This window comes from Campylobacter sp. S4:11, from assembly GCF_024723695.1.
Classification (GTDB): Bacteria; Campylobacterota; Campylobacteria; order Campylobacterales; family Campylobacteraceae; genus Campylobacter_D; species Campylobacter_D jejuni_C.
In genome coordinates this window covers 1-57458 of sequence record NZ_JANQDC010000004.1, presented here as the reverse complement: position 1 = coordinate 57458, position 57458 = coordinate 1, and the positions used below count along the sequence as shown (strand labels likewise).

Below are 57458 nucleotides of genomic sequence, written 5' to 3'. Positions count from 1 at the left end.
TGGATATTAACACCATTTTTTAAAGCAGATTTTAATTTAAAAGTATTTTTACTCAAAAGTCTGTTTGAAAAAGCACAATGCGTGATCGAGTGTAAATTTTTATCTAGTAAATTCCATTCTTTAAAATATACACAATGAGTAAATAAAGTCCTTTGATCTTTAAAAAGCTCTAAAAAGCTTTGTGGAGTGTAAAATGGCATAGGGTTTTTGTTAAATTTAGCCAAGCTCTTTTTAAAACCACCTTTTTTAAACCTTAGCCAGTTGTTTTCATGATTGCTTTCAAGAAAATGTGTGCTTAGTAAATGATCATTTTCTCTAGCAAGTTTTATAGCAAATTTAGTAAGTTCTGGGTGGGTTGAGTAGGGTGCATGTACTGAAATAGCAGGGATAAATTTAGAAGTTTTAAAATGCATGCTTTTTTCATAACGAGTTAAAAATTCCTCTTTTTTAGTTTGGATAAAATTTGCATTTGAACCTAAAATTTCATTGAAAAATACTACTCTAGCTTGTGAATTGACACAAGGGTTTAAATCACTCCCAAAGCTTGAAATTTCTCCTATGGTAGCAGTGCCACTTTTTAGCATTTTATGGATATTTTGCGAGATTAATTTTTCTTTGGCTTTTTCGTTTAATTGCTCGCGGTTATTAAAAACGCTATCAAGCCATTTTAAAAAGTCTCCAAAGACTAAATTTCCATTATTTGCACTAAATTCTAAATGCGTGTGCGGGTTGATAAAAGTAGGTAAAAGTAAAGTATCTTTTGGAGTTGGTATAAGCTTAGCTTGTGGGTAGGATTTTTGTAAATTTTCTAAGCTATTAATTTCTAAAATATTATCATCAAAAAGAACTGCTTTGTCTTCTAAAATATTAAAATCATCATCACAAGTTAAGATGATCTTGGGTGCTATTATAAACATTTTACCTCCTTTAAAAAGGGAAATTGTAGCTAAAATTTAGCTTTAAAATGCTATAATATAGTAAATTTTACTAAATAAAGGTTAGATTATGAAAGTTATGGTGATACAAGGACCAAACATCAATATGCTTGGTGTGAGAGAAACTCATATTTATGGCAATATGAAAATGGAAGATATCCATGAGCAAATGAAACAAGCTGCAAAACAAGCTAATGTAGAGATTGAGTTTTTTCAAAGCAATTTTGAAGGTGAGTTAGTTGATAAAATTCAAGAATGCTTAGGTAGTGTAGATGGAGTGATTATTAATGCAGCTGCTTATGCACACACTTCTATAGCAATCCGCGATGCGATTGCAGCAATTAATATGCCTGTGATTGAAGTGCATATTAGTAACACTTATAGAAGAGAAGAATTCAGACAAAAAAGCATGATAGCACCAGTTTGTGCAGGTAGTGTGGTGGGTTTTGGTCCTTTTGGTTATCATATGGCTTTAATGGGGCTTTTCCAAATTTTTGATCAAATCAATGCATATAAAGCAGCTCAAGCAAAAGCACAACAAGCAAATCAATGAATTTTATCTTAAAAAACGAAAATGCACTTTTTTATGAGTGTGGCTATTCTTGCGATAATGCTTTATTTTTAAAGCTTGAAGACGAAGCATTTTTCATCACCGATGCAAGATATAGCTTTGAAGCTAGCGAAATGATAAAAAATGCTAAGGTAGTTTTAGCACAAGATCTTTTTGCTAGCGCTAGAGAGCTTTTAGAAAAAGCAGGGATTGATAGGGTGTGTTTTGATCCAAAAGACTTTAGTTATTTTGAATTTAAAGAACTTAGTAAAAGTGCAAATATCGTTTTTGAAGAAAAATTAGACTTGAGTAAAAACAAACGCATTATAAAAAATGCCAAGGAATTACAACTTTTGCAAAAGGCTGTAAATTTTGGTAAAGAATGCTTTGAAGAATTTGCTAAATTTATCAGCCAAGAAGGCTATGGAAAAAGCGAAAAAGAATTACATTTTAAAGCATGTGAAATTTTTCAAAAAAAAGGTGCTTTAGGACTTTCTTTTTCACCTATTGTAGCTATTAATGAAAATGCGGCTAAAGCACATGCTTTACCTAGTGATAAATGTTTAGAATATGGAGATTTGTTATTAGTTGATGCGGGTGTGGTTTTTCAAAGGTATTGTTCTGATCGCACAAGAACGGCTTGTTTTGATGAGAATGGTATAGTCTTTGATAAAAATAAGCCAAATTTTAAAGACAAAGAAACGGCACAAATTTATGAAGTAGTTAAGCAAGCCCAGCTTCAAGCTATTGAAAAAGCACGTGTTGGTATGATGGCAAGTGAGCTTGATTTTATCGCAAGAGAAGTGATTAAAAACGCAGGTTTTGAAAAAGAATTTATTCACAGCTTAGGACATGGAGTAGGGCTTGATATACATGAGTTGCCAAACATTAGTCCAAGAAGTGATTATGAGTTAAAAGAAGGTATGGTATTTACCATTGAACCTGGAATTTATATCAAAGATAAACTTGGTATTAGGATAGAAGACATGATCTATCTTGATAAAGAAAAGGCAGTGGTATTATAATTTGCTGATTAAAGGGGCTAGAAGGTTAGAAAAAATTCGTTTTTTTCCTTTTTATTCAAAGGCAGATAAAAAAGGAAAATACATAGCCATTATAGGACTTGGAAGCAATATAGAAGATGAGAAAAAACGCTTTCGGAGTTTATTTAGGCTTTTAATGCAAGATAAACGCTTGCAAGTATTGCAAACATCGCCATTTTTGATTAATAAAGCTTTTGGTTTTGAAGAGCAAAAAGACTTTACTAATGCAGTGATGGTTGTAAGCACAAGTTTGCATGCAAGAGCGCTTTTAAAAGTTTTGTTTTTTTATGAGTTTAAATTCAAAAGAAAAAGAACTTTTAAAAATGCTCCTAGAACGCTTGATTTGGATTTGTTGTATTTTTCAAAAAAAGCGCGTAAAGATGAGTATTGCACAGTGCCTCATGTGGGGGTAAATGATAGAATTAGCGTAACTTTGCCTTTGGGCTTGTTAAGATAAGGAAAAATATGGGACAATTGATTCATACTTTTACAGTTGAAAGCACAGATGAGATTATACCTAAGGTTAAGCAAGATTATGGCGATAAAGCTTTGATAGTAACTAATAAGCAAATTCGTCCAAAAACCATCAATCAAAAACCTTTATATGAGGTTATAGTAGCGATTGAAGAAGCTGATTATGAAGAGCATTTAAAGCAAAACAATTTACCTATGCCACCAAAGAAAAAACCAAATACAGCAAGTTTTCCTGAGGCTAAAATTCAAGCTCCAAAATTTGAAGATGAAAAAAAAGAAGAGGATGTAGTGCTTGATTTTTCTTCAAAAGCTAAGCAAAAACCTATTAATCCTTATTTAAATACAAGCAAAAAAGATGATAATTTTTTAAATTTAAAAAATAAACTTTCTCAGGTTAGTTCAGAAATTAGTAAGGTTTCAAATTATCAAGATTTTTCTATGCCAAATCCAAATTATGATAAAAAAATTGAAGCCTTTGAAAAGCAAATGAATAAGCTTAATGATAAAATGAATTTGCTTGTGGATATGATGTGGGATGATAAGGCAGATTTACGCAAAGAATTAGCTATACCACCTGAGTTTGCAAGTATTTATAAGCAAGCTAAGGCAAGTGGCATGCAAGAAGCGCATTTAGAAGCGATTATGAAAGCGACTATTGAAAATATGCCAAGCACTATGAAAGCAAATCAAGAAGCAGTGCAAAGGTATTTTTACTCACTTTTGCGTAATATGCTTCCATGTCGTTTAGAAAGTGAAATTAAAAAGCAAAAAATCATGATGTTAGTAGGCCCAACAGGAGTGGGTAAAACTACTACTTTAGCTAAACTTGCTTTTCGCTATGCTTATGGAGATAGACGCTATAAAACCGGTATTATAACTCTTGATACTTATAGAATAGGCGCAGTAGAGCAACTTTTCCAATATGCTAAGATGATGAAACTTCCTATTATTGATAGTATAGAGCCAAATGACTTAGATGATGCGATTAGAAGTTTAAATACTTGTGAGGTTATTTTAGTAGATACAACCGGAAATTCACAGTATGATAAAGCAAAACTTGAAAAAACAAAAGAATTTTTATCGCATTCTAATGCGCAAATTGATGTAAATTTGGTACTTTCAGCAAATACAAAATATGAAGATTTATTAGAAACTTATAATAATTTTTCATTTTTAAATATAGACACTTTAATCATTACCAAATTTGATGAAACAAAAGTATTTGGAAATGTGTTTTCTTTACTTTATGAAACTAGCACTCCGATGAGCTTTTTTTCCATAGGTCAAGAAGTGCCTGATGATATAGAAGTGGCTAGTAGTGACTTTTTAGTGCGTTGTGTGTTAGAAGGTTTTAGAAGGGATGAAAATGAGTAATCAAGCAGAAAAATTAAAAGATCTAGTAAAAAATGAAAACTCAAATGTAAAACATACTCATTTTATCGCAGTTACTAGCGGTAAAGGTGGGGTTGGAAAAAGTACTTTTAGCGCAAATTTGGGCAACATCCTAGCTAAAAATGGTTATAAAGTAGGGCTTTTTGATGCAGATATAGGGCTTGCAAATTTAGATGTGATTTTAAATGTGCGTGTGGAAAAAAACCTTTTGCATGTTTTAAAAGGTGAGTGCTCATTAGAGGATATTTTAATAGAAGTAAAGCCAAATTTATGGCTTATCCCAGGCGAAAGTGGCGATGAAATTTTAAAATACAATGATAAAAATATTTATGAGAGATTTTTAAATCAAACAAGTATTTTAGATGATTTAGACTTTTTAATCATTGATACAGGAGCAGGTATAGGTGGCAATATAGGAAATTTCTTAGAAATGTCTGATGAGGTTATTGTCATCACTGTGCCTGATCCTGCCGCGATTACTGATGCTTATGCTACTATAAAAACCACTTCAAAAACTAAAGAGAATTTATTGATGGTGTTTAATGTTGTTAAAAATGAAAATGAAGCTTTGAGAATTTTTGATAACATTAAAAAAGTAGCAGATATCAACATTAAGCATAATTTAAATTTAGAATTTTTAGGATTTTTAGGTCAAAGTAAAGATATTAGTTCTAGTATTAAAAAAAGAACTTTATTTAGTGATGATGATACAAATGCAAGTGATGAGCTAAAAACCATAGCTTCTAAGCTTTTGTATAGGTTGGAACAAAAAGTGCTTAATAATGTGGGAGATAAAAGTATTATGAGTTTTTTCAAAAAGCTTTTGGATCGTTTTTAGATTGAGGGAAAAAGATGAGACCAGAAAATTTTGTTGCTTTTTTTACTGTTTGTGGTTTTTTTATAGGATTAATGTTTACCATAGTTAATATAGAAGATGCAGTAGAGATAGTTGTATATACTTGTTTGATTACTTTTGTATTTTATGTGTTAATCCATATAGTAATTATGATTTTTGTAGATGCAAATAAAATTAGCGGTAGAAGCTTTAATAAAGAAAAATATGAAAATGAAAATAATAGTTTTATAGCAGAATTAGCTGCAAGAGAAAAGAAAATGGATTACTTACTTGAAAAACTTCAAGAAGAGCGCGAAGACCTTAAAAAGCTTGAAAGCTCTTCAAAAAGAAAAGTAAAACATGCAGCCGCATAATGCTTATGCTTCTACGCTAAAAAAAGAACAAGATGACTTAGTCATCTCTTATATGCCAGCATTAAGAGCTATGGCTTTTAGACTTAAAGAACGTTTGCCTGCTAGCATTGATGTAAATGATTTAATTAGTATTGGCGTAGAGGAAATGATCAAACTCTCACGCCGTTATGATAAAGAACAAAATGATAATTTCTGGGGCTTTGCAAGAAAAAGAGTTAATGGAGCTATGCTTGATTATCTAAGAAGCCTTGATGTAATGAGTAGAAGCAATAGAAAAATTATCAAAGATATTGATGCTATTATAGATGAGTTTTATCAAGAAAATGAAAAAGAACCTGATGATGAATATTTAGCACAAAGACTAAATTTAGAAGTAGAAAAGGTAAAAGAAGCAAGAGCAGCTCATGCTATATCGCTTGTTATGCCTTTGGATGAACAGCTAAATTGCTTTAATGATAGCAATATCATAGAACAAATAGAAAAAGAAGAATTAATAGAAAAAATCAACGCAGTTTTGGAAGAATTTAAAGAAAGAGAAAAGCTTGTAATACAGCTTTATTATTATGAAGAATTAAATTTAAAAGAAATCGCAGAGATTTTAGAGATTAGCGAGTCAAGAATTTCACAAATTCATAAGCGTTTGCTTAAGAAGATTAGAGAAAGGCTAGTTTAATGGCTGAGATACTTTCCCAAGAAGAAATTGATGCTCTTTTAGAAGTTGTTGATGATGATAGCGATGAGAGTACAGCTACATCAAAACTAGAAGAAATAGAAGATAAAAGAGATATAGTAGTATATGATTTTAAGCGACCAAATAGGGTTTCTAAAGAACAGCTTCGTTCTATTAAAGGGATTCATGATAAATTAGCAAGAAATCTTGCTTCACAAATTTCATCTATGATGAGAAGTATAGTTGAGATTAAACTTCACTCAGTAGATCAAATGACTTATGGTGAGTTTTTGATGTCTTTACCTTCGCCAACAAGCTTTAACGTTTTTTCGATTAAGCCTTTAGATGGAAACTGCGTTTTAGAGATTAATCCAAGCATTGCTTTCCCTATGATAGATAGACTTTTAGGTGGTCAAGGGGAGAGTTTTGATACCTTAAGAGAGCTTACAGAAATCGAGCTTAATTTGCTTGATTCTATTTTGCGTATTATTATGCAAAGGCTTAAAGAAAGCTGGATGAATGTTACTGAAATTTATCCAAGTGTAGAAGCGAAAGAATCAAGTCCAAATGTTGTGCAAATTGTTTCACAAAATGAGATTGTTATTATGGTGGTAATGGAGATTATCATCGGAAATTCAAGTGGTATGGTAAATATTTGCTATCCGGTTGTGCATTTGGAAAGTATTTTGAGTCGTTTGGCAAATCGTGATATTATGATGGGTGAAACTTCGGCTAAAAAGTCAAGAAATAAAGAACTTAAAACCTTGATCGGTCGTGCTGAGGTAATTTATGAAGCTATGCTTGGTAAGACTTTTATCAATGTGAATGAATTTTTAGATTTAAAACAAGGAGATATTTTAAAACTTGATAGAAGCGCAGATGATAAAGCTATAGTGGCTATTGATAAAAAAGAAGTATTCTTAGCTCAAGTGGGGCTTCATAGATTTAGAAAGTCGATTAAAATCTTAGAACTTATCAAAACAGATAAAGATGAGATTAAAGAAATGCTTGAAAAATATGAAGATGAAAGAAGAGCAAAAGCAAATTCGTATGATGATAATGAAGAACTAGAAGAGGAAGACGATGATCAATGATTTTTTAGGCATATTCGTCAATGAATGTGTAAGTACAATAGAAGGTTTAACAGGAAAAAGTGCTGAATTTAGTGAGTATTATGAGTATGATGTAAATTCTCAAGATTCTATGATTCCACCATTAGTTAGTGCTACTTTTAGTGTTAATAATGAAATGAAAATTAAAATCCTAGCCAGTGCAGTTTTAATGAGTGCAATTGGTGAGTGGATGATGGGAGAAGAAGAAATCTCCAAAAACAGTGAGCTAAATGAAGATGAAATGGATGCAGCCAAAGAAGCTATACAAAATATCATCTCAGCATTTTCTACAACCTTAGGCGCGCAAAAAGAAATTCCAAAAATGGAATTTAGTTTAGAAAATTGTGAATTTGTTGCAGATAGCTTAGAACTTGGTGGTTTTCATAAACTATATTTATACAATGTAAAAATAGCTGATTTAGAAGAAAAAATTTCTTTAGTATTTGATGAGAAAATTTATAAGATTTTAACTAAAACTGACTTAGAAGAAATCGTAGCAACAAATGAAGATCATACGCAAGATCACAAAGCCTTAGCTAATGTAGAAGAGCTAAGAAATATCGGTTTGATCATGGATGTGCGTTTGCCTATAAGAGTGCGTATAGGTAGTAAAAAAATGCTTTTAAAAGATGTTTTAACTATGGATATAGGTTCGGTTATCGAGCTTGATCAATTAGCAAATGATCCTTTAGAAATTTTAATAGGCGATAAAAAAATCGCTTATGGAGAAGTAGTTATCGTAGATGGAAACTTTGGAGTGCAAATTACTGAGATAGGCTCTAAAAAAGAAAGATTAGAACAACTAAGATGAAAGAATATATCATTGAAGATATTACCTATCTTAAAGAATTAGAAAAAATTCAAAAAGGCATAACTTTTTTTGGTTCTGCACGCTTAAAAGAAGATAATGAGTATTGTATTTTGGCTTCAAAATTAGCTCAAAAGTTAGCAGATCTTGGTTATAGTATCATCAGTGGCGGTGGCGGTGGCATTATGCAAGCTGCAAATTACGGGGCTATGCAAAGTCAAACTTCGCACTTGAAATCTCTTGGATTTAATATACATTTACCATTTGAGCAAAAAGCAAATGATTTTTTAGAGTATAATATCACTTTTAAGAGCTTAGCCATTCGCAAAATGGCTCTTATTCAAAAGAGTTTAGCTTTTGTGATTTTCCCAGGCGGCTTTGGAACATTAGATGAATTTTTTGAAATTCTTACTCTTAAACAACTTAGTTTTAAAAAAGATGTTCCTATTATTTTAGTTGGGCAAAAATTTTGGCAACCTCTTGATGAATTTATCAAAACTTCTTTACTAGGACTTGGAACTATATCTAAAAATGATGAGTTAAAGTATAGTATAAGTGATGATTTAGATGAAATTATAAGAATGATAAAGGAAAAAGATGAAAATTCTTGTTGCAATGAGTGGGGGTGTGGATAGTACTGTAACTGCTTATAAATTAAAACAAGCAGGACATGAGATCATAGGTTGTTATATGAAGCTTCATGGAAAAGCTAATTATCATGAAGAAAATATACAAAAAGTTGAAAAAGTTGCTAAATTTTTAGACATTAAATACCATATTTTAGACTTACAAGAAGATTTTAAAAATCAAGTTTATATGCCTTTTGTTAATACCTATAAAGAAGGAAAGACGCCAAATCCTTGTGCTTTGTGTAATCGCTTTATCAAGCTTGGTAAGCTTTTGGAATTTGCTAAGAGTTTGGGTTGTGAGAAATTAGCCACAGGTCATTATGCAAGGATAGAAAATTGTTTGATTAAAACTGCGGTTGATGAGAGCAAGGATCAAAGTTATTTTTTAGCAAATGCAGATAAAGAGGCTTTGGAATATTTGATTTTCCCTCTTGGAGAGATGAAAAAAGAAGATGTGAAAAAATTTGCTTCTACAATCGATGTTTTAAAATCTTTTGCAACACAAAAGGAAAGTTCTGAAATTTGTTTTGTGGAAGATACTTATGTGCAAGTTTTAGATCAGTTTATGGATACTAAAATTCCAGGTATTGTAAGAGATAGTAGCGGTAAAGAAGTAGGAAAACACGAAGGTTATATGCATTATACCATAGGTAAAAGAAGAGGTTTTGAGGTACGTGGGGCTCATGAGCCACATTTTGTATTAAAAATTGATCCTAAGAAAAATGAAATCATAGTAGGTAAAAAAGAAGAGCTTAAGATAAGTGAATTTAATCTTGATAATATTAATTTATTTATCGATGCTAAAGAATTAGATTGTGAAGTAAAAATACGCTATAGGTCAAGATCAACCCCGTGTAAAGTTTTGATTAATGAAGATAAAAGTGCAAAAATCATCTTACAAGAGCCTGTTTATGGGCTTGCTAGCGGACAAATGGCAGTATTTTACGATAAAGATTTGGTTCTTGCAAGTGGATTTATAAAATAATGCTAAAGTTTGATGTTTTTAAATAGCAGGAGTTAAAAATTAAGTTTTGTAAAATTATTTTACTATTAAGTGGTAGCTTGAAATTAATTTCTTATTTTAATCTTTTTTCAAGAGTAAGGCCATCATACTCGGTGGCTTTTTAAAATCTGTTTTAGAAATTTTATTATATAAATTTAATATAAGATGTATAAAAATTTTATATAATTTTAACTATAACAGTTAAATCAACAAAGAGTAATATTATGAGGATATTAGGTTTTGATATAGGAATTAATTCTATAGGCTGGGCTTTTGTAGAAAACGATGAGTTAAAAGATTGCGGAGTTAGGATATTTACAAAAGCTGAAAATCCGAAAAATAAGGAATCTTTAGCCTTGCCTAGACGCAATGCAAGAAGTTCTAGAAGACGTTTAAAAAGAAGAAAAGCAAGATTAATTGCGATCAAGCGTATTCTTGCAAAAGAATTAAAACTAAACTACAAAGATTATGTAGCAGCCGATGGAGAACTACCTAAGGCTTATGAAGGGAGCTTAGCAAGCGTTTATGAGTTAAGATATAAAGCATTGACTCAAAATTTAGAAACAAAAGACCTAGCAAGAGTGATTTTGCATATAGCAAAACATCGTGGCTACATGAACAAAAACGAAAAAAAATCAAACGACGCCAAAAAAGGAAAAATTTTAAGTGCTTTAAAAAATAATGCTTTAAAATTAGAAAACTATCAAAGCGTTGGAGAATATTTTTATAAAGAATTTTTCCAAAAATATAAAAAAAATACTAAAAATTTCATCAAGATCCGCAATACTAAAGATAATTATAATAATTGTGTTTTGTCAAGTGACTTAGAAAAAGAACTAAAGCTTATCTTAGAAAAACAAAAAGAATTTGGCTATAACTATAGTGAAGATTTTATAAATGAAATTCTTAAAGTCGCATTTTTTCAAAGACCTTTAAAAGATTTTTCACATTTAGTGGGAGCTTGTACTTTTTTTGAGGAAGAAAAGCGAGCTTGCAAAAATTCATATAGCGCTTGGGAGTTTGTGGCTTTAACTAAGATTATCAACGAAATAAAAAGCTTGGAAAAAATAAGCGGAGAGATTGTACCAACTCAAACAATAAATGAAGTTTTAAATCTCATTTTAGATAAAGGAAGTATCACATATAAAAAATTTAGATCTTGTATCAATTTGCATGAAAGTATTAGTTTTAAAAGTCTTAAATACGATAAAGAAAACGCTGAAAATGCAAAATTAATTGACTTTAGAAAGTTAGTAGAATTTAAAAAAGCTTTAGGAGTGCATTCTCTTAGTAGACAAGAGTTGGATCAAATATCTACGCATATTACCTTAATAAAAGATAATGTTAAACTTAAAACTGTTTTAGAAAAATACAATTTAAGCAATGAGCAAATCAATAATTTACTTGAAATTGAATTTAATGATTATATCAATCTTAGTTTCAAAGCACTTGGCATGATCCTTCCTTTGATGAGAGAGGGAAAAAGATACGATGAAGCATGTGAAATTGCAAATTTAAAACCAAAAACAGTTGATGAAAAAAAAGATTTCCTTCCAGCTTTCTGTGATAGTATATTTGCGCACGAGCTTAGTAATCCTGTTGTAAATAGAGCTATAAGTGAGTATAGAAAGGTCTTAAATGCTTTGCTTAAAAAATATGGCAAAGTGCATAAAATTCATTTAGAATTGGCAAGAGATGTGGGGCTTAGCAAGAAAGCAAGAGAAAAAATAGAAAAAGAACAAAAAGAAAATCAAGCGGTTAATGCTTGGGCTTTAAAGGAGTGTGAAAACATAGGACTTAAGGCAAGTGCTAAAAATATTTTAAAATTAAAACTATGGAAAGAACAAAAAGAAATTTGTATTTATAGTGGCAATAAAATATCCATAGAACATTTAAAAGATGAAAAAGCCTTAGAAGTTGATCATATATATCCTTACTCAAGAAGTTTTGATGATTCATTCATAAACAAGGTTTTGGTTTTTACCAAAGAAAATCAAGAGAAACTTAACAAAACACCTTTTGAAGCTTTTGGAAAAAACATAGAAAAATGGAGTAAAATTCAAACACTAGCTCAAAATCTTCCTTATAAAAAGAAAAATAAAATTTTAGATGAAAATTTCAAAGACAAACAACAAGAAGATTTCATCAGTAGAAATTTAAACGACACAAGATATATCGCAACTTTAATAGCTAAATATACAAAAGAGTATTTAAATTTTTTACCTTTAAGTGAAAATGAAAATGCAAATTTAAAAAGTGGGGAAAAAGGAAGCAAAATTCATGTTCAAACCATCAGCGGTATGCTTACATCAGTTTTAAGACATACTTGGGGTTTTGATAAAAAAGATAGAAATAATCATCTTCACCACGCACTTGATGCGATTATAGTTGCATACAGCACAAATTCTATCATAAAAGCTTTTTCAGATTTTAGGAAAAATCAAGAGCTTCTAAAAGCAAGATTTTATGCTAAAGAGCTTACAAGTGATAATTATAAACATCAAGTTAAATTTTTTGAACCTTTTAAAAGCTTTAGGGAAAAAATTTTAAGTAAAATCGATGAAATATTTGTTTCAAAACCACCTAGAAAAAGAGCAAGAAGAGCTTTACATAAAGATACTTTTCATTCTGAAAATAAAATTATCGATAAATGTAGCTACAATTCTAAAGAAGGCTTACAAATAGCGCTAAGCTGTGGAAGAGTTAGAAAAATAGGCACAAAATATGTTGAAAATGATACTATAGTAAGGGTTGATATCTTTAAAAAGCAAAACAAATTTTATGCTATACCTATTTATGCTATGGATTTTGCCTTAGGAATTTTGCCAAATAAAATAGTGATCACTGGTAAAGATAAAAATAACAATCCAAAACAATGGCAAACAATAGATGAAAGTTATGAATTTTGTTTTTCTTTATATAAAAATGATTTGATTTTGTTGCAGAAAAAAAATATGCAAGAGCCTGAATTTGCTTATTATAACGATTTTAGTATTAGCACCTCTAGTATTTGTGTTGAAAAACACGATAATAAATTTGAAAATTTAACATCTAACCAAAAATTATTATTTTCTAATGCAAAAGAAGGAAGTGTCAAGGTTGAAAGTTTAGGAATCCAAAATTTAAAAGTATTTGAAAAATACATTATAACCCCTCTTGGGGATAAAATAAAAGCAGATTTTCAACCAAGAGAAAATATATCTTTGAAGACAAGTAAAAAATATGGCTTACGATGAAGCCTTTAAAAGCGCATTGATCGCAAATCAAGCAAAACTAAGCCTTGAATTAAATCATCTTGTAATAAAACAAGATGATAAAGAGGTTAGAATTTTTCTAAAAGATATTAATTTTATTATATTAGAATCTTTACAAGCAAGTATTACTTCAAGCTTGCTTAGTGCTTTGGCTAAATATAAAATTATACTTTTAACTTGTGATGAATCTCACAATATAAATGGAATTTTTTCTCCATTTTTAGGACATTTTATAAGTGCAAAAGTAGCTAAAAAACAAATCGCAGTAAGTCTGCAAAGAAAAGCGATTTTATGGCAAAAGATTATTAAAAACAAAATTTCAAATCAAGCTTATATTTTAAAAATTACCAATCATTCTAAAGAAGCCAAAGAACTTTTAAATATGGTTAAAAATGTAAATTTAAACGACTCTAAAAACTTAGAATCAACTGCAGCTGCTTTATATTTTAAAACGTTATTTGGTAAAGATTTTACAAGAAATGATATATGTTTTATAAACTCAGGATTAAACTATGGTTATGCTATTATAAGGTCGCTTATCGTTAGGGCAGTTTGTATAAGTGGGCTTTTGCCATGGCAAGGTATAAAACATGATAATATTTACAATGACTTTAATCTTTGCGATGATTTGATAGAAGTTTTTAGACCGTTGATTGATTTGTGTGTATTTAAGCTAAAAGATACAAAAGATAGTGAATTTTTAGACAAGGAAACAAAGCAAAAATTAATTAGTATTTTGCAAGAAGAAGTGGTTTTTGAAAATAAATCTTATCCTTTAAATAGAGCTATAAATTTTTACGTGCAAAATTTTAAAAATGCTTTATTAGAAGATGATGAGCTGATGATGGTAAATTTATATGATAGAAGATAAATTTATGAGAGTTTTATTGATGTTTGATATGCCCACCAAAAGTAAAAAGGATCAAAAAAACGCAAATAAATTTAGAAACTCATTGATAAAGCTTGGATTTTTTATGATGCAATTTAGTGTATATGTAAAAATTTGCAAAGGATCAGCTTCGGCAAAAACAACGATAAAATCGATAGAGAAAATTTTACCACCTTATGGAAATATAAGAGTTTTAACCATAACAGAAAAACAATTTGATAATATGCAAATTCTTTTAGGCGGGGGTTTCTTTTAATGAAAAAATAAATGATGATAAAAATCTAGTTTTATTTGAATATGATGAAAAAAGTAAAGATTTTAAATATGGCAATGAAAAAATAAACAAAGAAAAGAAAAAAACTAAGTTGATACAACCTAGTTTATTTGAATTTTAATGGTTTTAAAGGGATTGTAACCCTGCGTGGATGACCAAAAACCACTTATTTTAGTCTCTTTTTAAATTTCTTTAGCAAGAATTATAGCATATTCTAGGTTTTTTTCTATAGAAAAACACCTAGTTTTCTTTGTTGGATAAAAGTCTATTTTATCATAAAGAAATTTAAAAAGAGACTAAAACATCTTTTGCATAAGCCATTATAAACCTTTTATTTTATCATAAAGAAATTTAAAAAGAGACTAAAACTATATTAGAAGCTTTAAAAGTTAATTTATTAATTTTATCATAAAGAAATTTAAAAAGAGACTAAAACATCAATGCTTTTAATCAAATGGAACAAATCATTTTATCATAAAGAAATTTAAAAAGAGACTAAAACATGGTGGCTTATCATACCCAAGAAATTACAATTTTATCATAAAGAAATTTAAAAAGAGACTAAAACAGAGATATTAAACTACCAAAATGGAATGATATTTTATCATAAAGAAATTTAAAAAGAGACTAAAACACAGATGTGATGAATATCGTCGTTCTTTTTATTTTATCATAAAGAAATTTAAAAAGAGACTAAAACTCATAATTTTGTAAAACTAGAAGCTATTAGATTTTATCATAAAGAAATTTAAAAAGAGACTAAAACATATTTGAAGGATGTGTTTTACCTAAATTAATTTTATCATAAAGAAATTTAAAAAGAGACTAAAACTGATTTGTATCTTTTGTGTTCCCATAATAAATTTTATCATAAAGAAATTTAAAAAGAGACTAAAACTTACTTCTTCAAAATTGTTTGGAACTTGTGATTTTATCATAAAGAAATTTAAAAAGAGACTAAAACCGTATAGCAAATACAATTAGAATTATTGTTATTTTGCTCTAAAGAAAATTAGAAAATAGCTTCACAAATTTATGAAGCTAAAATATTTCCATAATGCTTATATCAAACCACAAAAGATCAAATTTAAGCAAAATTCCATAAATCACAGCACTAAATAATCCTGCGAAAATCCCCGCTAAAACATCATCTAGCATTACACCTAAACCACCTTTGGTTTTTTTGTCAATTTTACCTATGATAGAAGGTTTTGTAATATCAAAAAATCTAAACAAAACAAAAGAAAGTAAAAAAGTAAAAACACTTTGTCCGCAAATTGCCAAGGCTAAAAATACCCCTACAACCTCATCTATTACAATATGTTTATCATCGTGTATGCCTGTTTGTTTTTCATACTGATCGATGATTTTTATAGAAACTAAGAAAAGTAAAATTGCAAGCAAGATTAAAGTTCCTATGCCTAAATACCTTAAAATAAAAAAAGCAGGGATTAGCGCTGCTATCGTGCCAAAGGTTCCTGGAGCTTTATTGATACTACCTGAATAAAAAAAAGTTAAAAATAATTTTTGCATGATTACACCATATATGACATTTGATGGAGTTTTATAAGTTGCTCGTAAAATTCTTTGTCGCTTCGATATTCTAAAATACCATGCGTAGGGAAAAGATTGCTATAGATATTTTGTTTATTATGAAAGCGATTTGGGAAAAGTTCAGATAAAATCAAAGCCGAAATTTCTCTTCTTATAAAAACTGCTGGTGGAATGATACCAAGTCTAAGTAAATTTTTTAAAGAATCGCCATGGTATTTCATATGATGATGAGCTCCATGCGGGCATGATTTGGTGCTTACTATCATTTTGCATTCATCGCAAAATACAAATTCAGGAAGTATGGTTACTTCTATATTATAATCTTTTGCAAAATCATCAAGCACAGTAAAGGCTCTGTTTTGATTAAAATACATTCCAAGCCCTGCGTGATTTTGTCCTACAAAAAGCTTATTGCAGTCAAAACTTTTAGCCAAAGCACACTCAAGAACTGGATTTAAATGTGAGGCAAAAATTTTGATATTATGCAAAGGTATGAGTAAAACCCTAGAAGATGGTAAGTAATTTTGTGCAAAAACATCAAAACAACGTTTTTTAAGTTTTAAGCTCAAACCATTATTTTCATAAGATTCTATAAGGAAAATAATCACTAGATCAGATTGCTCTATAGCCCATCTTAAAATTCTCTCATGTGCTCTGTGAAAAGGGTCAAAACTTGAAACAATAGCGGTAATATTAGAAGGGTTTAATCTTTTTTTGATTTTTTCAAAATCTTCTTTAATAGCTTTAATATGGTTATGATAAATTTCAAATTCCCCGCTAATGCAAGTTTTTCCAAAATCTTGGATTAAACAAGCATTGGGCCTAAAAATATCATTGCTGTTTTTATCATTTTCAAATTTACTTTCTAAGATGATATGTCCTATGATTTTATCATTGCAGATAAAATCTATTTTATCGCCAACTTTTGCATTTTTTAAAACTGTATTATTCTCTTCAGTGCTAGCGGGTGCAAAGGTTAGAGTGTAAGGAATTTTTTGATTATGGATCATTCCAGTAGTTAGGACTTCATCTCTTTCTTTTTGGTTCATCAATTTAGTAAAAGAACCAAAAATTCCTTCTTTGATAAAGCACAAAACCTCGTATTCTTCTTCTGAGATTATAATGCTATTTTTTCTTTGTAATGCCATATTTTTTCCTTTTTTCCCATAAAGACTTTCTTGAAATTCCTAATTTTTTAGATAAATCCGTATCAGGAAAGACATTTTGATAACTAATGATAATATGTTTAACATAATCATCAATAGTTAAAATCCCATTGCTTTCAAAGCTTTTTTCATCTTCATTTAGTTCTAAAATTTGAAATTCACTATGCTCAATATTCGCGCTTGTATGTATAATAACAGCTTTTTTTAAAGCAAGATTTAACACTTTCTCTTTTTCTAAAGGTTTTAAGGTTTGAAAATTGACTAAATAATATAAAGAATTATCCTTAAAAATCTTATCTAAATTTTGTTGGTGTGAAAGATCTATATAGATATTTGCGATATTGTGCTCATTGGTATAATTAAATACAAAATGATCAGCAAAAATTTGATTATTAGTTTTTAAAATCAAAGGCAATTTAAATTTCTTATAATCAAAAGTTGGTAGCTTTGCTGTTTCAAATTTATGTTTTAAATAAGATTGATAAGTATGATTTAATATGCTTATTTTTTTAAATTCTTGAAAATGCTTTATTTTACGCATTAATTCTTCTATCATGAAAGGCTTTTGTATATAATCACTCGCGCCAGCTTTTAATGGTGCTAAAACGGTATCTGAGCTTATGTAAGATATAAGTAAAATAATGATTTTATGCTTAAAAATTTCTATAATATGTTCAAAATTAGCCATGCTAGTAGAAAGCAAAATAACCTCGTAATCATGATGAGCAAGTTCATTAACATCTGCGATAATATCACAATCATAACCTATAGAATTAAGCTTTGAGCCTATACTTTGGGCTAAATAAAATTCATTTTCTACTATTAAAACTTTCATAATTTCATCCAATCAAAATATTTTAAATTTACACTTGCTAAAACCGCAATTCCTTCTTTTCTTCCTACAAAACCTAAATGCTCTGTGGTGGTGGCTTTGATATTGATTTTATTTGGTGTGGTTTTTAATGTTTTAGCGATATTAAAAACAATAGCTTCTTTAAAATCTTTCATCTTAGGTGTTTGGGCTATGATAGTAATATCAGCATTTACAAGCTCAAAACCATAATTTTGCACCAAAGTATAAGCATTTTGCAATAAAAGCATAGAATCAGCGTTTTTATACTGCATATCATTATCTGGGAAAAGTTCGCCAATATCTCCAAGCCCTGCTGCACCCAAAAGCGCATCAATTAGCGCATGAGCTAGCACATCTCCATCAGAATGAGCTTTTAAACCCATGCTTTCATGTACTTTTACCCCACCTAAAAGCAAAGCTCTTTGCTCTCCAAATTCATGCACATCAAAACCATTTCCATTAAAAATATCCCAAGATGGTTTTGGTAAATTTAAGCTTTTTAAATCTTCCTTAAAGGTAATTTTTTTAGCTAACTCATCACCTTGCACATACCAAATTTTACCACCAATAGCTTGTATAGCTGTGCTATCATCAGTGAAATTTGAGCTTTGCTCTAAAGCTTTTTTTAGCATACTCGTGCGTGAAAGTTGAGGGGTTTGTATGAGTTTTATTTTATCTCTATCAATAGCTTCTTGAGCATAAATTGTAGTATCACTTACTTTTAAAACAGGTGTAATGCAATCAGCTTTGTCATGATTTTCTATGATATTGTTAAAAAGATTTTTAGAAATCAAAACTCTTGCAACATCACTAACTAAAACATACTCGCTTTCAACCATACTTAAAGCATTGAGTAAAGATTGTGCTCTAGTTGCACCACCTTGGACAAATTTATATTCAGGAGCAAATTTTTTCATATAAGAAATATTACCAGAAGTAACAACTATTTGTTTAAAAGGATAAAAAGAACTTAAATTTTTAGTAGCATAAAGCCATAAAGGTTGTTCGCCTAGTCGTAAAAATTGCTTTTTTACCGGAGCATTAAATCTTGATGATTCTCCCGCAGATAGCATTATCAAGGAAATATCTAACATTTGTTACACCTTAATTTCTTATTAATGTTACGATATTATACACCATAAAAGCCAAAATTTATATTTATGTTAGTAGAATTAATCATTTTAAATAATAAGGAGAAAAATTGAAGGAAAAAATTGAAGAAAGACTAAAACAAGTTATATATCCAGGGTTTAAAAAAGATATAGTTAGTTTTGGTTTTGTAAAAAAAATTGAATCAAATGAAAATCAAGCACATATTGTAGTTGAAATCGTTTCAGCTAATGCTCAAATTGCACAAGAGCTTAGACTAAATATTGCAAATGCTTTAAAAGATTTAAATTTAGAGCTTAATTTAGAAATCATTCAACCAAAAATTCCTGAAGAAAAAAGCAACTCAAGAAGTGGTAAAAATATCGCTCCACAAATTAAAAATTTCCTTATGATTTCAAGTGGTAAAGGAGGGGTAGGTAAAAGTACTACAACTTTAAATTTAGCGATTTCTTTGGCTAAAATGGGCAAAAGAGTAGGGCTTTTAGATGCAGATATTTATGGACCAAATATACCAAGAATGCTTGGCGAGAGTAAAAGCAAACCTGAAATTGTAGGTCAAAAAATTCGTCCTATTTTATCTCATGGGGTTTATATGATGAGTATGGGTGTGCTAATAGAAGAGGGTAAAGGTTTGATGTGGCGTGGCTCTATGATTATGAAAGCGATTGAGCAACTTTTAGCTGATGTACTTTGGCCTGAACTTGATGTATTATTACTTGATATGCCTCCAGGAACAGGTGATGCACAAATTACCTTAGCTCAAAGCGTGCCAGTGAGTGCGGGTGTGTGCGTAAGTACTCCTCAAGTAGTGTCTTTAGATGATAGTAAAAGAGCGCTAGATATGTTTGAAAAATTACACATTCCTGTTGCGGGTATTATAGAAAATATGAGTGGCTTTTTATGCCCTGATAATGGTAAAGAATATGATATCTTTGGTAAAGGCACTACAGAAGAAATGGCAAAAGCTTATAAGTGTGATGTTTTAGCTCAAATTCCTATCGAAATGAGTGTAAGAGAAGGTGGAGATAGCGGTAAGCCTGTGAGTTTTTATATGCCTGAGAGTGTAAGTTCAAAAAGATATTTGCAAGCTGCTGAAAAAATTTGGGAATTTATAGAAAAGGTTAATCAAGAAGGTAAAGTAGATAATTCAGCTATTCAACCTATAATGAATGGCAAAAGTGCGTGCTCGCAATAAGGAGAAAAATATGCCAATAGAAAGTAAAGAAGAATTTTTGAATCTAATCAAGCAAATCGAACAAAGGATTAATTATAAAAAGCCTAAAGCTTTTGCTATAGCAAGACTTGATCTAAGTCAAGTTGATCCTAGTAAAAAACTTCAAGCTAATTTTGGTGTGATTAATTTTGAGCAAAATTATGCCGCTGCAGCTGTTATGTTTGAAGCTTTTTTTAGAAGAGGGGTTGATGTTGATTTTAATGAAAGTGAGTTTGTGGCTACTTTGATTAAAGAAGATTTGGATTTTGCGCTTGAATGTTTTGCGCCATTTTTGCAAGAGCAAGGTCATAAAAATATAGAAGCAATCAAAGCAGCAAAGGAAAATTTTAGAGAAAATGCTTTTTCTTTTGTTTGTATTTTTGAAGATGAAGTACCAAAAAGTTTAGAAAGTGTGTATTTAAAACTTTACTTGCTTTCAAATAAAAAAGTGCCTTTAAGAAGCTTAAATTTAACAGGTGCTTTTGGGATTTTACCAAATGTTGCATGGAGTGATAATAAGCCTATTGATTTGGACTTTTTAAGAGAAAATGAGATTGATTTAAAAATGAGTGGAAGGTATCCAAGGATTGATTATGTAGATAAATTTCCAAGGTTTTTAGCTCATGTTATTCCTGAGGATAATACTAGAATTTTAGAAAGCTCTAAAGTAAGAATGGGTGCGGTTTTAGCTGCAGGTACTACTATAATGCCAGGGGCTGCTTATGTGAATTTTAATGCAGGTACAACTGGAGCTTGTATGGTAGAAGGGCGTATTAGTTCTTCAGCTGTTGTGGGCGAAGGTAGCGACGTAGGAGGCGGTGCTTCTATACTTGGTGTTTTAAGTGGCACTAGTGGTAATGCTATTAGCATCGGTAAAGCTTGTCTTTTGGGTGCAAATTCAGTTACGGGAATTCCTTTAGGGGATAATTGTATCGTTGATGCAGGCATTGCTGTTTTAGAAGGGACTAAATTTGCTTTAAAAAATAAAGAAGAACTTCAAAAAATCAATCCTGATTTTAAATTTGATAAAGATATATACAAAGGTTTAGAATTAGCAGGATTAAATGGCTTGCATTTTAGACAAGATTCTCAAAGTGGAGTGATGATAGCAGCCTTTAATAAAAAGGCTGTAAAACTTAATGAAGATTTACATTAATTCTTAGCCCTTATGGGTTAAGAATTTTAAATAATTCATGTAGCTTATAAATACATATGCTAGGATGATGTTTAATGCTTCCTGTATGTAGTAAAATCTCCTTGCTATCTTTTTTATAAAGTTTTTGCACAAAATTAAAATTCCACCATTTGTAAGTTTTGAAATTTAAATTATGGGTGGTATTTATATGAAAATTTATATAAGAAAGATTTTGAAAGTTTTGGTTTAAACCAGGTGCTTGAAAGGCATAGGCTTCTTTTACCGCGCTAGGAAAGGTTCTTGCAAAAGTTTGAGCTAGATATCCTCCTAAAGAATGCCCTATGATGATGAGATTTTTATCAATGGTGTATTTTTGCTTGAGTTGATTGTAAAAATACTGCATGGATTGAATTTGGCCTTTTGGAGTTTTGTTAAGTAAAATCAAAAAATCACTATAAAGATCTTTAAAATCAAAACATAAAGGATTTAACTCACTTCCTGCAAAGGCTAAAATATAGTTTTTTCTTTTTTTATCATAAATAAAACTAGCTCTAAAACCCATTTTAGATTGAGGGTGTGTTTCATTGATGTGCTCAAGTATTTCATAATTTTTTACAAATTTTAAAGCTAAAAATGCATTGTTTAAACCACCTACGGGGATTTTTTCTTTTTTATAAAAAGGATTAGTTAAAGCTTTTATAATGGCTTTGTATTTTTGTAAACCTTCTTTTTGTAAGCTTTGATTTAAATATACATTAGCACAATAAGCCACCAAACTATAATCATATAATTTTTGCAATAAATCGATATTTTTTTCAAAATGAGTATGAAGTTTTAATAAGAGTATTTTTTCTCGGGAAGTTAAATTTGCTTTTTGACTTAAAGCAATAAAGCTTTGCAAGTCAAAAAACATTATAAATTCTTACATAGAGCAAGTATTTTGGATAGTTGAATTAAGCATCCAAAGAGCTTTTTCATATTTTGCAATATTTTCTTGAGCAAATGCTGCTGTTGTAGTATCGCTTGCTTTTTCAGCTTCTTCATTTAGCTTTTTAAATTCAGCCAAAAGATATTTATAATCTTCTCTAATAAGCTCTAAAACTTCTACTGGAGTAAAGCAATCTTTTTGAACCTTAGGTGCTTTTGCATTTTCTAATAAAGTGTTTGGGCAAACGATAGCTTTTTCTCCTAGTTGTAAAGCTCTTTCAGCACAATCATCAAAAAGCTCTGCCATTTCTTCGTAAGCTTTTTCTGTATATTCATGAATTGAAAAAAATTGTAAACCTTTTACATTCCAATGATAATTATGAAATTTAATCCATAAACTATGAGCATCCGCTTGTAATTGTAATAATTGTTTTGTTACTGACATGTTATCTCCTTTTTTATTTTTAAAAATTATAACATAAAATTCTTAAATAATAATTATTATTATCTAATAAATTTTAATGTTAGTAATTATTATATTTTCATTATACTCTTTTTTTACAATAAAGCAAATTTATTTACTTAGCATATTTTTTAGTATTAATTTCCCTACTTCAACACCAGGTTGATCATAAGTATTAATTCCAAGCATAATGCCACATGCAGAAGTAAATAACTCATAATAATACATCAAATACCCACAATGATAAGCATCTAATTTTTCAAGTTCTATTACATCAACACTTAAATTTTCAGCAATTAATGCATGCATGGTTGCATCACATTGAGCATTTAAAAGATCATGTAAATTGACCTCATTAGTAAAGTCACAATTTTGCAAATGATTAAAGCTTATATTTGGGATACTAGGAGATTTTTGACTATCTTTGATTTTTAAAAAAGTAACAGTTTTATCTTTAGGTCCATCCATGATAAGTTGTAAAAAGCTATGCTGATCTCTAGCGCCAATTAAAGCAATAGGAGTTAAACCTATGCGTTTAAAGCCTTGTTTTTTGCCTAGACTTTCAGCAATTAGTTGAATATACCATTCATTAAAGCCCTTAAAAGCATCTCCATAAGAAAAAAGCACATTAATATGTGCACTTTTATGTGTGCAGTAATGATAAGCCTTTTGCAAAATTTGATCACATTTTTTCTTAAAAAAATCCACATAACAAGCTTTTGCACCTTCTAATAAGGCTTTAGTATCATACCCACAAAAACTCAAAGGAACAATACCAATAGCAGATAAAACACTAAATCTACCTCCAACATTTTTAGGTATAAAAAAGCATTTTATGTTTAATTCTTCTCCTAGTTTGTGAAGTTTTGACTCAAAATCAGTAATAAACACAAAGTTTTCGTGTAAATTTTCATTTTTAAAATCAAAATGAGCAATGATGAGTTTAAATAAAGAAATCACCTCTATAGTTGTACCTGATTTACTTGCTATGATGAAAAGTGTTTTTTTGGGATTTATTTTTTGCATAGTTTGGGTAAAAGTATGTGAGGAAGTATTATCTATGATGAAAAGTTTTTTTTCTTCTACTTGATCAAATAAAAGCTCTTTTAAAGCTTTAACTCCACAACTTGATCCACCCATACCTACTAAAATAATATTTTCTATATGAGGTTTAGCTGCGATAAATTCTTTACTTTCTTTGATTAAATCAAAGCTTGTATCTACTAAGTGATAATACCCTATATCACCACTTTCTAACTCATCATTCATTCTATTTGCATAAGCGGTGATTTTTTTAAAATCTTGGGTTTTAAAAAATAAAGTATTATTTAGCATTTTTACTTTTCTCATAAAAATAATTTGTCGCTTCCACAAAGCCTTCTACGCTTCCACAGTCAAACCTTTTTCCTTTAAATTTATAAGCTAAAACCATATTGTTAGTTGCTTGTGAAAGTAAGGCATCGGTTAGTTGAATTTCTCCGTTTTTACCTGCTTTAGTATTTTCTAAAATACCAAAAATATCAGGCGTTAGAATGTATCTTCCTATGATGGCTAAATTGCTTGGAGCATCTTTTGGATCAGGTTTTTCTACCATAGAATTTACCATGATTAAATCCTCCTCCACAGCATTTCCTGCTATAACCCCATAATTTGAAACTTGATTGGCTTCAACCTCCATTACAGCTATAACAGAGCAGCGGTATTTTTCATAAATTTTTACCATTTGAGCTAGGACATTTACCCCATCTTCATTTACGCATAAATCATCTGCCAAAATTACCCCAAAAGCTTCATCTTGCACCAAAGGCTTTGCTTTTAAAACTGCATCTCCTAAGCCTTTCATTTCATTTTGTCTTGTAAAAGTAAAAGTGCAACGATCTATGAGTGTCCTTATTTCACTTAAAAGATATTCTTTTTTAGTACCTGCGATTTGGTGTTCAAGTTCATAAGAAATATCAAAATAATCCTCCAAAGCTCTTTTTCCACGTCCTGTAACAAAGCCCATAGTTTCCATACCAGCTTCTAAAGCCTCATCTACACCATAATGAATTAAAGGCTTAGTTAGTATAGGTAGCATTTCTTTAGGTAGGGTTTTTGTAGCAGGTAAAAATCTAGTACCATAACCTGCTGCAGGAAAAATACAAGTTTGAAGCATAGTTTATCCTTAAATTTTTATAAGTTGTTTTGATTATAATTTTATTTAAATATTATAACTAATTTAAGGAAAATATGAAAACCATTGATCAAATTTATCAAGCAAAAATAGAAATTAAAAAATCAACTTTTTTGTCTTTTTTATGTCCTTTTGAAGATTTTCAAACTTTAATGCAAAAACTAAGAAATGAGCATTTAAAAGCCGTGCATTTTGTATATGCTTATAGGTATTTAAATGAATTTGATCAAATCATAGAAGATAAAAGCGATGATGGCGAACCAAAAGGAACTTCTGCTATGCCTTGTTTGAATGTTTTAAGAGGAGCTTTGCTTGTTAATTGTGCGGTGATTGTGGTGCGTTATTTTGGAGGGATTAAACTTGGTACAGGTGGTCTTGTAAGAGCTTATAGTGAAGCTACAAATGAAGCTATTTTAAATGCAACGCTTTTAGAATTTGAAGCTAAAAATGTTTTAAATTTAAACATTCCTTTTCATCTTTATGCAAGATTTGAGCATTTTTTAAATAAAAATAACATTTCATATGAAAAAAAATTTCAAGAAAATGTTGAATTGTTTTTAAGTGTTAATGCAAAAGAAGAAGAGGAATTTAAAAAATTTGCAAAAGAGTTTGAATTTAGTGGACTTATTTGGAAGTAAGCGTTTGCTTACTTCATTTTCATAAAGAATTTAAAAGATCTTTTACCATATCTTTTTGTGGCTCTTGTTTTTCTTCTATATTGGCTTGCATAGGAGTTTCGTTTTGTCCTCTAAAACGATAATTATAAATATTTGACATATTTGAGCTAAAAATTCCTGTGCTAAATTGATCTTGACTCATAGCTTTTGAAAAAAGCTCATCAAGTTTTATGCTTTGCTCGTTTAAATTTTCACTATTGTTTTGACTAAGTAAAGACATAAAGTCTTCATTAGCTCCTTGAGTGCTTTTATAAGCACTACTTTGACCATATCCATACTCTTTAACCGATAAATTATCATGGTTAACTTGCATGTTTTCTCCTTTCAAAATATTACAAGGAAAAAACAAGCAAAAATTATTCCTTAATCACCATGAGTTGGGTAGTATTCCGCTTCTATTTCATTGTTTTTAATAAACTCTTCTCTAGCTTTATTACAGCGTTCATCCCTTAGTTTTCTATAAGCATTTCTACTTTCTAATTCTTGAGAAGTTAAAGGGCGATCTTCTAAAAATGAAATGTGAAAATAAGTATCATCTTCTTTACTGAATTTTTCATAAAATTCAACATAGTCAAAATAATCTTTTTCGCTTTGAAAATCAATACTTTCTTCTACATAGATAGTTGGGCCAAAACCCCTGTGATTTTGAGTAAAATGTCCAAAACCAGCTGCATATTTTATCTTAAACGAATTCATTCTAAACCTCCTAAAAATTCGTCATAACTTCCTTTAAAGTCTGTTAATTTTCCATCTTCTAAAAACCATATACGATTAGCAAAAGCACTAATTAGCTCTCTATCGTGGCTTATGCATATCACACAACCTTTGAAATTATACAAGGCTTCGCCTAATGCAATGATACTTTCAAGATCTAAATGATTATCCGGTTCATCTAAAAGCAAGAAATTTCCACGTTCTAACATTAATTTTGAAAGCATTAAGCGGTGTTTTTCACCCCCGCTTAAGCTAGAAGCCATTTTTTCTTGATCACTTCCGCTAAAGAGCATTCTACCAAGACATTTGCGAATTTCGTCTAAATCTTTGAATTTTTCACTCATTAGCCATTCATAAAGTTTCAAATCTTCATTAATTAAATTCGTCGTATCTTGTGAAAAATATCCCATTTCTATGGTAGCACCAAGATGGATGTGGCCACTATCGGGTTCTAATTTTGAAGCAATGATTTTAGCTAAAGTGCTTTTTCCAACACCATTTGCACCGATTAGGGCTATTTTATCACCTTTTTCTAATTTTAATTCTAAATTTTCAAATAAAGTTCTATCATAAGCTTTGCTAATACCTTTTAATTCTAAAACTTCATTTCCTATTTCTCTATTAGTTCTAAAAACTATGCTAGGATCACGCCTGCTTGAAGTTTTAATCTCTTCAAGTTCAAGTTTTTCTAAAGCTTTGGCTCTACTTGTAGCTTGTTTGGCTTTTGAAGCATTAGCGCTAAAACGACGTATGAAATTTTCTAATTCTTCTCTTTCTTTTAAAGTTTTATCGCGTTTGAGTTCAGCTTGTTTAGCAAGTAAGGTTGAAGCCATGTACCAATCATCATAATTTCCAGCAAAATCGCGTATTTGTTTAAAATCCACATCTAAAATTCTTGTACAAACTTTATTTAGAAAATGTCTATCATGACTAATTACTACTAAAGTTCCCTCATGTCTTAAAAGTTCATTTTCAAGCCAAGAAATAGCTTCTAAGTCAAGGTTGTTTGTAGGTTCATCTAAAAATAATACATCAGCACCTAAAAACAATACTTGTGCTAATAAAACTTTAAATTTATCCGCACTTTGTAAAGTACTCATGAGAGCATTAAAATCTTTTATATTTAAAGAACTAAGAATTTTTTCACATCTAAGCTCACAATCATAGTTTGGATCTTCTTCTGCTGTTATGATTTCAAGCTCGCTTAATCTATCATTGATTGCATCGGTAAATTCTTCACTCATATAAAGTTTTTCTTTTTCTTTTAGTGCATCATATAATCTTTTATTTGCACACATTACCGCATCTTTGATAGTGTAGTTTTCAAAAGCAAATTGATCTTGTCCTAACACTGCGATTTTTAAATTTGGATCTATGCAAATTTCTCCACTGCTTGATTCTATTTCGCCTGAGAGAATTTTTAAAAAGGTTGATTTTCCTGCACCATTTGCGCCTATAAGCCCATATCTTTCACCACGGTTTAATTTTAAATTTACATCTTCAAATAATAACTGATTTGCAAAACGCATAGTGAGATTTTTTACTTCTACCATTAATATCCTTAAAATATTTTTGCTATAATTTTAACAAAAAAAGGTTTATTATTTTGGATTTTTCGTATTTATTGTTAAAAACATTGCCTAGTATGACTTTGGTTTTTAATATCTTAGCTTTATTTTTAGCTTATTTTTTTAAGCAAAATAAGATTTTTTTCTTACTTTTGTTGATTTTATGTGCTAGAGCTTTATCTTTAGTGGCAAGTGAATATCAAGCGCATTTGTTTATCTCGGTGTTTTTACCTTTTTCTTTTGTGCTTTTTGTGTTTTTACAAGATAGCAAACTTGTGTTTGAAAGAATTAATCTCATTAAATTTGCGTATTTAGCCTTCATGGGTTTTGTAGCGTTAATACTTAGCACAAGCACTAATTTTAATGCAAGTATTACAAGTGAAATTTTTGGCCTTTCAACGCAATTTTTTAAGCCTATTAGTGAGTTAAGCTTTTGTGTGTTTTGGGTGGGAATGATATTTTTATTATTTTCGTATTTTAAAAACAATGATTTTCATTTTTTACTAGCTTATATGGGCTTGAGTGTGCAGTTTTTATTTTACAATAGTGTTGATTTGGGTTATTATGAATTTGCTTCTTTGGTGTTGATAGGATTTTTAGTGTATAAAGCTTATAAAATAGCCTTTTTTGACACTTTAACCAATTTGCCAAATTTAAAAGCCTTAAGAAGATATGCTCAAGGGCTTGAAAATTTTCATTTAGCCTTGATTGAAGTAAAAAATATCAATGAAATTTATCATCAAAAAGGCTCAAAAATAGGTGAGTTTATAATGCATGAATTTGCTAGGATTTTAAAAAAAGCTTTACATGCTAGGGTTTTTAAAGATGATAAGGATTATTTTATCATTGTATTTGAAAATGAAAATATAGCTTTTGTGCAAAGCAAGCTTCAAATGCTTGAAAATTTTATGCAAAAATATAGTTTTGAATTGAAAGAGCAAAATGCAAAATTAGAAATTAAACTTTGTTTATCAAGCAAAAATGAAAACATAGAAGAAAGTTTAAAACAAGCAAAATTAGAACTTAGAAGACAAAAGGATTAAAATGTTAGATTTGATTTTTAGAGAGTATGATATAAGAGGGCTTTACCCAAGTGAGTTAAATGAAAAAAGTGTAAAAGCCATAGGCTATGCTTTGGGTTTAGAAATGAAATCAAGAGGTTGCGAGAAAGTAAGCGTAGGTTATGATGCAAGATATAGTGCAAATGAACTTTTTAATTATTTAATCAGTGGTTTAAATAAAACTAATATGCAAGTTTTTAATATAGGCTTAGCACCAACTCCTATGGGGTATTTTAGTTTATTTTTTGATGATATTTTTGATGCAAATATTATGATAACAGGTTCGCACAATCCAAAAGAATACAATGGCTTTAAAATCACGATTAACAAAGAAAGTTTTTTTGGTACTGATTTGAAAAAGCTTTCTTTAAAAGTGCAAGAGTATTTAGAACTTGAAATCAATGATGATTTAAGATATGAAAATTATGATGTTAAAAGCTTATATATAGACTTTTTAGCTAAACATTTTTCACATCTTAAGGGCTATAAAGAAAAAATCATTATTGATTGTGCAAATGGAGCTACTGGAGTGATTATAAAGCCTTTGGTGGAAAAATTAAATCTTAATGCGCAAATTTTATTTGAAAATCCTGATGGAAATTTCCCAAATCACGCACCCGATCCAACAGAGCTTGAAAATTTACACGCATTGCAAGTTGCGCTAAAAGAAAATGAAAACGCAAAAATGGGCTTTGCTTTTGATGGAGATGGAGATCGTTTAGTAGTCGCAAGTAAAGATTATGTGTTTAAGGGTGATGAGCTTTGTTATTTATTTGCTAAAAATATAAAAAATCCTAGAGTTTTAGGTGAAGTAAAATGCTCTAAAAACCTCTTTGATGAGGTAGCTAAATTTGGTTTTATCATGATGGGTAAGACCGGGCATTCTAACATTAAAAAAATGATGAAAGAGCAAAATATCGACATAGCAGCAGAGCTTAGTGGGCATATTTTCTTTAAAGATAGATATTTTGGTTATGATGATGGAATTTATGCATTTTTAAGAACCTTAGAGCTTTTAGTAAATGGTTTTGATATAGAAAAATTAGTTAAAGAGTTACCAAAACTTTATGCAAGTGAAGAGATTAAGCTTAAGGTTAGTGAGGAAAATAAATTTCAAATCATAGAAAAATTTAAAGAAAAAATAAAAGCAAACGCTTTTGAAAATGTGCTTGATTGTAATGAAATTGACGGAGTTAGAATCACTTTTAAAGAAGGCTGGGCACTTTTGCGTGCTTCTAACACAAGTCCATATCTTATCATGCGTGCTGAAGCTACAAGTGCTGAATTTAAAGACTTTTTAGAAACAAGAGTAAAAGAGCTTTTTGAAGAAATCATAAAAGAGCTTGCATAAGTTCTTTTACATCAATATTTTTTGTGTATAAATATGCTCTTAAGAGTTTAGGGATTTTTGCTTTTCTGTAAATTTCTTTAAATTCTTTTGGTATTTTCTCACAACTTATAAAAGGAAAAATCAATACTTTTTCTTGCATATAAACAATGCCTATTTTATGCGAAATCACTCCATCGCCTTTTAATACTTCTTGTCTTTGTTTAGCACTTAAAAGTACTCCAAGTTTTTTAAAACATTTTGCGATTAAACTTTCATCTTTATGAGTAATGTAAATATTTTTAAATTCATAAGTATTTTCTTCTTTTAAGTCTTTTTCTAGGTATTTAAAGCTCTTTCTTACTCCATTTGGATAAAGCTTTAAAAACTCATTAGTAAAATTTTTGCGTATGAAATTTCTAAAATATTTTTCATCATCATTGCTCTCATCATGAAAATAAGTGATATTGTTTTCTTTTAAGTAATTTGAAATTTCTTCTTTAGGAATTTCAAGCAAGGGTCTTATGATAGTAAAATATTTTCTTTTTTCAATATCTTTAAAACCAAGTAATTCTCTAAGCCCTGCACCTTTAGAAAATTGCATTAAAAACCACTCTAGTTTATCATTTAAATGGTGAGCTAGTAAAAGATTATTATAAGAGTGATTTTTGCAAAGTTCTTCAAAAAACTCATAACGTAAAGCTCTTGCGCAAGCTTCGAAATTTTTTGTTATTTTGGGTGCGGTTTTGATATAAATTTTTTTATGAAAACGCTTGGCTAATTCTTTAGCACTTTGTTCTTCTTTATCACTATTTTTGCGAGTTTTATAGTTTATAAAAGCAAGATCAAAATCTATATTTTTTTCTAAAAGCATGAAAAATAAAGCACTAGAATCACTCCCGTGAGAAAACGCTAAAAGATTTCTCCCTTGCTTTAAATGATTTAAATATTTGCTATCAATCATCAAGCTTTCTTAAGGCTTTTGCAATGAGTTTTTTATCTAAGCTCTGTGTGATTTCACACTCATAAAGCTCACCCATTTCTAAATTTCCACAATCACTTTCATTGATGAGAATTTCTCCATCTATATTTCTATCCCAACGCAAATCTTTTGCACCGATGAAAAATTCTCCTTCAGAGCTTTGTCCTTCGCAAAATGCTAAGGTTTTTTTACCAACTTGCTGATTAAAGCTTTTTTCTATGCATTCATCGACGATTTTTTCTATCACTTTTAATCTTGTATTGATGATTTTACTAGGAATTTGTTCCATTTCAAAAGCTGCGGTATCTTCTTCTTTAGAATAAGCAAAAACACTAATTCTATCAAAATCAAATTCTTTTATAAAAGCGCATAATTCTTCAAAATCCTCATCACTCTCTCCAGGGTGTCCTACTATAAAACCTGTGCGTAAAAATGAATTTGGGGCTTGTTTCATTAAATTTAAAAGCTCGATTAATTTAGCTTTATTAGCTCCACGTTTCATGATTTTAAGCATATTGTCACTGATGTGTTGCAAAGGCATATCAAAATAATTTACAAAAACTTTTGATTGAATGATCTTTTCTATTACTTCTTTACTAATGCTTGTTGGGTATAGATATAAAATTCTAGCAGCTTTTACACCTTGGATATCTTCTATAGCTTCAATAAGCTTTAAAAGTCCATCTTTTTGACCTTGATCAAATAAATACGAACTTGTATCTTGAGCGATAAAAGAAAAGTCTTTATAGCCTTTTTTAACAAGCTCTTTTACTTCATTTACAATGCTTTCTAAACTTCTTGATTTGAGTTTTCCTTTAAAGCTTGGTATGGCGCAAAATGAACATTTTTGATTGCACCCTTCAGCTATTTTGATAAAGGCGTGATAGTTAGAGCCTGTGATCACGCGATTGGTGTTTTTATCTTGTAAGTAAGTAGAATTTGAAAAAAGATTAGTTTTTTTAAGTATCATCTCATCAATTTTTTCATAATCTCCCACACCAGTAAAAAGATCAACTTCAGGTAGTTCTTTCATCAATTCCTCACGGTAGCGTTGCATTAAACAGCCTGTTACAACTAACAATGAATCTTTTTTTCTTTGCTCGTGTAAGTCTAAAATCGCATTAATGCTTTCTTTTTTAGCACTATCTATAAAGCCACAAGTATTTACAATCAAAACATCAGCTATGCTTGGCTCATCACAAATTTCATAATCACTTAATCTTCCAAGCATGATTTCACTATCAACTAAATTTTTATTACAACCTAAAGACATTAAAAAAAGTTTTGGCATATTTCTCACTTTAAATGTTTTATTTTTTGCTAAAATTATAAGATTAAATTATATCAAAATTAGAAAGAAAATTTTTATGGATAATTACGAATACAGCGAACTTTTAAAAAAATTAAAAAACAAAGTTGGAAATATCGCTTCTATCATTAAGCCTGAAGAGATAAAAGCAAGATTAAAAGAAATAGAAAATTTAGAAAATTCCCCTTCTTTTTGGAGTGATGTAAAACAAGCAGGAGTGATAGGTAAAGAAAAAACTAAAATTTCAAATTTACTTAAAAATTATGAAAATGCAAATAATGCTTTAAATGATGCTAGCGAGCTTTTTGATCTAGCTAATAGTGAAAATGACTTAGATACTATAGAAGCTTTATTCGAAGATGCAAACAAGCTAGAAGATCTTATTGTAAATCTTGAAATTTCTATGCTTTTAAGCGGGGAAAATGATGGTAAAAACGCCATAGTTTCTATTCACCCAGGAGCGGGTGGAACGGAGAGTAATGACTGGGCTAGTATGCTTTATAGGATGTATTTGAGATTTTGTGAAAGAGAAGGTTTTAAAGTAGAAACACTTGACTTTCAAGAAGGCGAAGAAGCAGGACTTAAAGATGTTAGTTTTTTAGTAAAAGGTGAAAATGCTTATGGGTATTTAAAAGCTGAAAATGGTATTCATCGTTTAGTAAGAACTTCTCCATTTGATAGTGCAGGGCGTCGCCATACGAGTTTTTCTAGTGTGATGGTTTCACCTGAACTTGATGATGATATAGAAATAGAAATTGAAGAAAAAGATATAAGGATTGATTATTATAGAGCAAGCGGAGCAGGTGGGCAGCATGTTAATAAAACTGAATCAGCAGTGCGCATAACTCATATGCCAAGTGGTATAGTAGTGCAATGTCAAAACGATAGAAGCCAACACAAAAACAAAGCAACTGCTTTTAAAATGCTAAAATCACGCCTTTATGAGCTTGAGCTTATGAAACAACAAGATGAAGCAAATTCAAGCGAAAAAAGTGAGATAGGCTGGGGTCATCAAATCCGCTCTTATGTGCTTTTTCCTTATCAACAAGTTAAAGATACACGCTCAAACGAAGCTTTTTCGCAGGTTGATAATATTTTAGATGGGGATATTAAAAAAATCATAGAAGGTGTTTTAATAGCGCAAAAAGCACAAGATTAATACTACAAAAGGATATTAAATGGAAAAAATTCTAGTTTGTGTAGATGTTTTAGAGCCTTGTAGGGAAAGTTTGTATTATGGGGTGTATTTAGCTAAAAAGCTAGATTTACCTTTAATGTTTTTATATACCATAGAACCAAATTTTACTAATGCTGAATTAGCTTGTAGTTTTGGCATAGGTGCTAGTGGGTGTGTGATTGAAGATTTAGTAGAAGAGCAAAGTCAAAAAAATGAAAATCTTTGTAAAAAAGGGCAAAGAATTTTAGAAGAATTTTGTGCTTATGCAAAAGAACAAGGCGTAAAAGAATGCTTTAGTGTGCAAAAAGATGGAGATTTAGAAGAAGTTTTAAAAGAATATAATGATCAAATAAGATTAGCCATAGCAGGTTTAAAAGGCGGAGGTAAGAAAAATAAAATAGGCATTCATACAGAAGAATTAGTAAGAGCTTTAAATGTACCTATTTTGCTTGTAAATTCTGCTTTTAAAGAGATTAAAAGTGTGATGATGGCTTATGATGGGAGTAATTTAGCTAAAAAGGCTATAGAGCAAGCCATTAAAAGACCTATTTTTAAAGAAGCAAAGCGTTATGTGGTAAATGTTTCTAAAGATGAAAAAGCTTCTTGTGAGTTATTAGCTCAAGTAAGTCAAATTTTTAAAGAAGCAAATTTAAATGTACAAACTCAGCATTTAAGTGGAGAGATTACTCAGGCTTTATTTGATTTTGGTGAGCAAAATGATATAGATTTATTGATCATGGGAGCTTATTCGCATCATTGGTTAAAAAGTATTTTATTTGGTAGTTTGACAAATGATATTTTAACTAAGGCTAAAAAACCTTTATTGTTAATTCGCTAATGCTATATCATAGACTTTTAAATCATTATATTGGCATTTATCATAAAAGTACCAAACGATTTCTTTTTGTTTGGACTTTGCTTGCTGTGGTGCCTTTATTTTGTAGTTTTTTATTTGATGAGCTTGCTATTTATGCAACGGGTAAAATTACTTCTGAAATTTTATTTTTAATTTTAAATATTATTCCTATTATGGTGGCTATAGCATTGATGATGTTTTTGCTTATTAGTATTTGGGCTGCTTTTAGTAGTAAGATTAATATTAAAGAAAAATTTTTTATTATTTTATATGCTTATGTTTTGATATGGTTTGCGTATGGGAATTTGTATTATTTTTCTTGTGATGTAGATAATTATAATAGAATGTTAATTGCTACTCAAAAAAATGAAAATTTAGATATTGTAGATTTACAAGAAAAAGTTATAGAGGTGCAGTTTCAAACCCCCATAAGAGGAATTCATAATTTTTGGTCTTTAGATGATGACTTAAAACCTCAAATTCAAAATAGAATAAAGGGTTTGGTTGATTGTTATTATTTTAGTGGAGTTACTATGCTAACGATAGGTTTTGGCGATGTAACGCCCGTTAGTTCTTTGTTAAGATTATTTAGCGTATTTCAAGGTTTTTTAGGGCAGGTTATTGTTGTGATTGCTATGGGACTTTGGATTAACCAAGCAGGTAAGCAATAGCTTACCTTGCGATCAATGTTTTATAGCATATTTATTTTGTATTTCTTCGTGCCCTAGTATCTTTTGAATATTACAATTTTTATCAATGTCTAATTTTTTAACATCATAGTGAAAATTAGTACAATTATGCAATAAAAATGCCATTGTTTTAGCATTGTGTACATCCCATCTTGATAAATCTTGATCAAATTGTTTGCAGTTTTCAAACATATGTGCCATTGTAATGGCATTATGCACATCCCAATTTTCTACTTTATGATTAAATTTAAGACAATTACAAAACATATACTTGGTATCTTTAACATTTGACATATTCCAAGAAGATAAGTCTTGATCAAAAGATTCACAATCAAAAAACATTCCTTCCATGTTTTCAACATTTCTAACATTCCATTTAGAAATATCATGATTAAAGCTTTTGCAGCAATAAAACATATAAGACATATCTTTAACATTTGATACATCCCATTTTTCTATACCATTAAAATTAGTCCTAGTAGAATAGTAGAATAAATAAGACATATCCGTGATTAAGCTTACATCGATTTCATCTAAGGTAATAAGCTCTTCTCTAACAAGAGCAACTAATTCGCTTTTTGTTTTAGGCGTGAACATGTTAGCTCCTTTTTTGGTATTTATTTCATCTCAATTATAATACTATTTAAATATAAAGTAGTAAAAAATAAATATTAAATTAATAAAAAAATATAAAATGCTATAATATGTTTCATAATGAAACATATTATAAATTTAATAAGAAAATTAAGCTAATTGATATAAAGATTAACCAAATAAAAAGCAACAATGCCATTAAAAATGGTTTAAAACCTGCATTTTTTAAAACATTTTTATGAATATTCACTCCCAAAGCTACCATAGCCATAGAAAGTAAAAGTGTGTCTATGGTTTGTATGCTTGGTTTTATATAGTTAAGCGCAAAATCGGTATTTAATATTTCAAGTGAGCTAATACCACAAGCAAATAAAAACCACAAAGCAAAATAAGGAATATTTGCTTTAATGGAAATTTTTTCATTATTTTTGCTTAGAAATTTTAATGAAAAAAGACTTAAGAAAATCAAAAAAGGTACTAACATTAAAACACGCATCATTTTTTCTATGACAGCACCATCTCCTGCTTGCACAGCTTCACCTGCTGCAACAGTATGTGCAACTTCATGCAAGCTTGCTCCCATGAAATAGCCCATTTGCTTTAAATTAAAAAAATCAAACCAACCCAAATTCCAAGCCAAAGGATATAAAAACATCCCTAAAGTTCCAAAAACCACCACAGTGCAAACTGCCACGCCAACTTTAGCAGAGCCACCTTTAACAATGCTTTCACTAGCCATCACAGCAGCTGCTCCACAAATGCTTGAGCCACTACTTATAAGTATACTTTCTTTAAGATCAAGTTTGAATAATTTTCCTAGCAAAAGCCCTATAAAAAAGGTAGAAAATACCACTAAAAATGCTAATAAAATCCCATTTAATCCAACTTTTTCTAAATCATTAAAAGTAATTCTAAAGCCATAAAGTATAATCCCAAGTCTTAAAATTTCTTTTGTTGCTATGTTTAAAACTCCTGATTTTTTGAGTAAATTTGCATTTTGATGTGCTAAATTTCCTATTAAAGCTCCCAAAATTACAGCTATGATTAAAGCTGAAATTCCAAGATTTTTGAAAAAACTAAGCTCAGAAATAGCAAAAGCACAAAAAGCAAGAGTAAAAAGCAGTAAAAAAGCTTCAAATTTTCTATGTTTATATATATTTTTATGCATGAAATTTTCCTTTTTTATTTTTTGTAATCTTAATGATTTTTTTATGATAAGTAAAATTAATTTTATTTGATATAATGATTAAAAATATTTATCAAAAGAGTGCTTATGACTTTTAAACAAATAAAATATTTTCAAGCCTTGTGTAGAAATTTAAATTTAAGAGCTTGTGCTAAAGAATTAAATATAACTCAATCTGCTTTGTCTTTAGCTATATTTGAACTTGAAAAAAGTTTAAACACCAAGCTTTTTGATAGAAATGCTAAATTTTTAAGCTTAAATGAAAAAGGAAAGGTTTTTTTAAAACAAATTACACCTTTGATTTTAGAATTTGAACGCATAGAAAAAGCAATGCAAGATGATCAAAGCTATGAAATAAGTATGAAAGTGAGTCAAAATGTAGGTACTTATTTACTAGGATCTTTTTTAGATCAAAAGGAAGAAAATATCAAACTAAATTTGTCCTTGGATAATAGCCAAAATATCATCAAAGATATTTTAGATAAAGAAATAGATATAGGTTTGATTGAAGGAATTTGTAAAGATAAGGATATAAAAAAGGTTAAAATTTGTGATGATGAGCTTATTGTGGTGAGTAAAAATGACTTCAAAAAAGAATTTTTCATAGATGAGTTAAAGGATTTTAAATGGCTAAGTCGTGAGCAAGGTTCTGGCGCAAAAGAAGTATTTTTAAATGCTTTGCCTAAAGATATAAAGCTTAATTTAGCTTATGAGTTAAACTCAACTGCTATGATAAAAGAGTTAGTTAAAAAAGGTAATTTTTTAGCGGTTTTACCTAAATTTAGCGTTAAAGAAGAGCTTGAAGCTAAAAGCTTATTTGAAGTAAGATTAAAAAATTTTAAAATTTCAAGAGAGCTTTGCTTGATTTATCATAAAAATAAAGAGCCAAGCGAGAAATTTATAAATTTATGTGAGTTTTTAAAATTTTGTATTCAAAAAGATTTAGCTTAATTCTTGAACACATTTTTTAAAAAGCTCTCCTCTTTCTTCGTAAGATTTAAACTGATCTAAGCTTGCACAAGCAGGACTTAATAGAGCTACTTCATCATTAGTTAAGTTTTGATTGATTTTTTCTACTGCTTTAGGTAAAAACTCGCAAAAATGTGCTTTTAAATTAGCATTTTTAGCATATTCAAGCATTTTATTAGTGCTTTTTCCTATGGCATAAAGTTCTATATTAAGCTCTTTCATAAAAGCAAACAAAGCACTTAAATCCACTCCCTTATCATCGCCACCTATGATAAGATGAATTTTTTTATCCTTATAGCGTTTAAGAGCAGCTAAACTAGCATCCAAATTAGTTGCTTTAGTATCATTTACCCAAAGTCTATTTTTATGATCAAATATTTCTTCAAGTTTATTTTTTTCTATTTTAAACTCATTTAAAAGCTCATAAGAGCAACGATCTAGTATGATTTTTTCTATACTTAAGGCAATAAGTGCATCAAGTAAAAATGGGGTTTTGAAATGAATTTTTTCTAAATCAATTTGCATTTTTTTAGCTAAATCTTGCTCATCTTCATAGCTTATAACATAAGCATGGGTTGGATAAGCCTCATACTTTTTAGGTAAAATTACCACATCATTTTCATTCATTCTTTTAAGCACACTAAGCTTTGCTTGCTCATAATTTTTAAAGCTTTTATGCCAAGAAAGATGATCAGGTGTGATAGGTAAAAGCGCATAAATTTCAGGTTTAGCTATTTTGGTGTAAAAAAGCGAAAAAGATGAACTTTCTAAAATCCATAATTTAGCATTAGCGTCCATTTGTGCTAAAGGAGTTCCTATGTTTGCTCCCATTTGTGCATTGATGTGTTTTAAAAGATGATGTGTCATTTGAGTGGTGGTGGTTTTGCCATTTGTTCCGCTTATCCAAACACTTTTTGGCATACCATCATAAAAAAAATCATACTCACTGCTTAAATTTCTTGCTTGCTGTATGAGAGAATGATTATTTGGAAAGCCAGGACTTGGAATTTCTAAGTCACTTTTTAAAGGATCAAATTCACAAGGTGGTAAAAGTGTATTGTTAAATTCATCCTTACTTATACTTGTAAAATGATCATCATAAATATCGCAATTTCCAAAACGCTGTGCAAAAGCTTTAGTTGTTTTTCCGTATCCAAAAAGTGAAATTTTCATTATCTTAACTTTATACTAATTAATGCAATGATATTTGCAAGTAAGGCTATCATCCAAAAACGCACGATGATTTTATTTTCCACCCAACCTATTTTTTCAAAATGATGATGAATAGGTGCCATTTTAAATACTCTTTTGTTAAAGATTTTAAAACTTCCTACTTGTAAAATCACTGAAATAGTTTCTAAAACAAATACAAAACCTATCAGTAAAAGTAAAATTTCATTTTTACTTACTATGCCAAGATAGCCTAAAAACGCCCCTATGCTTAAACTCCCACTATCTCCCATAAAAACTTGTGCAGGATAGCAGTTATACCACAAAAATCCCATAAGCGCACCAACTAAAGCTGAGCTTAGCACCACAAGTTCTCCTAGACCTTGAATTTTAGGTAAAAATAAATAAGAACTATAAATAGCATTTCCACTTAAATATAAAAAAGCACCAAGGCTTAAAAGAGAAAATATAGAAGGCACGGTTGCAAGCCCATCAAGCCCATCAGTTAAATTCACAGCATTAGAGCTTGATACAATAACTAAAATCCATAAAAACAGCATAAACATACCACCATCAAAAATAGCATGTTTATAAAAAGGTAAATAAAATTCAGTATTTATATCAAATAAATATAATAATCCAACACAGATAAAAGCAGCACTAAATTGTCCTAGAAGTTTCATTTTTGGGCTTAGTCCTGCGTGATTGTCTTTTTTTAAAATCTTACCCAAATCATCGACTAAGCCTATAGTACAAAATAACATCAAACACAATAATCCAACGATTACAAAACTATTATTTAAATCAGCGCTTAAAACACTTGCTATGATAGTAGCAAAGATAAAAACAAGCCCGCCCATAGTAGGGGTATGAGATTTGGCTTGGTGTGATTGTGGAGCGTATTCATAAATAGGTTGATTTGCTTTTTTATTTTGAGCCCATTTGATAAATTTTGGCATTAAATATAAACTCAAAAATAAAGCGATAAAAAATGCAAAACCAGCACGCACACTAATATAAGAAAAAAACATATAATTTGTATATTCTGTAAGATAAAGCAAAATTTTAACCTTATATTTGTTTTTTAAAAGCATAATTTTAGTAAAATCACATAAATAAATTATAAAAAAGAGTAAAAAATGAGTCAAAAATGTATTTTGATAATCACAGATGGTATAGGACATAATACAAATTCAAACTATAATGCTTTTTTTCATGCTAAAAAGCCAACTTATGATAAGCTTTTTGAAAATACCCCTAATGTTTTGATAAAAACAAGTGGCTTGGCAGTTGGCCTACCTGAAGGTCAAATGGGTAATAGCGAAGTAGGGCATATGTGTATAGGTAGTGGACGCATAATCTATCAAAATTTAGTCAAGATAAATAAAGCCATAGAAAATGACACTTTAAAAGATAATAAGGCTTTAAAAGAGTTATTACAAAAATGTAAAAGAGTGCATATTATAGGGCTTTATAGTGATGGTGGGGTGCATTCTATGCATACACATTTTAATGCACTTTTAAAAATTTGTAAGCAAGAAAATAAAGAAGTTTTTGCACATGCAATTAGCGATGGTAGGGATTGTCCTCCAAATTCAGGTTTAGAATTTATAAAATCTTTACAGGAATTTTGTGAAAAAGAAAGGGTTAATTTTGCTTCTTTATCGGGAAGATTTTATGCTATGGATAGAGATAAGCGCTATGATAGGGTTAAGTCTTATTATGATGCTTTATTTGCTAAGGCACCAAAGTGTGATGATTTTGCACAATTTATACAAAAAAGCTATGATGAAAATATCACAGATGAGTTTTTAAGCCCAGTTATTAGTCAAAACTTTGATGGAATTAAGACTGAAGATGGTGTGATTTTTATCAATTTTAGAAATGATAGAATGCGTCAATTAGTTGCTTCTTTAACTCAAGAAAGCTTTAATGAATTTCCAAAAGAAGTGCTTGTAAAAAATGCCATTACTATGAGTTTGTATGATGAGAGTTTTAAACTGCCTGTGATGTTTGAAAAAGAAGAATTAAATAATACTTTAGCTTCTGTGATAGCTAATGCAAATTTAAGCCAACTTCACACAGCTGAGACAGAAAAATACGCTCATGTAACTTTTTTCTTTAATGGGGGAAAAGAAGAATTAGAATGCAATGAAACAAGAGTTTTAATCCCAAGTCCTAAGGTAAAAACATATGATGAAAAACCTCAAATGAGTGCTAAAGAAGTCACAGATGAGGTACTTAAGGGTATAGAAAATGGCATGGATTTTATCGTAGTCAATTTTGCAAATGGTGATATGGTAGGACATACGGGTGATTTTGAAGCTGCAATTAGTGCGGTTGAATGTGTGGATGAGTGTTTAGGTAGGGTTATTGCCAAAGCAAGAGAGTATGATTATGCTTTTATTATTACTTCAGATCATGGAAACTGTGAAGCGATGAGGGATGAAAATGAAAATATGCTCACTAATCACACAACCTTTGATGTTTTTGCTTTTGTAGAAGCTAAAGGAGTGGATAAACTCAAAGAGGGTATGGGGCTTAGTAATATAGCACCAAGCGTGCTTAAAATTTTAAACTTGCCTATTCCAAAAGAAATGGATGAGGCTTTATTTTAATTTAAAGGAGAACAATGAAATTTAGTGGAAAAAATGTTTTGATAACAGGTGCAAGTAAAGGTATAGGTGCAGCAATAGCTAAAGAATTAGCAAGTTATGGTTTAAAAGTTTGGATTAATTATAGAAGCAAGCCTGAGCTTGCTGATGCGTTAAAAGAAGAGATAGAAAAAAGTGGTGGCACTGCAGCTGTGATTAAATTTGATGCAAGTGTTGAAGAAGAATTTACAAGCGCTATTGCAACCATAATAGAAAGTGATGGTGAACTTAGTTACTTAGTTAATAATGCGGGTATTACTAATGATAAATTAGCACTTAGAATGAGTATGGATGATTTTTCTTCAGTGATTAATGCTAATTTAAATTCAAGCTTTTTAGGTTGTAGAGAGGCATTAAAAACTATGAGTAAAAAGCGTTTTGGTGCGGTTGTAAATATTGCTTCTATAGTTGGAGAAATGGGAAATGCAGGCCAAACTAATTATAGTGCTAGTAAAGGCGGTATGATAGCATTAACAAAATCTTTTGCTAAAGAAGGCGCAGCAAGAAATATAAGATATAACTGCATTACCCCAGGTTTTATAAAAAGTGATATGACCGAAGTTTTAAGTGATGAAATAAAACAAAATTATATTAATAATATCCCTTTAAAGCGTTTTGCGGATGCAAGTGAAGTAGCTCAAGCTGTGGCATTTTTATTAAGCGATCATTCTTCTTATATCACAGGAGAAATTTTAAAAGTCAATGGTGGGCTTTATATGTAAAGCAAGGTTTTAACCTTGCTTAGTTTCTATAGCCACTACTGCTATAGCAAAACCCCCATCATGCGCTACGCTTACACTTGCTGATTTTATATTAAATTCTTGCATAACTTTTTGAGAAAAACTAATATGTGGAGCATTTTTATTATCTTTAGAGATGATGATATCAAAAAAAGAACATTCTTTGGAAATTCCAACTCCCAAAGCTTTAGAGGCAGCTTCTTTAATAGCCCAAAATCCTGCTAGAGTGTTGGTATTTTTTATATAACTTTGCTCTTGCTTGGATAAAAATTTATCCAAGAAAAGCGTTTTATGTCTTTCATAAATTTTTTCTATGCGAGAGCATACGACTATGTCACAGCCTATCATTAAGATACTACAAAGTCAGTAAAATAAATATTTTTGATAAAACCATCAGTTAAAACCTCATTAATTTTACCAGTTAATTCATCTTTTAATCTTTCTTTGCCTTTTGTGGTGCTTACTTCTTCAAAGGTTTTTGAAGTTAAAGTTCTAATGATAATATCTCTAATAATAGCAACTTTTTTATCAAGCTCAGGAGTTAGAGTTTCAACATTTTGTTCAAGTTGAATGGTGCATTTTACATATCTTGATCCACCATCACTTAATAAATTTAGTGTAAAAGGTGCTAAAGGATACATCACGCCAATATTTGCATAATCACTCCCTCTAGCTGCTACTGCATTTGTTTTTTTAGGAGTTTGCGCAACTTGTGCACTTTCTTCAGCTTGTGGAGCAGGATTTTCTTCAGAACCACCGCTAAACATTAAATAAGCAATTGCTCCTACAATTACAAGCAAAAATACAAATAAAAATACAACGATAATGATTACTAAAGTATTACCACCTTTTTTCTTTGATTCGCCTTGTTCATCCATCATATCATCAGCCATATTTTTCCTTTTATAAAATTTTAAAGTGTTATTGTATCAAAAATTATATTTTTTTAAAATGATGATTATTTAATCTTTTGTAAATGTCTATAAACACTAGGTTCTGAAATACTCAAAAGCTCAGCAACCTTAGGAATAACACCCTTTACATTAAACACGCCTTTTTCGTATAAACTAGCTATCATTTTTTGCTTTTCTTTTGGTTTTAAGCTTTTGCTTTTAAAACTTTCAATATCCATACCCGTAATATCTTCAACGATTTCTTCTAAATCAAGTTTTATATATTCTTTATTTTCTTGCTCAGGACTTTCATAAGAATTATCATAAATATTTCCAAGATTTAAAATTTCATCAGAGATTTTTTTAAATGCTGAAGTATCATGATTAATACAAAGCAAACCTTCAAGTTTTTCATCTTTTTTAATAAAAAATGTAGATCCAGACATTACCTGTGAGCTTTTAGCTGAGGTTTTATAATGTGTTATATAATCACGTTCTAAATAGATTTTGTTTTTAATCATTTCAATCGCAAAACCAGTTAGAGGCGAATTTATAGTTCTTTTACTAATATGGTTATTAGCAATTTCTGCTATATTAGCTCCATCTTCGCTTACATCATGTAAGACTATTTCATAATTTCTTCCTAAGGCTTCTGCAAGAAATTTAACTAATTTAATATAATAAGTTCTTGTTTCCTTATCCATAAGCTCTCCTTTTTTTATTAATTTTGTAGTAAAAATATTTAAAATAAGAATATTTATTCTTATTTTTTAACAATTTTAATACAAAATAAAAATAATTATGCTTAAAAAAAGATTATTTTTTTGAAAATAACAATATTTTATACCTGGATCTTCAAATAATGATAATTTTTATCGTTTAATTTTATTTTAATAATATAGGGATATAATTTATCAAATAATAAAAATTATTATTTAAAAAGGAGATACAATGAAAAAACTAACAAATGATTTTGGAAATATCATAGCCGATAATCAAAATTCACTAAGTGCAGGTGCTAAAGGTCCGCTTTTAATGCAAGATTATATTTTGCTTGAAAAACTTGCTCATCAAAATAGAGAAAGAATTCCAGAAAGAACAGTGCATGCAAAAGGAAGTGGTGCTTATGGGGAGCTTAAAATCACAAAAGATATTTCTCAATACACTAAAGCAAAAGTTTTACAGCTTGGAGAAAATACACCTTTATTTATAAGATTTTCAACCGTTGCAGGTGAAGCAGGTGCAGCTGATGCAGAAAGAGATGTGAGAGGTTTTGCTATTAAATTTTATACTAAAGAAGGAAATTGGGATTTAGTAGGTAATAATACTCCGACATTTTTTATAAGAGATGCATATAAATTTCCTGATTTTATTCATACTCAAAAAAGAGATCCAAGAACTCATCTAAGAAGTAATAATGCTGCGTGGGATTTTTGGAGCCTTTGTCCTGAAAGCTTACACCAAGTTACTATTTTAATGAGTGATAGAGGAATTCCTGCAAGCTATCGTCATATGCATGGTTTTGGAAGCCATACTTATAGTTTGATTAATGATAAAAATGAAAGATTTTGGGTGAAATTTCATTTTAAAACCAAGCAAGGTATTAAAAATTTAACTAATGAAGAAGCGGCAAATTTAATAGCAAATGATAGAGAAAGTCATCAAAGAGATTTATACGAAGCTATTGAAAAAGGAGATTTTCCAAAATGGACTTTCCAAATTCAAGTTTTAAAAGAAGATGAGGTAGAAAAACTAGGTTTTAATCCTTTTGATTTAACTAAAGTTTGGCCACATAGTATTGTGCCTTTAATTGAAGTAGGTGAATTAGTACTTAATAAAAATGTGCAAAACTATTTTAATGAAGTAGAACAAGCTGCATTTAGTCCAAGCAATATCGTTCCTGGTATTGGTTTTAGTCCTGATAAAATGCTGCAAGCTAGAATTTTTTCTTATCCTGACGCACATAGATACCGCATAGGAACAAATTATCATTTATTACCAGTTAATCGTGCAAAAAGCGAAGTAAATACTTATAATGTAGCAGGAGCTATGAATTTTGATACCTATAAAAATGGCCCAGCTTATTATGAACCAAATAGTTATGATGATAGTCCAAAAGAAGATAAAAGCTATCTTGAGCCTGACTTAGCACTTGAAGGTAATGCACAAAGATATGCTCCACTTGATGATGATTTTTACACCCAACCAAGAGCTTTATTTAATATAATGAATCAAGATCAAAAAGAGCAGTTATTTAAAAACATAGCAGCTTCTATGAATGGGGTTGAAGAAAAAATCATTGCTAGAGCATTAAGTCATTTTGAAAAAATTTCAAGTGAATATGCAAATGGTGTTAAAAAAGCTTTAAAAATGTAATTTTTACTTGCCACTTTTAAAGTGGCAAACTAAAGATTATAAAGGAAAAATATGTTTAGCAATGAAGAAGAAAAAAGAATTCAAGAGCTTTGCACTATGGCTTTTGATTACGCAAGAAAAAATGATTTACAAAATTTGAAGATTATGATAGAAGCAGGTTTGAGTGTGAATTTAAAAAATCATAAAGGTGATAGTCTCTTAATGCTTGCAAGTTATCATAATGCTTATGAATGTGCTAAGTTTTTGCTAGAAAATAATGCTAGAGTAGATGAGAAAAACGATAGAGGACAAACCCCATTAGCAGGGGTGTGTTTTAAAGGATATTTGCCTATGTGTAAGCTTTTGGTAGAACATGGAGCAAATATTGATGAAAACAACGGTCTGGGTATGACACCTTTTACTTTTGCACTAATGTTTGGGCATAGAGATATAGTAGAGTTTTTAACAAAGCATTCTAAAAAAAGTTTTCTTAAAAAAATGTGTTTTACAATACTGAAAATTTTTAAAAAATAGTTAAAATTTACAATACATTTAAACTTCTCATAATTATTTAAAAAATTATTAAAAGAAAATAATTTTTTTGATTAAATCTAAGTTTTTAGAATTTTTTATTATAAAGATAAAAAAATTAAGCTAGATTAAAACAAAACTAAATAAAATTATCCCATATTTTTTAATGAAAGGATAACAAATGTCTAACAAAACAGAAAAATTATGGGGTGGGCGTTTTGATTTGCCTACAAACAAATTAGTTGAAGAATATACAGCATCATTGCCAGTTGAGCCAAGACTTGCTCCTTTTGATATACAAGGAAGTATAATTCACTGCACTATGCTTGCAAAACAAGGTATTATAAAAGAAGATGAGGCAAAAACTATCATCAAGGGTTTAGAACAAGTCAGAGAAGAAATTCAAAATGGAACCTTTGTTTTTGATATAGCTGATGAGGATATTCATATGGCTGTAGAAAAAAGAATGACACAAATCGTAGGCCCAGTAGGCGGAAAGCTTCACACTGCAAGAAGTAGAAATGACCAAACTACACTTGATTCAAAAATTCACATGAGAGCCGTTATTAAAGAAGTATTAACTCAAATTACTACTTTGCAAGAAGAAATCATCCATCAAGCTCAAAAAAATATCAAAGCTATTATGCCAGGTTATACACATTTACAAACGGGTCAACCGGTGCTTTTTTCACATTGGATTATGGCGTATTTTTGGATGTTAAGTAGGGATTATTCTCGTTTTGAAGATTTATATAAAAGAATGAATGAGTGTCCTTTAGGAGCGGCTGCACTTGGTGGAACCACATTTAATATAGACAGACATTTTTGCGCCAAAGAACTAGGCTTTACTAAACCAACAGAAAATAGCATTGATAGTGTAAGTGATAGAGATCATATGGTTGAATTTACTACTATTGCTGCAATGTGCTTTATGCACCTTAGTCGTTTTTGTGAAGAGCTTATACTTTTCTCAAGCCAAGATTTTAAATTTATAGAATTAAGTGATGATTTTTGTACTGGTTCAAGCATAATGCCTCAAAAGAAAAATCCTGATGTAGCTGAAAAAATGCGTGGTAAGACAGGTAGAATGTATGGTAATGTTATGGCAATGCTAACTATTATGAAAGGTATTCCATTAGCTTATAATACTGATATGAGTGAAGATAAGGCTCAAGTTTATGATTCTATGGATACTTTAATGGCAAGTTTAAAAATCATAACTCCTATGATAGAAAAAATGCAAGTAAATGCTAATAATACAAGAGCAGCAGCTGCAAAAGGATTTTCAAATGCCACAGATATGGCTGATTATTTAGTAAGAAAAAATATACCATTTAGAGAAGCTCATAGTATAGTTGGTGGTGCTGTAAATTATTGTATTAAACATGGAAAAATGCTTGAAGAGCTTAGCATGGAAGAATTCCATCAATTTAATGAAAATATCCAAGAAGATATTTATGAAGCAATTGCTTTGGAAACTTGTATAGATGCAAGACTTTCTTATGGTGGTACAGGAACTAAAGTTGTATTAGAGCAAATTGAACATGCAAAAGAATTGTTGGATAAATGTAAAAAATAAACAATAAGGGCGAAGATTAGATGGATATTATTTTTATACTTCAACTTTTTATTATTTTTTCTATGATAGCCATAGGTGGTAGATATGGCGGTATAGGACTTGGGGTTGCAGGTGGACTTGGTATGTGTATTTTGGTTTTAGTCTTTGGTATGCAACCAGCTTCACTTCCTGTAAGTGTTGTGTTTATTATACTTGCTGTGATTACTTGTGTGAGTGTTTTACAAAGTGCAGGTGGGCTTGATTTACTAGTAAAAATAGCTGAAAAAGCATTAAAGAAAAAACCTCAAGCTATTGTTTTTATGGGTCCATTAATCACATCCACTTTTACAATATTTTGTGGTACTACTTATGTAGCTTTTTCTGTTTATCCAGTGATTGCTGAAGTAGCTGCTCAAGCTAAAATTCGCCCTGAAAGACCACTTTCGGTTTCAGTTATAGCAGCAGGTATTGCAGTAGTGGCTTCTCCTATGAGTGCAGCCACTGCAGGTATGGTGGCTATTTTAGCTGTTAGTGGCGTAGGGCTTGTTCAAATATTAGCTGTGGTAATGCCAGCATTTTTAATTGGTGTTGTATGTGCTTGTTTGAGTGTTTTTAAAAGAGGAAAAGAGCTTGAGCAAGATGAGGAATTTCAAAGAAGAGTAAGAGCAGGGGAATATCAGTTTTTAACTCAAGATAAACAAGAAGATAAACAAGAAGCAGATCCTAAGGTTAAAAGAGCTTTATTGATATTTGCTTTGGGGATTTTAACCATTATTTTCTTTGGAACTTTTACGAATTTATTGCCTCATTATGAGCTTGCAAATGGTAAAATAGAAAGACTTTCTACTCCAAATTTAATCCAAATGATCATGCTTGCAACAGCTTGTTTGATCATGCTTTTTGCTAAAGTTCCTGCTAATAAACTTGGTGAAGCTTCTGTATTTAAATCAGGACTTATAGGAGTTGTAGGGGTTTTTGGTATAGCTTGGATGACAGGAACATTTTTTGAAGCTTATAAACCTTTATTTAGCGATTCTTTATCACATATTGTAGAGGATTATCCGTATTTATTTGGAGTGGCTTTATTTGCCTTTTCTATGGTGATTTTTTCTCCAGCTGCAACAGTAGCAGCTTTGATGCCTTTGGGCGTGAGTTTGGGAATTCCTCCTCAAATTCTTATCGTGCTTTATCCTTGTGTGAGTGGAGATTTTATAGTCCCAGGTGCTAATCAAATAGCATGTGTGGCTTTTGATAGAACAGGCACAACAAAAATAGGAAAATTTGTGATCAATCACTCTTATTTAAGACCAGGTTTTGCTCTAATTATCGGCGCTGTTGTAAGCGCTTATTTTATATCACAAATAGTTTTTTAGTTATTAAAGGCTATTTTTAAGTTTTTGTAAATACCTATAGACGCTAGGTTCTGATATATTAAGCGACTTAGCAACTATAGGTATGCTTCCTTTGATGTTAAAAATTCCTTTTGAGTGAAGCTTTTTAATAATTTCATCTTTTTGCTCAGTGCTTAAGTTATATCCTGAATTTAAATATTTTAAATCTATGTTTTCAGCTAAAATATCTTCTATAGAATGACTAAGTGTTTCTATATTACTCACATTGTGTAAATTTACATTGTTTTGATTATGAATATCTAATAAATCACTAAAATCATTGATTTTTTCAAGTTCTATGATTTTACTAATAGCATTTCTAAGCTCTGTGGTATCGTGATTTATACATAAAATTCCCACAATTTTATTTTGATTTTTTATAAAAAAAGTTGATCCAGTAACAATCTTAGATTTTCCAACCTTTGCTTTATAATCACATAAAAAGTCTTTATTTAAATACTCTTTTTCTTGTACAAGCTCACTTGCAAAAGAGGTTAGTGGAGAATTAATTGTTCTTCCGCTAATGTGGTTATTTGCAATAGCTGCTATATATGAACCCTCATCTGAAATCACATGAAAAACGATTTCGTATTGATCTCCAAGCACCTGTCCTAAAAACTGAGTAAGTTTGATAAATAATTCTTTTTGTTGTTCATCCATGATCTAGACCTTTTTGTTGTTTTTTGTTATTTTACAAAATATTTTCATCAAAGTTGTTAATATTTACAACAATAAAAAAAATTATTATTATGATAAAAAAATATTGACAATTTATTATTATGATGATAATATTATATTATTATTTCATTTAAACACAAGGAGTATACATGGCAAATTATCCAAAGGCTATAGGACCATATTCAGCTTATAGAGAAGCTAATGGTTTGTTGTTTATTTCAGGACAACTTCCTATTAATCCACAAAGCGGAAATATAGAAAGTGAAGATGTGAAAGAGCAAACAAGACAATCATTGTTAAATATTAAGGCTATATTGGAAGAAAATAATCTTTATTTTAACAATGTAGTTAAAACGACTTGCTTTTTAGCAAATATTGATGATTTTGTGGCTTTCAATGAGGTTTATTCTGAATTTTTCGCAGCTCCATATCCTGCAAGAAGTGCTTTTGCGGTAAAAGATCTTCCTAAGGGAGCAAAAGTGGAGATAGAGGTTATTGCTCATAAAGGATAGAGCATGTTGGGTTTAGTTTTTGCAGGATGCTCTGTATTTTTACTTGTTTTTATGCTCTATAAAAAAATCAACGCCCATATGGCGTTGCTTTTAAGTGGTTTATTCTTGCTATCTCTAGCAGGAATTTTTGGACTTTCTCCTATCATTAGTGAAAAGCAATCTTTGCATTTAGGACTTTTTGATATTTTCCAAGTTGTTAATACAAATATGTCAAGCACTCTAGCAGGGCTTGGACTTACTTTAATGTGTATAGCAGGATTTTCTGCTTATATGGATCATGTGGGTGCAAGTTATGCTTTATTTAAGGTATTTGAAAGACCTTTAAAGGCAGTAAAATCACCTTATGTTTTATTGCTAGTTTCATATTTTGTAATCCAGTTTTTGGTACTTTTTATACCTTCACATGCAGGTTTAGCACTTTTGCTTATGGTTACAATGTATCCTATTTTAGTGCGCTCAGGTGTTTCTAAGCTTTCTGCGCTTTCAATTATCGCTATTTGTCAATACATTGACCATGGCCCAGGCAGTGGTAATGTGATTTTAGCTGCAAAAACAGCTGAAATTGATCCTGCGGTATATTTTGTGCATTATCAGCTTCCTACAACTGTGCCTATTATCATAGCAGTGGGTATTGTGATTTATTTTTGCTCAAAATATTTTGATAAAAAAGAAAATTTTGTTTTTAATCGTGATGAGATAGAAAAAGAGTTATCAGAAAATGATAGCAAAAAAGAAGAGGTGAAAAAACCACCTAGAATCTATGCGATTTTACCTATTATACCTTTAGTGTTAATTTTGGGTTTTAGTAGTGTTTTAGATAGCATTATGGTATTAATGGGATTTGCAACCATGGAAGAAGTTAAAGCCGCTTCATCTACTGCAATTAGAATGAATGTGCCAGTTGCAATGATGATTTCAACCTTTATTGCAATTATTTTTGAAATCATTCGTTATAGAAGTTTGATTGATACTTTAAATTCTATCATGGTATTTTTCAAAGGTATGGGACATTTGTTTGTAATTACAGTTTCTTTGATCGTTTGTGGTCAAGTTTTTGCAAATGGACTTTTATCAGTTGGTTTTGTAGATACTTTAATAGGCTTTGCAAAAGATGCAGGTTTTGGAGTGCTTGCTATTATTATAGCAGTTTCTATTTTACTTGCTGTGTGTGCATTTTTAATGGGTTCAGGAAATGCAGCATTTTTTTCTTTTGCACCACTTATCCCAAATATAGCAAAATCTTTTGGGGTTGAAACCATAGCTATGATAGCACCTATTCAAATCATGACAGGTTTTGGCAGATGTGTTTCACCTATTGCACCTGCTATTTTGGCAATTTCGGCTATAGCTAAAGTAAATCCATTACAAGTTGTAAAAAGAACAGCTATTCCTATGCTTGTGGCTGCTATTGTTAATGTGATTATGACTTATATTTATCTATAAAAAGGAGTACAAAATGAACAACAAAACTAAATTAATCCACCTAGGAAGAGGCGATCAAAATGCCGAAGTAAGATCAGTTAATCCAACCTTAATGCGTGCATCAACTATACTTTTTAAAGATCATGCTACTTGGCAAAAATACCGCGAGCTAAGAAAAAATGAGCGTGTTTTAAGTTATGGTGCTAGAGGAACAGCAACTAATTTTGAGCTTGAAAAACTAATTTGTGAGCTTGAAGGTGGCTATAGAGCGCAACTTTTCCCAACAGGACTTGCAGCATTAGCTATGGTGCTTTTAAATTATGCTAGTAAAGATGCTCATTTTTTAATCACTGATGCTATTTATGGACCTGTTAGAACAATTTGTGATTTATTTTTAACTAAAATGGGTGTAGAAATTGACTTTTTAAAAGCTGATGCCTCTGATGTAGAAGAAAAGATCAAACCAAACACAAAATTAATCCTTTGTGAAAGCCCAGGTTCTATACTTTATGAAATCATAGATTTGCCAAAACTTTGCGAAATTGCGCACAAACATAACATACCAGTAGCGATTGATAATACTTATTCAAGCGGGTATTTTTTAAATCCGCTTGAGCTTGGAGTAGATATTTCAGTAATTGCCGCAACTAAGTACTTAAGTGGGCATTCAGATGTAACCATGGGTATAGTAGTGATTAATGAAAAAGAATGGAAAAATTTTGACAAATTGCCAGAAGCTTTAGGATTTACTACAAGTCCTGATGATGCTTATTTAGTGCTTCGTGGTATGAGAACTTTAGATGTAAGAATGAAAGCACATGAAAAAAGTGCAGATGAGGTAGTAGAGTTTTTACAAAGTAGAAAAGAAGTTAAAACAATTTTTTATCCAAAATTAAAAACTCATCCAAACCATGAAGTTTTTATGCGCGATCATAAAGGTGCTAATGGTATGGTAACGATTGAATTTGCAGATGGCATTTCTAAAGAACAAGCCATTGAGTTTGTAGATAATTTAGAGTATTTTTCAATCGGTGCAAGCTGGGGTGGATATGAGAGTTTAGCTACTGTTACTACTCCGCCAAGAACAGCAACAGATTGGAGTGCTAGAGGACCTTTTGTGAGATTTCATATAGGTCTTGAAGATAGTAAGGATTTGATTGCTGATTTAAAACAAGCATTTGAAAAAATAAATTTTAAAGGATAAAACATGGGTGTGAGTGTATTTGATATGAGGTTGCTTCAAGATTCTTGGAGCACCCCTGCAATGAGAGCTATTTTTAGTGAAGAAAATAGAATTCAAAAATGGCTTGATGTAGAAGCTGCCCTGGCAAAAGCTCAAGCAAAACTTGGCATTATCCCTAATGAAGCAGCTATAGAAATAGCTAAAAAAGCGCATTATAAATTTATGGATATGGATTTTATTTTTGCTGAGTTTAAAAAGACTAAACACCCTTTAGTACCTACTGTGCGTGGTTTAGAAAAAGCTTGCGAAAATGGTCTTGGTGAATATGTGCATTTTGGTGTAACAACGCAAGATATCATTGATACAGGCATAGTTTTACAATTTAAAGAAGCTATGGCTTTAATCAAACAAGATTTAAAAGATATAGCTAAAAATTTAGCAAAAATCGCAAAAGAGCATAAAAATACAGCGATGATGGGAAGAACCTTAGCTTTACAAGCTTTACCTATAACTTTTGGACACAAAGTTGCCATTTGGCTTAGTGAGCTTAATCGCCACTATGAAAGAATTATTGAACTTGAAAAAAGATTATATGTAGGATTAATCGTAGGTGCAGTGGGAACTAAAGCAAGCTTAAGTGACAAGGCTAATGAAGTAGAAAAACTTACTTTAGAAAGCTTAGGTTTAGAAGTTCCTGATATCTCATGGCAACCAGCAAGAGATCGTTTTATCGAGCTTGGTTATGTTTTAGGCAATATCAATGCAACCTTTAACAAAATCGCACATCAGCTTTTAATCTTAGCTCATAATGAAATTGATGAAATTGCTGAACCTTTTGGAAAAGGTCAAGTAGGAAGCTCTACTATGCCTCATAAAAGAAATCCTGCAGTAAGTGAAAACGCAGTGACTGTAAGTAATGCCCTAAGAGCTAATATTGCAATTTTAAGCGATATAGAAAGACATGAGCATGAAAGAGATGGCCAAGTTTGGAAAATGGAATGGAAGCTTTTACCAGAAGCATTTTTAATGCTTTCAGTGGTATTAGCAAATATGAAATTTGTTTTTGATGATTTAGAAGTTAAAAAAGATAAAATGTTAAAAAATCTTGATACGCTTAATGGCTTTGTGTTAGCAGAGCGCGTGATGTTTGCTTTGAGTGATCATTATGGTAAACAACATGCACATGAAATTGTTTATGAAAATGCTATGAGAGGTATAGAAAATCATAAAACTTTCAAAGAAGTTTTACTTGAAGATGAGCGTGTAAGTAAGGTTTTAAGTGAAAAAGATATTGATGTTTTAATGGATGCTACAACTTATGTAGGTTATGCACCAAAATTAGTTGATGAGTTCTTAGAAAAAATCGCTAATGCACAAATTCTAAAGTAGGAAAAAATGTATTTAAGTGAAAAACTAGCCGAATTTATCATAAATTTAGATTATGAAGCTATTCCTAGTGAAGTAAAGCAAAGAGCAAAAGAGCTTATGCTTGATGCACTAGGAACAGCCCTAGCTGCTAAAAATGAAGCTTGTGTTTTAAATGCAACTAAGGTCTTTGAAGCTTTAAGCGTAAATCCTAGTGAAAAAATTTGGAGCGAAGATAAAAAGCTTGATGTAATTTATGCTGCGATGGTAAATGCTATCGCAGCACATGCCCTTGATTTTGATGATACTCATACTGAAGCTATTCTGCACGCTAGTGCTATTTTAACTCCACTTTGTTTAACTTATGGATTTAGTGTAAGTAAGGATGGAAAAAAAGTTTTAAAAGCCTTTATTGTTGGTTGGGAAATTGCTGCTAGAGTGGGTATAGCAAGCAAAGGAAGTTTCCATAAACGCGGCTTTCATACTACAGCTATAGCAGGAATTTTTGGCAGTGTGGCTGCAAGCTGTGTTTTGCTTGATTTAAACAAAGAACAAATCATCAATGCACTAGGTTTAGCAGGAAGTTTTGCAAGTGGGGTGAATGAGTTTTTATCTAATGGGTCTAATTCTAAAGTTTTACACATAGCTAATGCTTTGAAAAATGGAATTTTAGTAGCAAATTGCGCAAAAGCTAATATGAGCGGTCCTTTGAGTATATTTGAAGGAAGGGATAATATCTTTAGAACTTTTGGCTTAGAAGATGAGTGTGATAAAAATGAACTTTGCAAGGGCTTGAATGAAATTTGGCAAGTAATGCAAGTTTCGTTAAAACCTTATCCAAGCTGTCATTTTGCACATGGGCTTATTGATTGTGCTATGAGTTTAAGAAATGATGGCTTAAAAGCACAAGATATCAAAAGTATACATTGCTTTGTAGATGAGGTGCCAATTTCATTTATCTGTGATCCAATAGAAGCAAAATACACTCCACAAAGTGCTTATGCGGCCAAATTTTCTATGCCTTTTTTAATGGCTTTGGCATTTTTTGATGGCAAGATCACTTTAAAATCTTATGAAGATTTAAGCAGGAGTGAAGTAATAGAATTTGCTAAAAAAATTAGCTATGAAAAGAAAAAATCTAGCGGTTTCCCTAAATACTTTCCAGGGCATTTAGAAGCTGTTTTAAATGATGGAAGAGTAATTAAAAAAGATGTGTTTATAAATAAAGGAAATTTTGATAATCCTTTAAGTTTTGATGAATTAAAAGATAAATTTCTTTCTAATGCTAGCATAGCACTTTCTTTAGAAAAGGCTGAGGAATTAGTCAAAAAGCTCCAAAATTTAGAAAATCTAAATGGTTTTGATTTCTAGCAATCTCATTTTTTTGAGATTGCTTATTATTTTAAAAAAGAAATAATTTAATTTTTTATATAATGTTTTATCTTAGTTTTTGTAAGGAAAAACATGACTTTAGATACATTAAAAGATAATGAAGAAGCTCTTATAGTAGGTTTTGAAGCAGATAAACAACTCCAAGCAAGACTTTTTAGTTTTGGTTTTGCAAAAAACAAAAAAGTTAAAAAAATTCGCTCTTCCATAGCAAATTCTACTATTATGGTAGAACTTGATACAACTTGCGTGATTTTACGTTCAAGTGAAGCAAAAATAATACAAATTTCAAAAGAGTTCTAATGAAAGAAATCATCGTTGCTTTAGTAGGTCAGCCAAATGTTGGTAAAAGTTTATTAATTAACGCACTTTGTAAAGCTAATATGAAAGTTGGAAATTTTAGCGGTGTTACAGTTGAAAAGGCTGAGGCTAGATTAATTTATAAAAATTATGAGTTTAAATTTATAGATTTACCAGGAACTTATGCATTAGATGGTTATAGCGAAGAAGAAAAAATCACAAAAGAATTTTTAAAAAAGGGTAATTTTGATCTTGTAGTAAATGTGCTTGATTCTACAAATTTGGAGCGTAATTTGATTTTGAGTGCGTCTTTAATAGAAGCTAAAATTAAAATGATTATGGCTTTAAATATGCAAGATGAAGCTAAAAATGAGGGTTTTAGTATAGATTTTAAAATTTTATCCCAACTTCTAAATACGCCTTGTCTTGGCGTGTGCGCTAAAACCAAAGAAAATCTAAATACACTTTTGGATTTAATCATTTCAACCCATGAAGCTAAATTCGAAGCTAAAGAGCGTGTTTATAGTGATATCATAGAAGAAGAACTCGCAAAAATAAGTGAATTTTTAAATCAAAATGAAATTACTTATTTAAATTTTTCTACAAAAGATTTAGCGCTTGCTTTACTTAAAAATGAAGCTAATATAGTCATTTCGCACGCTTTGAGAAAAATACTTGATGAAGCTTTAGAAAAAATTTATATGGCATATCATAGCAAAGATATGGAAAGTATTTTTAAAGAAGAGCTGATTGCTTTTGCAAATGGTATATGTGCTAAGGTTTTAAGTAAGGGTGTTAAGTATAAAAATCATACCAAAGAAATAGATTCTATTTTAATCAATAAATTTTTAGGAATTCCTATATTTTTGTTTTTTATGTGGGTTTTATTTCAACTAACCTTTACTTTAGGTCAAATCCCTATGGATTATATAGAAATGTTTTTTGCTAATTTAGGCGATATGGTAAAAAATAATATTAGCAATGAATTCATCGCTTCAGCCTTAGCTGATGGTGTTTTAGGTGGGGTTGGTGCGGTTATAACTTTTTTACCAAATATTATGATTTTATTTTTTGGTATAGCCTTACTTGAAACAACCGGATATATGGCTAGGGTTGCATTTTTATTAGATGGAATTTTATATAAATTTGGCTTACATGGTAAAAGTTTTATCCCTTTAATCACGGGTTTTGGCTGTTCAGTGCCTGCATTTATGGCTACAAGAACTTTAAAAAATAAAAAAGATAGATTATTAACTCTTTTTATTATTAATTTTATGAGTTGTGGCGCAAGACTTCCTGTATATGTGCTTTTTGTTGGAGTGTTTTTTCCTGCTGATGTGGCGGGAAATTATCTTTTTGGGATTTATCTTTT

The 57458-nt window shown here is 30.2% G+C and carries 58 protein-coding genes and 1 CRISPR repeat array (1 of these 59 running past the window's edge); of the genes, 36 read left to right on the top strand and 22 right to left on the bottom strand.

What is annotated here, in order from left to right; translation table 11 throughout:
• Positions 1–917 carry the 5' portion of an aminofutalosine deaminase family hydrolase gene (mqnF, locus tag CAMP5053_RS02165; RefSeq protein WP_337217185.1) on the bottom strand. 307 nt of this gene lie to the left of the window's left edge, so 917 of the gene's 1224 nt are visible here — the first part of the coding sequence; the start codon lies at positions 915–917; its stop codon lies beyond the left edge, outside the window.
• A gap of 88 nt (positions 918–1005) precedes the next feature.
• Here mqnF and aroQ point away from each other — a divergent pair, with 88 nt between their 5' ends.
• The 14 genes from aroQ to cas2 all read left to right on the top strand — a co-directional run bounded on the left by aroQ (position 1006) and on the right by cas2 (position 14224).
• Positions 1006–1488, top strand: coding sequence for a type II 3-dehydroquinate dehydratase (gene aroQ / locus CAMP5053_RS02160; protein WP_039625266.1), 483 nt, complete (start codon positions 1006–1008; stop codon positions 1486–1488).
• Positions 1485–2510, top strand: coding sequence for a M24 family metallopeptidase (locus CAMP5053_RS02155; protein ID WP_337217184.1), 1026 nt, complete (start codon positions 1485–1487; stop codon positions 2508–2510). Before aroQ ends, CAMP5053_RS02155 begins: the two co-directional genes overlap by 4 nt.
• 1 nt (position 2511) lies before the next feature.
• Complete coding sequence (folK, locus tag CAMP5053_RS02150; RefSeq protein WP_039617423.1) at positions 2512–2985, top strand: 2-amino-4-hydroxy-6-hydroxymethyldihydropteridine diphosphokinase; 474 nt, start codon at positions 2512–2514, stop codon at positions 2983–2985.
• An 8-nt stretch (positions 2986–2993) separates the two neighbouring features.
• Positions 2994–4376 carry a flagellar biosynthesis protein FlhF gene (gene flhF / locus CAMP5053_RS02145; protein ID WP_214099841.1) on the top strand — a complete coding sequence of 461 codons (1383 nt, stop codon included), beginning with the start codon at positions 2994–2996 and terminating at the stop codon, positions 4374–4376.
• Positions 4369–5232, top strand: coding sequence for a flagella biosynthesis ATPase FlhG (gene flhG / locus CAMP5053_RS02140; protein ID WP_039625269.1), 864 nt, complete (start codon positions 4369–4371; stop codon positions 5230–5232). The genes flhF and flhG overlap by 8 nt, the downstream gene beginning before the upstream one ends.
• 14 nt (positions 5233–5246) lie before the next feature.
• Positions 5247–5603: a hypothetical protein gene (locus tag CAMP5053_RS02135; protein ID WP_087700664.1), complete on the top strand. Its 357-nt coding sequence runs from the start codon at positions 5247–5249 to the stop codon at positions 5601–5603.
• On the top strand, positions 5590–6276 hold the full coding sequence (locus tag CAMP5053_RS02130) for an RNA polymerase sigma factor FliA (RefSeq protein WP_039627867.1): 687 nt from the start codon (positions 5590–5592) through the stop codon (positions 6274–6276). Before CAMP5053_RS02135 ends, CAMP5053_RS02130 begins: the two co-directional genes overlap by 14 nt.
• Positions 6276–7367 carry a flagellar motor switch protein FliM gene (gene fliM, locus CAMP5053_RS02125; RefSeq protein WP_039617431.1) on the top strand — a complete coding sequence of 364 codons (1092 nt, stop codon included), beginning with the start codon at positions 6276–6278 and terminating at the stop codon, positions 7365–7367. The genes CAMP5053_RS02130 and fliM overlap by 1 nt, the downstream gene beginning before the upstream one ends.
• On the top strand, positions 7357–8196 hold the full coding sequence (gene fliY, locus CAMP5053_RS02120; protein WP_214135635.1) for a flagellar motor switch protein FliY: 840 nt from the start codon (positions 7357–7359) through the stop codon (positions 8194–8196). The genes fliM and fliY overlap by 11 nt, the downstream gene beginning before the upstream one ends.
• Positions 8193–8828 (top strand): TIGR00730 family Rossman fold protein, encoded by a 636-nt coding sequence (locus tag CAMP5053_RS02115; RefSeq protein WP_263667111.1) that lies wholly within the window; start codon positions 8193–8195, stop codon positions 8826–8828. Before fliY ends, CAMP5053_RS02115 begins: the two co-directional genes overlap by 4 nt.
• Entirely contained in the window at positions 8791–9807 is a 1017-nt protein-coding gene (gene mnmA / locus CAMP5053_RS02110) for a tRNA 2-thiouridine(34) synthase MnmA (RefSeq protein WP_263667110.1), read from the top strand. Before CAMP5053_RS02115 ends, mnmA begins: the two co-directional genes overlap by 38 nt.
• Positions 9808–10046: 239 nt before the next feature.
• Positions 10047–13061, top strand: a complete 3015-nt coding sequence (gene cas9 / locus CAMP5053_RS02105; protein WP_337217204.1) for a type II CRISPR RNA-guided endonuclease Cas9 — start codon at positions 10047–10049, stop codon at positions 13059–13061.
• The gene (gene cas1, locus CAMP5053_RS02100) at positions 13048–13950 is read left to right on the top strand and encodes a type II CRISPR-associated endonuclease Cas1 (RefSeq protein WP_263667109.1); all 903 of its coding nucleotides are present in this window, start codon (positions 13048–13050) and stop codon (positions 13948–13950) included. Before cas9 ends, cas1 begins: the two co-directional genes overlap by 14 nt.
• The gene (cas2, locus tag CAMP5053_RS02095) at positions 13937–14224 is read left to right on the top strand and encodes a CRISPR-associated endonuclease Cas2 (protein ID WP_337217183.1); all 288 of its coding nucleotides are present in this window, start codon (positions 13937–13939) and stop codon (positions 14222–14224) included. Before cas1 ends, cas2 begins: the two co-directional genes overlap by 14 nt.
• 285 nt (positions 14225–14509) lie before the next feature.
• Positions 14510–15206: direct repeats of the CRISPR family, unit length 36 nt; unit sequence ATTTTATCATAAAGAAATTTAAAAAGAGACTAAAAC.
• A gap of 77 nt (positions 15207–15283) precedes the next feature.
• Here the strand turns inward: cas2 and CAMP5053_RS02090 are convergent.
• The 4 genes from CAMP5053_RS02090 to CAMP5053_RS02075 are packed head-to-tail and all read right to left on the bottom strand — an operon-like array spanning position 15284 to position 18909.
• Positions 15284–15775: a phosphatidylglycerophosphatase A family protein gene (locus tag CAMP5053_RS02090; RefSeq protein WP_337217182.1), complete on the bottom strand. Its 492-nt coding sequence runs from the start codon at positions 15773–15775 to the stop codon at positions 15284–15286.
• Positions 15776–15777: 2 nt separating this feature from the next.
• Positions 15778–16944 carry a sulfate adenylyltransferase gene (locus tag CAMP5053_RS02085; protein ID WP_214099845.1) on the bottom strand — a complete coding sequence of 389 codons (1167 nt, stop codon included), beginning with the start codon at positions 16942–16944 and terminating at the stop codon, positions 15778–15780.
• Positions 16922–17797: a hypothetical protein gene (locus CAMP5053_RS02080; protein ID WP_337217181.1), complete on the bottom strand. Its 876-nt coding sequence runs from the start codon at positions 17795–17797 to the stop codon at positions 16922–16924. Before CAMP5053_RS02080 ends, CAMP5053_RS02085 begins: the two co-directional genes overlap by 23 nt.
• Entirely contained in the window at positions 17794–18909 is a 1116-nt protein-coding gene (locus tag CAMP5053_RS02075) for a bifunctional 2-C-methyl-D-erythritol 4-phosphate cytidylyltransferase/2-C-methyl-D-erythritol 2,4-cyclodiphosphate synthase (protein WP_214125058.1), read from the bottom strand. The genes CAMP5053_RS02080 and CAMP5053_RS02075 overlap by 4 nt, the downstream gene beginning before the upstream one ends.
• Positions 18910–19016: 107 nt before the next feature.
• Between CAMP5053_RS02075 and CAMP5053_RS02070 the strand changes: the two genes are divergently transcribed.
• Both CAMP5053_RS02070 and CAMP5053_RS02065 read left to right on the top strand, forming a co-directional pair.
• A complete protein-coding gene (locus tag CAMP5053_RS02070; protein WP_214099847.1) occupies positions 19017–20120 on the top strand; it encodes an Mrp/NBP35 family ATP-binding protein in 1104 nt (367 codons plus the stop codon).
• Positions 20121–20130: 10 nt separating this feature from the next.
• Entirely contained in the window at positions 20131–21294 is a 1164-nt protein-coding gene (locus tag CAMP5053_RS02065; protein ID WP_261529605.1) for a 2,3,4,5-tetrahydropyridine-2,6-carboxylate N-succinyltransferase, read from the top strand.
• 10 nt (positions 21295–21304) lie between these two features.
• On the opposite strand, the gene CAMP5053_RS02060 is transcribed toward CAMP5053_RS02065, so the two are convergent.
• The 4 genes from CAMP5053_RS02060 to galU form a co-directional block, all read right to left on the bottom strand.
• Entirely contained in the window at positions 21305–22186 is an 882-nt protein-coding gene (locus tag CAMP5053_RS02060; protein ID WP_337217180.1) for an Mbeg1-like protein, read from the bottom strand.
• A 9-nt stretch (positions 22187–22195) separates the two neighbouring features.
• Complete coding sequence (locus tag CAMP5053_RS02055) at positions 22196–22645, bottom strand: Dps family protein (RefSeq protein WP_087700678.1); 450 nt, start codon at positions 22643–22645, stop codon at positions 22196–22198.
• A gap of 129 nt (positions 22646–22774) precedes the next feature.
• Positions 22775–23998 carry a glucose-6-phosphate isomerase gene (locus tag CAMP5053_RS02050; RefSeq protein ID WP_337217203.1) on the bottom strand — a complete coding sequence of 408 codons (1224 nt, stop codon included), beginning with the start codon at positions 23996–23998 and terminating at the stop codon, positions 22775–22777.
• Positions 23988–24818 (bottom strand): UTP--glucose-1-phosphate uridylyltransferase GalU, encoded by an 831-nt coding sequence (gene galU, locus CAMP5053_RS02045; RefSeq protein WP_087700679.1) that lies wholly within the window; start codon positions 24816–24818, stop codon positions 23988–23990. The genes CAMP5053_RS02050 and galU overlap by 11 nt, the downstream gene beginning before the upstream one ends.
• A 74-nt stretch (positions 24819–24892) precedes the next feature.
• Between galU and CAMP5053_RS02040 the strand changes: the two genes are divergently transcribed.
• Positions 24893–25474 carry an IMPACT family protein gene (locus tag CAMP5053_RS02040; protein ID WP_214135645.1) on the top strand — a complete coding sequence of 194 codons (582 nt, stop codon included), beginning with the start codon at positions 24893–24895 and terminating at the stop codon, positions 25472–25474.
• A 19-nt stretch (positions 25475–25493) separates the two neighbouring features.
• On the opposite strand, the gene CAMP5053_RS02035 is transcribed toward CAMP5053_RS02040, so the two are convergent.
• From CAMP5053_RS02035 to CAMP5053_RS02025, 3 genes are read right to left on the bottom strand one after another with little or no spacing between them, the layout of a single operon-like run.
• On the bottom strand, positions 25494–25826 hold the full coding sequence (locus CAMP5053_RS02035; RefSeq protein WP_039627883.1) for a hypothetical protein: 333 nt from the start codon (positions 25824–25826) through the stop codon (positions 25494–25496).
• Positions 25827–25876: 50 nt separating this feature from the next.
• Complete coding sequence (locus CAMP5053_RS02030) at positions 25877–26209, bottom strand: hypothetical protein (RefSeq protein ID WP_039617462.1); 333 nt, start codon at positions 26207–26209, stop codon at positions 25877–25879.
• Positions 26206–27780: an ABC-F family ATP-binding cassette domain-containing protein gene (locus CAMP5053_RS02025; protein WP_087700682.1), complete on the bottom strand. Its 1575-nt coding sequence runs from the start codon at positions 27778–27780 to the stop codon at positions 26206–26208. The genes CAMP5053_RS02030 and CAMP5053_RS02025 overlap by 4 nt, the downstream gene beginning before the upstream one ends.
• 53 nt (positions 27781–27833) lie before the next feature.
• Here CAMP5053_RS02025 and CAMP5053_RS02020 point away from each other — a divergent pair, with 53 nt between their 5' ends.
• Positions 27834–28838, top strand: coding sequence for a diguanylate cyclase domain-containing protein (locus CAMP5053_RS02020; protein WP_087700683.1), 1005 nt, complete (start codon positions 27834–27836; stop codon positions 28836–28838).
• Position 28839: 1 nt separating this feature from the next.
• A complete protein-coding gene (locus tag CAMP5053_RS02015; protein WP_337217179.1) occupies positions 28840–30207 on the top strand; it encodes a phosphomannomutase/phosphoglucomutase in 1368 nt (455 codons plus the stop codon).
• Here CAMP5053_RS02015 and tilS read toward each other — a convergent pair.
• Together tilS and rimO are read right to left on the bottom strand one after the other, a co-directional pair.
• Positions 30188–31150 (bottom strand): tRNA lysidine(34) synthetase TilS, encoded by a 963-nt coding sequence (gene tilS / locus CAMP5053_RS02010; RefSeq protein ID WP_337217178.1) that lies wholly within the window; start codon positions 31148–31150, stop codon positions 30188–30190. The two genes, CAMP5053_RS02015 and tilS, sit on opposite strands and share 20 nt — an antisense overlap.
• Positions 31140–32456, bottom strand: coding sequence for a 30S ribosomal protein S12 methylthiotransferase RimO (gene rimO, locus CAMP5053_RS02005; RefSeq protein ID WP_337217177.1), 1317 nt, complete (start codon positions 32454–32456; stop codon positions 31140–31142). Before rimO ends, tilS begins: the two co-directional genes overlap by 11 nt.
• A gap of 76 nt (positions 32457–32532) precedes the next feature.
• On the opposite strand from rimO, the gene prfB reads away from it, so the two are divergent.
• The 3 genes from prfB to CAMP5053_RS01990 are packed head-to-tail and all read left to right on the top strand — an operon-like array spanning position 32533 to position 35178.
• Entirely contained in the window at positions 32533–33633 is a 1101-nt protein-coding gene (gene prfB, locus CAMP5053_RS02000) for a peptide chain release factor 2 (RefSeq protein ID WP_039617474.1), read from the top strand.
• Positions 33634–33652: 19 nt separating this feature from the next.
• Positions 33653–34489, top strand: coding sequence for a universal stress protein (locus CAMP5053_RS01995; protein ID WP_087700687.1), 837 nt, complete (start codon positions 33653–33655; stop codon positions 34487–34489).
• Positions 34489–35178, top strand: coding sequence for a potassium channel family protein (locus CAMP5053_RS01990; RefSeq protein WP_087700688.1), 690 nt, complete (start codon positions 34489–34491; stop codon positions 35176–35178). The genes CAMP5053_RS01995 and CAMP5053_RS01990 overlap by 1 nt, the downstream gene beginning before the upstream one ends.
• Positions 35179–35190: 12 nt before the next feature.
• Here the strand turns inward: CAMP5053_RS01990 and CAMP5053_RS01985 are convergent, their stop codons facing one another.
• Both CAMP5053_RS01985 and CAMP5053_RS01980 read right to left on the bottom strand, forming a co-directional pair.
• Complete coding sequence (locus tag CAMP5053_RS01985; RefSeq protein ID WP_087700689.1) at positions 35191–35793, bottom strand: BspA family leucine-rich repeat surface protein; 603 nt, start codon at positions 35791–35793, stop codon at positions 35191–35193.
• A gap of 127 nt (positions 35794–35920) precedes the next feature.
• Positions 35921–36958: a YeiH family protein gene (locus CAMP5053_RS01980; RefSeq protein ID WP_337217176.1), complete on the bottom strand. Its 1038-nt coding sequence runs from the start codon at positions 36956–36958 to the stop codon at positions 35921–35923.
• A 105-nt stretch (positions 36959–37063) separates the two neighbouring features.
• On the opposite strand from CAMP5053_RS01980, the gene CAMP5053_RS01975 reads away from it, so the two are divergent.
• Complete coding sequence (locus CAMP5053_RS01975) at positions 37064–37927, top strand: LysR family transcriptional regulator (protein ID WP_337217175.1); 864 nt, start codon at positions 37064–37066, stop codon at positions 37925–37927.
• On the opposite strand, the gene murD is transcribed toward CAMP5053_RS01975, so the two are convergent.
• The gene (murD, locus tag CAMP5053_RS01970; protein ID WP_337217174.1) at positions 37919–39118 is read right to left on the bottom strand and encodes a UDP-N-acetylmuramoyl-L-alanine--D-glutamate ligase; all 1200 of its coding nucleotides are present in this window, start codon (positions 39116–39118) and stop codon (positions 37919–37921) included. The two genes, CAMP5053_RS01975 and murD, sit on opposite strands and share 9 nt — an antisense overlap.
• Complete coding sequence (gene mraY, locus CAMP5053_RS01965) at positions 39118–40176, bottom strand: phospho-N-acetylmuramoyl-pentapeptide-transferase (RefSeq protein WP_214126000.1); 1059 nt, start codon at positions 40174–40176, stop codon at positions 39118–39120. Before mraY ends, murD begins: the two co-directional genes overlap by 1 nt.
• Positions 40177–40254: 78 nt before the next feature.
• On the opposite strand from mraY, the gene gpmI reads away from it, so the two are divergent.
• Positions 40255–41733, top strand: coding sequence for a 2,3-bisphosphoglycerate-independent phosphoglycerate mutase (gene gpmI, locus CAMP5053_RS01960; RefSeq protein ID WP_337217173.1), 1479 nt, complete (start codon positions 40255–40257; stop codon positions 41731–41733).
• Between the two features lie 14 nt (positions 41734–41747).
• Positions 41748–42491, top strand: coding sequence for a 3-oxoacyl-ACP reductase FabG (gene fabG, locus CAMP5053_RS01955; protein WP_214099857.1), 744 nt, complete (start codon positions 41748–41750; stop codon positions 42489–42491).
• Between the two features lie 9 nt (positions 42492–42500).
• On the opposite strand, the gene acpS is transcribed toward fabG, so the two are convergent.
• The 3 genes from acpS to CAMP5053_RS01940 form a co-directional block, all read right to left on the bottom strand.
• Positions 42501–42857: a holo-ACP synthase gene (gene acpS / locus CAMP5053_RS01950; RefSeq protein ID WP_214099858.1), complete on the bottom strand. Its 357-nt coding sequence runs from the start codon at positions 42855–42857 to the stop codon at positions 42501–42503.
• A complete protein-coding gene (gene fliL / locus CAMP5053_RS01945) occupies positions 42857–43402 on the bottom strand; it encodes a flagellar basal body-associated protein FliL (protein ID WP_087700697.1) in 546 nt (181 codons plus the stop codon). Before fliL ends, acpS begins: the two co-directional genes overlap by 1 nt.
• Positions 43403–43467: 65 nt before the next feature.
• Positions 43468–44106 (bottom strand): helix-turn-helix transcriptional regulator, encoded by a 639-nt coding sequence (locus CAMP5053_RS01940; RefSeq protein WP_214125995.1) that lies wholly within the window; start codon positions 44104–44106, stop codon positions 43468–43470.
• A 247-nt stretch (positions 44107–44353) separates the two neighbouring features.
• On the opposite strand from CAMP5053_RS01940, the gene CAMP5053_RS01935 reads away from it, so the two are divergent.
• The 4 genes from CAMP5053_RS01935 to CAMP5053_RS01920 all read left to right on the top strand — a co-directional run bounded on the left by CAMP5053_RS01935 (position 44354) and on the right by CAMP5053_RS01920 (position 49219).
• Positions 44354–45778 (top strand): catalase, encoded by a 1425-nt coding sequence (locus CAMP5053_RS01935; RefSeq protein WP_337217172.1) that lies wholly within the window; start codon positions 44354–44356, stop codon positions 45776–45778.
• A gap of 51 nt (positions 45779–45829) precedes the next feature.
• A complete protein-coding gene (locus tag CAMP5053_RS01930; protein WP_261529592.1) occupies positions 45830–46291 on the top strand; it encodes an ankyrin repeat domain-containing protein in 462 nt (153 codons plus the stop codon).
• Between the two features lie 178 nt (positions 46292–46469).
• The gene (gene argH, locus CAMP5053_RS01925; RefSeq protein ID WP_337217171.1) at positions 46470–47867 is read left to right on the top strand and encodes an argininosuccinate lyase; all 1398 of its coding nucleotides are present in this window, start codon (positions 46470–46472) and stop codon (positions 47865–47867) included.
• Positions 47868–47887: 20 nt separating this feature from the next.
• Entirely contained in the window at positions 47888–49219 is a 1332-nt protein-coding gene (locus tag CAMP5053_RS01920) for an anaerobic C4-dicarboxylate transporter family protein (protein WP_261529591.1), read from the top strand.
• A gap of 3 nt (positions 49220–49222) precedes the next feature.
• Here CAMP5053_RS01920 and CAMP5053_RS01915 read toward each other — a convergent pair whose 3' ends face one another.
• Entirely contained in the window at positions 49223–49897 is a 675-nt protein-coding gene (locus tag CAMP5053_RS01915) for a helix-turn-helix transcriptional regulator (protein WP_337217170.1), read from the bottom strand.
• A gap of 167 nt (positions 49898–50064) precedes the next feature.
• On the opposite strand from CAMP5053_RS01915, the gene CAMP5053_RS01910 reads away from it, so the two are divergent.
• From CAMP5053_RS01910 to feoB, 7 genes are all read left to right on the top strand, one after another.
• Entirely contained in the window at positions 50065–50427 is a 363-nt protein-coding gene (locus CAMP5053_RS01910) for a Rid family detoxifying hydrolase (protein WP_214099866.1), read from the top strand.
• A 3-nt stretch (positions 50428–50430) separates the two neighbouring features.
• Complete coding sequence (gene dcuC, locus CAMP5053_RS01905; protein WP_337217169.1) at positions 50431–51870, top strand: C4-dicarboxylate transporter DcuC; 1440 nt, start codon at positions 50431–50433, stop codon at positions 51868–51870.
• Between the two features lie 13 nt (positions 51871–51883).
• On the top strand, positions 51884–53053 hold the full coding sequence (gene metC / locus CAMP5053_RS01900; RefSeq protein ID WP_263667093.1) for a cystathionine beta-lyase: 1170 nt from the start codon (positions 51884–51886) through the stop codon (positions 53051–53053).
• Between the two features lie 3 nt (positions 53054–53056).
• The gene (gene purB / locus CAMP5053_RS01895; RefSeq protein ID WP_214099869.1) at positions 53057–54421 is read left to right on the top strand and encodes an adenylosuccinate lyase; all 1365 of its coding nucleotides are present in this window, start codon (positions 53057–53059) and stop codon (positions 54419–54421) included.
• Positions 54422–54427: 6 nt separating this feature from the next.
• On the top strand, positions 54428–55768 hold the full coding sequence (locus CAMP5053_RS01890) for an MmgE/PrpD family protein (protein ID WP_263667092.1): 1341 nt from the start codon (positions 54428–54430) through the stop codon (positions 55766–55768).
• A gap of 93 nt (positions 55769–55861) precedes the next feature.
• Positions 55862–56089, top strand: coding sequence for a FeoA family protein (locus CAMP5053_RS01885; RefSeq protein WP_039617512.1), 228 nt, complete (start codon positions 55862–55864; stop codon positions 56087–56089).
• A partial coding sequence (gene feoB, locus CAMP5053_RS01880) for a ferrous iron transport protein B (protein WP_337217168.1) occupies positions 56089–57458 on the top strand: 1370 nt, incomplete at its 3' end. The genes CAMP5053_RS01885 and feoB, both read left to right, overlap by 1 nt.

Coding starts and splice junctions, on each gene's coding strand:
- aroQ (WP_039625266.1), top strand. CDS start 1,006: ATGAAAGTTATGGTGATACAAGGACCAAACATCAATATGCTTGGTGTG.
- CAMP5053_RS02155 (WP_337217184.1), top strand. CDS start 1,485: ATGAATTTTATCTTAAAAAACGAAAATGCACTTTTTTATGAGTGTGGC.
- flhF (WP_214099841.1), top strand. CDS start 2,994: ATGGGACAATTGATTCATACTTTTACAGTTGAAAGCACAGATGAGATT.
- flhG (WP_039625269.1), top strand. CDS start 4,369: ATGAGTAATCAAGCAGAAAAATTAAAAGATCTAGTAAAAAATGAAAAC.
- CAMP5053_RS02135 (WP_087700664.1), top strand. CDS start 5,247: ATGAGACCAGAAAATTTTGTTGCTTTTTTTACTGTTTGTGGTTTTTTT.
- CAMP5053_RS02130 (WP_039627867.1), top strand. CDS start 5,590: ATGCAGCCGCATAATGCTTATGCTTCTACGCTAAAAAAAGAACAAGAT.
- fliM (WP_039617431.1), top strand. CDS start 6,276: ATGGCTGAGATACTTTCCCAAGAAGAAATTGATGCTCTTTTAGAAGTT.
- fliY (WP_214135635.1), top strand. CDS start 7,357: ATGATCAATGATTTTTTAGGCATATTCGTCAATGAATGTGTAAGTACA.
- CAMP5053_RS02115 (WP_263667111.1), top strand. CDS start 8,193: ATGAAAGAATATATCATTGAAGATATTACCTATCTTAAAGAATTAGAA.
- mnmA (WP_263667110.1), top strand. CDS start 8,791: ATGAAAATTCTTGTTGCAATGAGTGGGGGTGTGGATAGTACTGTAACT.
- cas1 (WP_263667109.1), top strand. CDS start 13,048: ATGGCTTACGATGAAGCCTTTAAAAGCGCATTGATCGCAAATCAAGCA.
- cas2 (WP_337217183.1), top strand. CDS start 13,937: ATGATAGAAGATAAATTTATGAGAGTTTTATTGATGTTTGATATGCCC.
- CAMP5053_RS02090 (WP_337217182.1), bottom strand. CDS start 15,775: ATGCAAAAATTATTTTTAACTTTTTTTTATTCAGGTAGTATCAATAAA.
- CAMP5053_RS02085 (WP_214099845.1), bottom strand. CDS start 16,944: ATGGCATTACAAAGAAAAAATAGCATTATAATCTCAGAAGAAGAATAC.
- CAMP5053_RS02080 (WP_337217181.1), bottom strand. CDS start 17,797: ATGAAAGTTTTAATAGTAGAAAATGAATTTTATTTAGCCCAAAGTATA.
- CAMP5053_RS02075 (WP_214125058.1), bottom strand. CDS start 18,909: ATGTTAGATATTTCCTTGATAATGCTATCTGCGGGAGAATCATCAAGA.
- CAMP5053_RS02065 (WP_261529605.1), top strand. CDS start 20,131: ATGCCAATAGAAAGTAAAGAAGAATTTTTGAATCTAATCAAGCAAATC.
- CAMP5053_RS02060 (WP_337217180.1), bottom strand. CDS start 22,186: ATGTTTTTTGACTTGCAAAGCTTTATTGCTTTAAGTCAAAAAGCAAAT.
- CAMP5053_RS02055 (WP_087700678.1), bottom strand. CDS start 22,645: ATGTCAGTAACAAAACAATTATTACAATTACAAGCGGATGCTCATAGT.
- CAMP5053_RS02050 (WP_337217203.1), bottom strand. CDS start 23,998: ATGCTAAATAATACTTTATTTTTTAAAACCCAAGATTTTAAAAAAATC.
- galU (WP_087700679.1), bottom strand. CDS start 24,818: ATGCTTCAAACTTGTATTTTTCCTGCAGCAGGTTATGGTACTAGATTT.
- CAMP5053_RS02040 (WP_214135645.1), top strand. CDS start 24,893: ATGAAAACCATTGATCAAATTTATCAAGCAAAAATAGAAATTAAAAAA.
- CAMP5053_RS02035 (WP_039627883.1), bottom strand. CDS start 25,826: ATGCAAGTTAACCATGATAATTTATCGGTTAAAGAGTATGGATATGGT.
- CAMP5053_RS02030 (WP_039617462.1), bottom strand. CDS start 26,209: ATGAATTCGTTTAAGATAAAATATGCAGCTGGTTTTGGACATTTTACT.
- CAMP5053_RS02025 (WP_087700682.1), bottom strand. CDS start 27,780: ATGGTAGAAGTAAAAAATCTCACTATGCGTTTTGCAAATCAGTTATTA.
- CAMP5053_RS02015 (WP_337217179.1), top strand. CDS start 28,840: ATGTTAGATTTGATTTTTAGAGAGTATGATATAAGAGGGCTTTACCCA.
- rimO (WP_337217177.1), bottom strand. CDS start 32,456: ATGCCAAAACTTTTTTTAATGTCTTTAGGTTGTAATAAAAATTTAGTT.
- prfB (WP_039617474.1), top strand. CDS start 32,533: ATGGATAATTACGAATACAGCGAACTTTTAAAAAAATTAAAAAACAAA.
- CAMP5053_RS01995 (WP_087700687.1), top strand. CDS start 33,653: ATGGAAAAAATTCTAGTTTGTGTAGATGTTTTAGAGCCTTGTAGGGAA.
- CAMP5053_RS01990 (WP_087700688.1), top strand. CDS start 34,489: ATGCTATATCATAGACTTTTAAATCATTATATTGGCATTTATCATAAA.
- CAMP5053_RS01985 (WP_087700689.1), bottom strand. CDS start 35,793: ATGTTCACGCCTAAAACAAAAAGCGAATTAGTTGCTCTTGTTAGAGAA.
- CAMP5053_RS01980 (WP_337217176.1), bottom strand. CDS start 36,958: ATGCATAAAAATATATATAAACATAGAAAATTTGAAGCTTTTTTACTG.
- CAMP5053_RS01975 (WP_337217175.1), top strand. CDS start 37,064: ATGACTTTTAAACAAATAAAATATTTTCAAGCCTTGTGTAGAAATTTA.
- murD (WP_337217174.1), bottom strand. CDS start 39,118: ATGAAAATTTCACTTTTTGGATACGGAAAAACAACTAAAGCTTTTGCA.
- gpmI (WP_337217173.1), top strand. CDS start 40,255: ATGAGTCAAAAATGTATTTTGATAATCACAGATGGTATAGGACATAAT.
- fabG (WP_214099857.1), top strand. CDS start 41,748: ATGAAATTTAGTGGAAAAAATGTTTTGATAACAGGTGCAAGTAAAGGT.
- acpS (WP_214099858.1), bottom strand. CDS start 42,857: ATGATAGGCTGTGACATAGTCGTATGCTCTCGCATAGAAAAAATTTAT.
- fliL (WP_087700697.1), bottom strand. CDS start 43,402: ATGGCTGATGATATGATGGATGAACAAGGCGAATCAAAGAAAAAAGGT.
- CAMP5053_RS01940 (WP_214125995.1), bottom strand. CDS start 44,106: ATGGATAAGGAAACAAGAACTTATTATATTAAATTAGTTAAATTTCTT.
- CAMP5053_RS01935 (WP_337217172.1), top strand. CDS start 44,354: ATGAAAAAACTAACAAATGATTTTGGAAATATCATAGCCGATAATCAA.
- CAMP5053_RS01930 (WP_261529592.1), top strand. CDS start 45,830: ATGTTTAGCAATGAAGAAGAAAAAAGAATTCAAGAGCTTTGCACTATG.
- argH (WP_337217171.1), top strand. CDS start 46,470: ATGTCTAACAAAACAGAAAAATTATGGGGTGGGCGTTTTGATTTGCCT.
- CAMP5053_RS01920 (WP_261529591.1), top strand. CDS start 47,888: ATGGATATTATTTTTATACTTCAACTTTTTATTATTTTTTCTATGATA.
- CAMP5053_RS01915 (WP_337217170.1), bottom strand. CDS start 49,897: ATGGATGAACAACAAAAAGAATTATTTATCAAACTTACTCAGTTTTTA.
- CAMP5053_RS01910 (WP_214099866.1), top strand. CDS start 50,065: ATGGCAAATTATCCAAAGGCTATAGGACCATATTCAGCTTATAGAGAA.
- dcuC (WP_337217169.1), top strand. CDS start 50,431: ATGTTGGGTTTAGTTTTTGCAGGATGCTCTGTATTTTTACTTGTTTTT.
- metC (WP_263667093.1), top strand. CDS start 51,884: ATGAACAACAAAACTAAATTAATCCACCTAGGAAGAGGCGATCAAAAT.
- purB (WP_214099869.1), top strand. CDS start 53,057: ATGGGTGTGAGTGTATTTGATATGAGGTTGCTTCAAGATTCTTGGAGC.
- CAMP5053_RS01890 (WP_263667092.1), top strand. CDS start 54,428: ATGTATTTAAGTGAAAAACTAGCCGAATTTATCATAAATTTAGATTAT.
- CAMP5053_RS01885 (WP_039617512.1), top strand. CDS start 55,862: ATGACTTTAGATACATTAAAAGATAATGAAGAAGCTCTTATAGTAGGT.